Below are 57671 nucleotides of genomic sequence, written 5' to 3' on the forward strand. Positions count from 1 at the left end.
GAACTAGAATACGCACTTGAAATGCAAGCAGGAATATAATCAGCCTCTGCAAAATAAACTTCAGCAGGCATATGTAAATATTTAACATCAACATTGAACAATGAACTAATTTTATCGATTTTAACTATATCTTCGTCTCGATGAGGGACGTAAAAAACCCTTAATTTTTCACTATTATAAAACTCAAAAACTTTTTCCAAAAAACAAAGTTCATCTTTAAGAGAAACAATTTTAGCCTCACTGTATTTAGAACCAAAATGATAAGCAATGCTTGTATCTATTTTTTTATCTATTGACTTTTTTCTAAGAAAAGAGTAGTTGTTTTTTATAATTTCTGTTTCACTTTCCAGAAAATCAAAAGCGGTAAAAAGTTTTACTTTTTCGGCTGCAATTGTACCATTATAAAAAGAACTATAAATTAGATTATTTATAGTTTTTTTCAAAAAGCTACGACCCTCAATTATTGGCCAATAAATATTTTTAGATATATAATCCTTGTGAATACTTATTACTGCCGCGCCATCATCAACTAGAACTGCATTCAAAGGCCTCAAAATACATCTTATATAGTGCATCCACTCTGACCTAAAATCACCGATATAAACTGAGTCTATTGGATCTTTAAATCTACCTTCAATTTTCATGAGAAATTTAATGATAGAAACATGAAAAAAAAATTTACTACTTGACCATGCCGTAAATTCTATAATTTCCGCCCACTCGAATATTGAAATCGCATGCTTCATATGCTCATCATTAGACCGACGATAACCTGAGTATCGAACGATAATTATATTTCTTGCCTTTATATCTATTGCTGCAGCTTCACTAGCAGACAAAATCTGAAGCGGTGATTCCACAACAAAAATATTTATTTTCATAAATAAGCGATCCAATCGATTAACAATCGCCTAAAACATGTCGTCTTTTAAAGTAGAACTCTGCCAATTCAAAGTCTACTAACGTATCAACGTCAACCGAACTCTTATTATCCATCACATATGCATAGGACCCCTTATTATAAAGAGCACTCAGGTTCCCAACCAAACATCGGTCGATTATGTATATTGCCCCATTCAATCGATATGAAGACTCAAAATCCTGAGATCGTCTAATATTTTCATTTACAACAAACCCATCGAGACTATTATAAAGCCCTAGCTTATTACACAATTCAATAGGATATTCTAGCTTACAAACAGAGACAATAGCTTTCGCCTTTCTCTCTTTAAACATCCACCAGGCATCCCTGATGTGTCGAAAATTCCGTAATGGCGAGGTTGGTTGTAAGATGGTTATCGTTTCTATAGCCTTACTTTCATGCTTTTCTACATAATCAACCACATGACAAACCACGTCATTTGTAGTGGTTTCATCTCTTGCTAAAAATGACGGCCTAATAAAAGGCACATTAGCCCCAATATCAATAGCAATCTTAGCTATCTTATCACTGTCCGTACTGACTATAACTTTATCAAAAATTCCACTATCCAGCGCAGCCTCAACGCTCCAGACAATCATTGGCTTTCCAGCCAGTAATTTTATGTTTTTTCCCGGAAGGCGCTTACTGCCTCCTCTGGCAGGGATAATGGCAATATTCATCTAAATATAACCTCGAAATCCCGCTGGGCTTTTTGATAGTCATCAATACGCCCGATATCCAACCAATAGTCATGGCTTGTATATATCCCTACCTTTTTCAGCTGATCTATCCGCTGTTCCAACAGAGTCGGCATATCAATTTCTGTATTTTTTCTGACTGATGACACACACTCGGGGCTGAGTACATAGATACCGGTATTGATGCGGTGCCGGAAGGTGGGCTTTTCGACCATATTGGTGATTAACCCATTTTCACTTTCAATCACCCCAAATGGCACTTGGTGCTCAAGTTCGCGTACACACAGAGTAGCATCAAACTCGTTTAGTTCATGGTGCGCCAGCAAACGAATAAAATCCACCTTGGTGAGTACATCCCCATTCATCATGATCAATGGCAATTTGGGAAGTTTTTTAGGCAACGAACCTAAGGCGCCACCTGTGCCCAATGGAATTTCTTCATGAACATAGGTAATACTAACACCGAACTGACTACCATCACCAAAGTAATCGTGGATCTGCTCCGGTATGTAGTGGGTGGATATATAAAATTGATAAAAACCCTGCCCCGAAAAGCGCTCGATCAAGTGCGCCAACATGGGTTTTTCGCCAATCCGGAGCATGGGTTTGGGGCAGTGATCTGTCAACGGACGCAACCGGGTGCCAAAGCCGCCTGCCATAATGAATACTGGATTATCCCGCTTCATCGGCTGCAAGGCCTGTTGCAGGGTTTTCAAACCTATCAAATAGCCACTTTTATCGACAACGGGCAACGACAACAGATCATATTCCTCCAATATCTTCAAACACTGCTCGCGTGAATCGGTCACCTTAGTGGTTTTCGGCTGGGTGTTCATTACCCGGGCAACAGGGTCGTTCATATTGCAATCAATCAATAGGCCACGACGAATGTCACCGTCAGTTACGGTGCCCAACAAGTGTCCCTCATCATCACAGACCAGAGCGATACGCAATGCGCCTCGATCAATAACGCGCATAGCTTCACGTATCGAGTCAACCGGGCCCAAAACGATGCTTTTCCATTCTGTCATTGGAGCTCCTTAACTGATGATTCGGTTGCGTGCCGGTATCAAGGTTTGATGAGGAGGTACATCCCGCGCAATGGTGGTACCCGCCCCAATGACGGCATGATCACCAATATTCAGATTTTGGATGACATTGGCCCCAGTACCTATATGTACACAAATACCAGTAGTCACGCCACCGCTAAGGGAAGCACCAGGGGCCAGATGGTTATGAGGGCCAATGCAGCAGTCGTGCTCGACGATACAGCCGGTGTTTAACAAAGTATTGTCGCCAATACGCGCGCCTGCTTGAACGATAACACCTGCCATGATCTGCACCCCCTGGCCTAGTTCCACATAGCCGGAGAGGATGGCATGAGGTGAAATCACCGAGGTAAAAAGGTACCCCAGACTGGTAAAGCGCTCATATAATTTCCACTGCAGGTCCTTACTTGGTAACGAGCCAAGGCCATTAACCAAGTCCACTTCGTCAGGGTGGTATTTTTGCAACAGGACATCGTCGCTCCCAAGGCGCTTCAAGTTGTTCAACGGGCCTCTAGTTTTCATTGTATCCGGAGAAATAACGGCGATGAGAGTTCGACCTTGAGCACTCAGAATTTCAGCCAGCCCTGCAGCATGACCACCAGCACCGAGCATGACTAGGCGCTTAGCCACGGATAAATTCCCCCTCTTCGTAATCCCGGCCGGCGACGCAACCCAACAAGGCCCAGTATCGGTAGGGTGAAAGACCATCACCGGGGCGTTTTACCGTCAGGTTTGCTTTGGTAAAGAGCTCCCCGACCCGAATAGGAGACGCTGCTATCAGACTTTTACGGGCGACAGCCTTGTTCTTCAACTCAGAAGGCTGCGGCCCCTTGACGCCGTTGCCTAAAGCCAACTCCACACCACGAATTGCACGTACCATGGCAGCCAGCTCATCGGGTTCTAGCGAGGCCTTATGGTCCGGCCCATCCATGGTGTTATCAAGGGTAAAATGCTTCTCAATCACTTGTGCCCCAAGGGCTGCTGCAGCCACCGGAATTGTAATCCCGGCGCTATGATCTGAGTAACCGGGAATTAGCCCAAAAGATGTGGCCATGGTTTGCATCGCTCGAAGGTTAATTTCCTCCATTGGGGCCGGATACTCAGTTGTACAGTGCAAAAGTGTGACCTTGCGCTGCAGGGCTTCCCGACCAGCCTTGCTGGCGTAGGCTTCGTAAAACGCCATTTCACTTGGAACTGCCTCGGCCCCGCAGGTGAAACCAAACGCAATTACACCCAGCGCAGACTCCACCTCCGCCAGGGTAGCCATACCGGTCGAAACGATCAAATCACAGCCGGTTCTCGCGTGTTCTAGCACAAAGGGCGCGCTAGTCAGCTCGCCAGATGCAATTTTCAGGGTTGTTAGCCCAAGATCGTTCACCAAAAACTCTAGGCTTTCGGAATCAAACGCTGTCGAAAGAAACTCTATGCCTAACTTATTGCAGTACGCCGCCAAGGCTTTGTAGGTGCCATAATCCAGCTCCAAGCGACTGAGCATGGCGAACTGGGACTCTGACACTTCGGTGTTGCGGGCCTGATATTCCGCCTGGCGAGCTGCCCGGGTGGCCAATTTTTCGGCTTTGAACGTTTGAAATTTCACGATATCGGCGCCGGCGGTATAGGCTGCATCCACCAATTTAAAGGCCAAGTCAGCGCTACCATTATGATTCACACCAGCTTCGGCAATAATCTTCACCATATTTACACCACTTACTAAAGATCATAAAAACACTTGATTTTTGTCAACTCTACAGACTTGAGAATCTTTAGCATGGCTTCGCAAGTATTTCCTTGGCCATATGGATTCACCACTTGACGGAAACAAGCTCCAAGCGCAATTTTGAGTGTTTCGGTAATGGCAATCACATCGGCATCACAATGCAGTACGCTGCTTGCAGCTAGGCGGCCGCGTTGACGCGCACCAATATTCACAGTCGGCACACAAAAAGAGGGAACTTCAATAATGCCACTGGATGAATTACCCACCACCGCTGATGCGTGCTTCACCGCGCTCAGGTAACGCTGCTGTCCTAATGACGGTATTGCCAATACGCGTTTGGGACGCTCCCTGGCATAGGCTTCCAGCAACGGGATGATCACACGCCCACCATCGTCTGCGTTTGGGTAGGTCAGTATCACTTGATATGACGAGAAACAATCTAGTGCACGAAGTAATTGCTCAAAGGATGACTTGGCCGGCTCGGAAGCGAGCGTGACCGGATGATAGGTAACCAGAAAATAGGGGCGGTCAATCTTAAAATTTAGTGATGCTGACAACTCTTCTACCGACATCATTTCAGTGCGATGCAAGTAATCAAGCCCGATGGCCCCCACATTGCTTACCCGGCTGGGGTCCTCACCCAGTTGAATGACCCTGTTAGAATGCTCGACTGTTGACGTAAAATGCAGGAGGCTAAACTTCGTAATTGCATGCCGAATAGCGTCATCGTAAGCCCCTTCAGTGATCTCACCGCCATGAATATGAGCAATGGGTATACGTAAGATCATGGAGGCCTGTGCCGCTGCCAGCGCTTCGAACCTGTCCCCCAATATCACGACTACATCAGGATCCATTCGGGATAATGCATCCGCGAAACCTATAACTCCAAGGCCTATGCTTTTCGCCGTGCCTACCGCTGAATCGGATGACAACAGCATCTCGACTTTCTCGTTGATCCGAAAGCCATCCGCTTCTATCTGCCTGTAGGTCATACCAAATTCTGGTGACAGATGCATACCGGAAACCAGTAGCTGTAGCTCTAGTTCCGGATCATTTCGAATATCTTTCATCAACCAGTACAGCAACCCATATTCAGCCCGGGTACCAGTAAATACCGCAATTTTTCGCATTTTAAACCTCAGTCGGCGAACTGGGTAAATTAACCAATCGGGACTCAGCCCACTCAGAGTGGGTCAGCTCACCACGCAGCGCATCGGAAAACATCGGCAACCGGTGCATCAGCTGCCAGACCGGGCGTGTCATCACTCTCTGAGCGTTGGTACTCTCCAATAGGACATTACGACTCTCTAAATCGGGGCAGATTACGGTATTCAACCAGTAGTTCGAGCGGGCGTAGTCGGGCTCCCTTACAAAGCGGTACTCGCTGCCCTGGAAGAAACCAGCATAGCGTTCAGCCAACTTACGTTTATTCGCCAGTATTACTTCGAGCCGCTCCATCTGCGCACAGCCCAAAGCCGCGTTGAGGTTAGGCATACGGTAGTTAAAGCCAGGCTCGTCATGATAAAACTCATAAGGGTGCGCTACCTTGGCCGTAGTGGTTACATGTTTGCCCTTGGCTCCGTCTGCCTGCTCTTGGCACAGTAGCATGCCACCGCCGCCAGTCGTGATCACCTTGTTACCATTGAAGCTCAGGACACCGAAGCGGCCCAAAGTGCCAGTGTGCAGCCCCTTGTAAAAAGAGCCCAGGCTCTCCGCAGCGTCCTCAATCAGGCACAGACTCCATTGCCTACAAATGGCCAGCAATTCATCCAGCTGTGCCGGATGGCCGAAGGTGTGCATGGGCATCACCGCCTTGATGGCAGCGCCACTGGCCTTATGGCGGCAGGAACCGGCATCATCCAGTACGGCGTACTCTTTTAACCAGGCAGCCGTCTTATCAGGGCACAAACCGAAAGCAATAGGCTCGATATCAAGAAATACTGGATTCGCACCTATATGGTGCAAAGCATTACATGTGGCGACAAAAGTCAGCGCCTGGGTAATAACCAAATCCCCAGCCCGCACTCCAGCCAGGTGCAGGGCCGTGTGAAGAGCAGCTGTACCGTTAACAGTGGCCACCGCCCAACCAGCACCAGTATAAAACTTAACTTTCTGCTCAAACTCATCGACAAACTTGCCAACACTAGAGACAAACGTACTGTCAATGGTCTGGGCTAGATAGCCCTTCTCATTCCCCACGAAGCTTGGGGCATGCAGCGGAATAAAGTCGCTGCTAGCGTATGTATCACGAATAAAATCGATCAGTTTCTGATTTACCATAGATTCACATCTTGCTGTCGAGGTACTTTCCGGTTTCAATGTGTCCAAAGCCTGGGATCATTTTAAAGAATAGGTCGACAATAGCCTTTTTATCCCAAGCTTGATTACGTTTCATCGAGGTAATGCTGGCCTCGAAATGATCCAGTAAATCTACATTGAAGACAGGCTCATTCTTGATGATACCTATGTTCACGAAACGCTCCATTTTCAGAATTTCCTGCTCGGTAAAAAACTCCTCGAAGCTTTTCTCACCCGTGGTATCGCTACCAGTAAATATACATGGCCACTTTCCTTCTTCAGGTAAAGTTTTCACTAGCTCCCGAGCCTCATCTTCGCTACTGCACTCTAATGCATCTAGACCTTTTTGCTTTAAGTACTTAACTGCGATATCTGAAAAGGATAGAAGATTTAAATTCTTTTTAAACTTAGGAAAAAAAATATCACGATTTTCCCCAAAGATACAAGACATCAGACAAAGTTCCCCAGACTCAGAAGGAGTTAAGAAAAAACGTTTTACATCATTTGGTGCTGCGATAGGCTGCCGCTTTGTCAAACGCAGATTAAAACCATGAAGCAATGAACCATCGGAGAACGCAACATTTGCAAAACGGGCTGTTGATATTTCTATATCTAAACTACGCCGCATAAGAAACATTTCCATTATTTTTTTGGAAGCACCCATCATATTAACCGGGTTAGCAGCTTTGTCAGTAGAGACGCAAAAATACTTTCCTACACCTTTGTCAATCGCCTGAAGTAGAGTTCTGTCGGTATTCAATATATTGACATCTATCATTCGCATCAGAGTATATGGATCTTTTTCGCTGCGTACATGCTTCAACGCTGAAAGATTTAGTATGTAGTCATACTGACCATCAGCTTTAAAAAAAGCATCATACTCAGTTGATCCAATATCCAATGCGAAAGTCTTAAAATCTCCACGAATATAACCGAAAGAGCTTCGAATATCACGAACGAGTTCAACCAGATTGTTCTCACTAATGTCAATAACGTGAAGTTTTCTCGGATTACGTTTGAATATTTCTTTAGTTACTTCTTGACCAATAGATCCTGCACCACCAAGTACGAGGAACCGAGAAGAGCTCACGATTTCTTTGAGTTCAGAGTTAGATTCTGAAATATCACTTAAGAATAATTCAGTATCACGACCAATGAGAGATAAAACATTATTCATCAAATTTTTCCAAGTTAATAATCAATGGAATTTATTCTCTGATTTTAGCTTTATATAATTTTCAATATCTCTTTGAGAAAAGACTTTTGCAGGATGCCCGCCCGCTATTGCATATGCTGGAATATCACTAACCACACAACTTCCCGCCTGAATAATGGCTCCTTCCCCAATCTTAACGCCGCCAAGAACAATAACTCGGCTACCCAACCAAACGTTACTTTCAATAATTATATCTTTAAGAATATAATTTGACCCGTAGGGGATAGAATCGCCAGTATCGTAATCATGACTTTGGCAAATAAAAAGGCAGCCTTCTCCTGAATGAAAATTATCGCCAATGCTAACCTTACCTCCCCCATTAATAACCAGGCCATTAAAATTGACATTATCTCCAAGATGAGTTTCTTTTGTAACACAAGTTTTATGATTGGCTTTTACTTTTCCTTTGAAGCTTCCGCATTGGTATTTCACAAGATTTATCCAAAGCTCGCTTTTTAAACTCCGCTTACAATGCATTAAAATTCGAAAAAAATTAATCATTTAATTATCGAACCTCTTACTCCTAACCCCCAAGGCATAGAAAATAATTTATTTGCATAGAACCATGTCACCATCCACTGAAACGCCATGCAAATACATAAAGCCCATGCTGCACCAATCAGCCCGAACAACTTCATAAAAAACAACACAAGAAAAACGTTTAAAGAACCAAAAGAAAAGGTAATTAATGATATTACAGCGGTTCGCCTTACAAAAAAGATATAATTAGTAACCATCAAATACATACCGCGAAAAACTTGAGCCAAAACAATCCATGGTACTATACTCGAAGAAACAGCGTATTTTTCACCAGCGAAAAAAACAACAATACCATCCCCCCAAATAAAGAAAACAGCAGAAATAAACATCAAAAACAAATAATACCAATATGTTATTTTTACGATTAAAAACTTATCACTCCCTTTGTTCCTATTTAAACGCTCATACAGCCAAGGCACATAGGCCTTATTAACAGCATCCATTAAAACACTAAGAATCATAGATAATTGAACTGCCACCATATAATATCCAGCTTGTTCTAACCCAAGAACAGTACTTATTAAAGCACGATCTATCGTAAGGAGAAGAAAAGCACCAATAATATGAGGAATTAATGGGATTCCAAATCTTACAGCTTCCATTATTAAGACGGGTCGCCATACAATTTCAACAAGCCCATCTTTTTTAAGAAAAAAATATGCTAGCACACCAAATACTAAGATACTCACAGTGAGCCCACTTAGACGGCCATCCACGCCCCAAAATAAGACCACTACCAACTGCAGTGACAAAAGCATGTTAGATAAACCATACAAAACTTGGAATAACCCAAATTTTTTTGCTTCTTTTCGAACCTGCCATTGACCAAGACGAAGCTGAATCAAAAAGCTGCTGAAAGCAAAAGGAATACCGATCAGCAACCAGAATTCCGAAAGACCAATGAGCTCAGACAAACCTTGAGAAAAAAATGCAACTAGTAAGAATAAAACGCTAGAACTAACAATAAGCAGAATTAAACAAGAGCCTATGAACTCTCCAATTTCTGAATCCGGTTTTTTATAGTCAAAATACTTTCGCCCCGCAGCACCATGAACACTCAATCCGCACAAAGCACCAAGAAGTGACACCCATACATGAAATACAGCAACCTCACCATATTCCTCGGGCTCTAAATACCTAGTCAGGATAGGCAAAAGAACAAAAGGTATCGCAGCAGTCATAATGCCTGAAATAAAATAGACACCTATTCCTGAAACGAGACTACTTTTTTTAATTCTTCCAATAAAAGACATATAGTTACAACGAATAAATGCCGAATAAATCCAGCTAGAATATTTTTCTAGACTAGACTACTTTATAAAAAGTAGTCTAGTATACGGAAAAATAATGAATGTTTATTTTATTTAAAAATCTTATTATTAAACGTTTATATCAACTACCTAGGGCAGATGCATGAACATAATTTGTACAGCGAATGCGGCTTTTTGATGGGCAGAGAACTCACCATTTGGATAACTATTGATCATCCCTATAGTGAGATTCACCTGAGTTGCTGCCGGTATCATATAGGCATGACTGTTTTTCGCTTATTTTCTGAGCAACTCACGCCATGAAACTGGTCAAAACTCGTTCACACGCCTGTGCTGATCGACCACCCAATTCAAACCCACACACCACTGAAAACAGTTCTGATACTCAGACATCTAATATATCCGTGCACTTACCTATATCTCTATTTCCTGCAATCTCATATAGAAACCTTGGACAATTCCGGTGATCCTTAGAGTATCTGCTTTTCGGCTTCACTGCGAAACACTCCAAACCACCGCGTAAAATTAGCCTAGTCGCGGTGGATACTCTTTGCACATCACACCTCAATCAACACCTCCACTCCGCGCTCTTCATACAGTGCCCTGAGCTTTTCAGCCAGCGCCTGTTTCGCGTGCGCCTCACCATGGATCAGCCGTATCCGGCTGGGCCACTGCTGCATTCGGGTAACGAAGTTCAGCAGGTCCTGCTGGTCGGCATGGGCGGAGTAGCCGCCGATGCTTTCAATGCCGGCGCGGATGTCGATGCGTTCGCCATCCAGCTCGACATAACCGCCGCTGGGGCCATGGGTCTGAATGGCATTCCCTGCGGTGCCACGGGCCTGGTAGCCAACGAAGAGTACATTATGGCGCGCATCGCTCAGCATGGCCTTGAGGTAGTTGACGATGCGCCCGCTGCTGCACATGCCGCTGCCGGCGATAACAATGGCCGGGCGTGCGGTATCGGCCAGGTGGTGCACTGTTTTCAGATGGTCATGGTGGCTGTCGATGGTCAGCAGTTGCTCGAACCCCAGCGGCTTGCGACCGGACTGCAGACGCTTGTGGGCTTCTTCATCCCAGTAGGGCTGCAGGGATCTATAAACACGCGTAAAGCGACTCGCCAGCGGCGAATCCAGAATAACAGGAAGCGCCGGCCAGTCCGGCTGCAGTTCGATGCCTTTCAGCGCGGCCTGCACGGTCTTGCTGCGATGGATAATATCTTCCAGTTCATACAGCAGTTCCTGGGTGCGGCCAATGCTGAAGGCCGGAATCAGTACTGTGCCCTTGTCCTGCAACGCTCGTGTAATGGCGCTTTCGAGCCTTGCGCGGCGGCTGCGTCTATCCTCATGTACGCGGTTGCCATAGGTGCTTTCCATCACCAGGGTATCTGCCCGCCGCGGTGACTGGGGCGGCGGTAACAGCGGCGCATGGGGCGCCCCCAGATCCCCGGAAAAGACCACCCGGTGTTTCTCTGCGCTGCGCCGGTTATGCAGGTCGCATTCCACATAGGCCGAGCCGAGAATATGGCCGGCGCGCTGCAAGCGAATCCGGCACAGCATCCAAGGCTCATCTATTAGCGTAAACCAGGTTTTATAGGGCAACGGCAGCAGCCGCTTGCTCAGCTGGCTGATAAAACGCTCAACCTGCTGCTGATCACGACTGATGCCAAGTTTGAAGGCATCCTCCAGCACAATCGGCAGCAGTTTGGCCGAGGGTTCACTGCACAGAATGGGCCCCTTGAACCCCGCCGCCATCAGATACGGAATACGCCCGACATGATCGATATGCACATGGGTGGCCACCAGCGCCCGAATCCCCTTGAGCGAAAACTCCACCGCCAGCCGGTCTGCACCGCTGCGACCGTCGCCCGAGGTTTCGGCCCCCTGAAACAGGCCACAGTCGATCAGCAGACTCTGGTGCTCATCGATGCGCAACTGATGACAGGATCCGGTGACACCGTCTCTGGCACCGTGGTGAATAATTTCAGGGTACTCCATGACGTTATTCCTTTAACGGGCGGGTTACGCTTGACTCAACTCGACTTGTCCACAGACCTTCAGACACGCTACCGCCCCAGGATTGACCGTCAATTTCCCGAGAACGCGGCTGAATCTGCCTGTTGGCAGACTCAGGCCTGGCGAATGTTAGCCAACGGCATTACCAGCCGCTGGCTTCGTTGCATCAAGTTGAGCAGTATAACCACCCGTTCGGTGCCATCGTAGCACTCAAACAGGGCATCTAGCTCGGCAAAGGGGCCTTCGGCAACCCGCACCGGATCACCGGGCTTTAACACGGCTGCAGCGGGCTGTTTTTTCTCTCCGGCCACACGCTTGCGCAACTGGTCAACAATGTCATGACCAATAGGCAGCGGGGTATCATTGAATGTGACCAGGCGACTGACGCCGCGGGTCGAGCGGATCGGGCGCCAGTTGTCGGCAATCTGATCCAGATAGATAAAAATGTAGCCGGGAAAAAGAGGCTCAGACAGCTCACAGCGCTTGCCAGCACGGACTCGCTCAACGGCCATGAAAGGGGCGAAGCAATCGAAGCCCTGAAACTCCAGATTCTCCAGAGCACGGGCGTCCTGCCGAGGCTTGGTTTGCAACAGGTACCAGGCGCGCTTTACAGCCATTGCGCTCTCCGTGTTCAGATTCCGTTTTGAGCAAGCCGAACAGCTAAAAAAAGCTGTCGACGTTTATTTCCGACTTTATTCTGAGTAGATAACCAAAAGCTAACCACCCAGCAGAATTACAGGCGCTTATCCACCTGATCCAGCGCCAGCACTCCTTTCACATCAAACAATACACTGTGTTCCCTGTCCCTGCACAGCCCACGGATACGCTCGGCCCCCATGGCCTGAAATTGATGATGAGCCACGGCCAGCACAACAGCATCAAACTGTCCCGATTGCAGGTTTTCGAGCAATTCAAGGCCGTATTCCTCCCGGGCCTGGTGCGCAGAAACCCAGGGGTCGTGCACATCCACATGGGCGCCATAGGACTCAAGTTCGCGCACCATATCAATGACCTTGGTATTGCGTATATCGGGGCAGTTTTCCTTGAACGACAACCCCAGTATCAGCACCCTGGCGTCGGCCACATGCAGGCGGCGCTTGATCATCAGCTTGACCACTTCTTCAGCCACGTATTGGCCCATACCGTCGTTGATGCGCCGCCCCGCCAGAATGACATCAGGGAAATAGCCGGCCGCCTGGGCCTTGTGGGCGAGGTAATAGGGATCAACACCGATACAGTGCCCACCCACCAATCCTGGGCGAAACGGCAGAAAGTTCCACTTGGTGCCCGCAGCTTCCAGCACCTGGGTCGTATCTATCCCCAGCTTGCCAAAAATAATCGCCAGTTCATTCACCAGGGCTATATTCAAATCACGCTGGGTGTTTTCGATCACCTTGGAGGCCTCGGCCACTTTGATGCTGCTGGCCTTGTGGGTACCAGCGGTAATAACACGACGATAGAGATCATCAACAAAATCGGCGACCGCTGGTGTGGAGCCCGAAGTAACCTTGACGATACTGGGAAGGCGGTGCTTCTTGTCACCGGGATTAATGCGTTCAGGGCTGTAGCCAACGAAAAAATCCTGGTTGAAGATCATGCCAGACGCCGCTGCCAGCTCGGGTACGCAAACATCTTCAGTGGCACCGGGATAGACTGTGGACTCGTAAATAACGACGGAGCCTGGTTTCAGAACTGAGCCGATCGCCTGGCTGGCACGGCGCAGAGGCGACAGGTCCGGCTGCTTGTTCTCATCCACAGGCGTCGGCACAGTGACGATAAAGACATTGCAGTGGGCCACATCCGCCAGTTCCGCACTGAAGCCCAGCTTGCTGGCGCTACACAGCTCATCCGGCTCAACTTCAAGCGTGCTGTCCTGCCCGCTTCTGAGTTCATCCACACGACCACGGTTGATATCAAAACCGATGGTCTCGAATTGCTTGCCAAGCTCGACCGCCAGCGGCAGCCCTACGTAACCCAGACCCAGCACACAGATCCTGATGTTATTCAGGTCCAACATTCTTTACGCCTTAGTGCTCGGAATTTTGCAAAGCGGGTATCATAACAGCCACAAGCAGATAGCGGGTAGCCGTGAGTTAGTACTTATAGCTGCGCAGCTTTAGCCAAGCGCCCCGATCTGGATTCAGCAAAACCGTGACCCAACTATTGTGACTCTAATACCGTGACTCACCTTCAGCACGCCCTTATCGACTGGCAACAGCATGGAGCGCGATCTGCCCGCTTCGATGAAGACTATTTCAACAGCGACACGGGCCCGGCTGAGGCCCGCCATGTCTTCGTGGATGGCAACCAGCTTGGGGCTCGCTTCACAGCCCTCACGCAAGCCCACTTCAGCATCGCCGAAACCGGTTTTGGCAGCGGGCTCAATTTTCTCGTCACACGGGAGCTCTGGCTGCAACGAGCCCCCCAAGGCGCCCGGCTGAATTACATCTCGCTGGAGAAATACCCGCTAACATTGCAGGATCTGGCCCGCTGCCTTGGGCACTGGCCAGAATTCGCCAGCGCTGCCTCCCAGCTGCAGGCGCAGTACCCACCGCTGCTGGAGGGGTTTCACCGCCTGGAGTTCGACAATGGCCGCATCAGCCTGACGCTTATTTTCGCCGATGCCACCCAGGGCCTGGCCGAGTTCGAGGGGCCCGTGGATGCATGGTTTCTCGACGGTTTCTCTCCCGCCAGCAACCCGAATATCTGGTCTGAAGCGCTATTCCAGCAGGTAGCGCATCTGAGCCACAAAAGCACGACGCTGGCCGCAGCCCATGCTGAGAGCTGCCTGCGAGACGGCCTTGCCGCAGTGGACTTCGAGATCAGCGCTGTACTAGGGTTTGGTGCAAACAGCAGGATGCTTAGCGGTACCTACAGCGGCCCTGTCGCCCCTCTTGCCCCTATGGCCCCCGCATCAATCAGCCCCTGGTTTGACCGACCCAAAGCCCGCCCGCGGCCCGAATCAGTGCTGATCCTGGGCGCAGGTCTCGCCGGCTGCTGTGCCGCCTACGCACTGGCCCGCCGGGGTATCCCGGTCAGGTTATTGGAGCGCAGCGAAGCGGCGGCCAGCGGCGGATCCGGCAATCGACAGGGGGCACTCTACGCCAAACTGCCGGTACGCCCCACCAAACAGGGGTTACTTCACAGCACCGGGCTCGATTACAGCCGCCATCTGCTGCAACAGCTGAGCACTGAGGGATTACTGCCAGCCCATAGCTGGCAGGCCTGCGGCTTGCTGCAACTGGCCCAGAGCGACAGGGAAGCCAATCGCCAGGGCCAGTTGCTCGATGCCGGCGCCTATCCCAAGACCCTGGTACAGGGGGTCAGCGCCAGCGAGGCCAGCGTCCTGGCTGGTACCAGCACCCCCCACAGCGGCCTGTTTTTCCCCACCGCAGGCTGGGTATCACCGGTAGATCTGTGCCAGGCACTGCTGCAACACCCGCTGATCAGCCTAAGCACCAGCGCGACTGTGGAAGCACTGGACTATCAACAAGACAGCAAGCGTTGGCAGGCGCAATGCGACAGCGGCGAGCGCTTTCAAGCCTGTGCAGTGATCGTCGCCACCGCAGGGGCCGCCAAGGCACTGTGCTCCCTCGCCCACCTGCCGCTCAAGTCCATCCGTGGGCAGGTCAGCGAAGCGCCTGTACCCGCCACAGAACCGGCACTGCGGACCGTGGTCTGCGGCGATGGCTATATTCCGCCCGCCATGAACGGCACCTACTGTTTCGGCGCCACCTTCGATCTGCACGACTGCGATACGGAAATCCGCCCCCATGACCACCAGAGCAACCTTGCCACCCTGAGCAAATCCCTGCCCTCCCTGGGTAAAGCACTGGCGCAGCAGCCGCTGCAGGGCCGGGTAGCCTTTCGCTGCTCCACGCCGGACTACCTGCCCATTGTCGGGCCCGCACCCGATGCCGAGCGTTTTATGAAAGACTACGCGCGCCTGCGCCAGGACCGCAAATGGCGCTTCGACACTGAACCCTGCCATTATCCCGGACTCTATGTGAGTGTCGGCCACGGCTCCAAGGGGCTGCTGACCTGCCCCATTGGCGGCGAACTGCTGGCGAGTCTGATCTGTAATGAGCCATTGCCGCTGGGGCGCACAGTCACCGAGGCGCTGAATCCGGCACGCTTTATCATCAAGAATCTGATCCGCGGGTCGATATAGTATCTGCAGGCGTCAAAGAGTCTTGAGTACGATGTCCGACCAAGCCACACCGGCGTCCAGCGGCAGGAGGTTGCATGGCACTTGTCATCTACGATCAGGGTTATCGGATACAGACCCCGGTGCGGGCGTTATTCAAACCCGGCGGCGTCGACAGCATAGAACCGATCAAGGCCTCCCATGCTACGGCCGAGGGAGAACAGCAACTGGATACCGACGCCGAGCGTTTCAGGCTGCAGTACTCGGCCCAGCGTAACAATTCCCGAACACCCACCCGGCCAGCACAACAACCCGCCCAGCGAGCCTACGCTGCCAGTGAAGAAGCCGGCGAAAACACCGCAGCAAAGCGCACAGCACCACAGCTGTTAGCCACCCAGATCATGACGAGCCCGGTACATCACATCAGCCCCGAGACTAGCGTCGCTGAAGCCTACGAACAGATGCGGCGCCTGCAAATAGAGCACCTGGTTATAGTTTCGGCAGAACAGCGCCCGCTGGCCATGCTCAGCCGCCATGACCTGCATCAGGCCGCACTGCGGCCCACCAGTCCGGTTGCCGCCATTCATGGCCGTCATCTGCTGGCGGCATCAGCCCAAACCGATGTATCACACCTGGCGGCAAGTTTTGTTGAGTTTGATCTGGGTGCGATGCCCATCGTCGATGCAGAAGACAGGTTGGTCGGCATTGTGACCCGCACCGACCTGCTGCGCCTGCTGATTACAGACGCCCATATCGAAGGTTGGGCCTGATTTTGAAGGCGAGGTGCGAGGTGCGAGGTGCGAGGTGCGAGGTGCGAGGTGCGAGATTAAAGGGGCTAGGGGCTAGGGGCAAGATGAAAGATGCCGCCACTTACACAGAAAAATTTATAGTCTCGCTTTTGCCTTGCCCTTCCTAGCCCCTTGAATCTAGCCCCTTGCCCCTGCTTTTCATCTGGTTCAATTACGTGGACGGTCGCCCGGCAGGGCTCGGCCAGAGCTTGAGCCTGAACTTGATTGTAACGGCGCAACATCATCATCGGCAGCGCCGCCAAACAGTCGCGCCAGGAAACGAAATACCCGTTTCACACCACGCCAGACCTTGGGCAGCAGCCACACCAGCAGCAGCACGAATACAATCAGGCCTGTGAGGAACATCCAGGGGTTATAGAGCGCGGCCCAAACGCCACCGACGACCATCACATCTTCAGCCACGGACGCCGTCCAGTTGCTGAAGGGTTCCGGCGAGGTATTGATCAGCACGCGACTGCCGGCCTTGGCGGCATGGGTTGCCGTCGCCAGTGAGCCGCCCACAATGGCGGCGGCCAGCTCCACCGGCAGGCCAATTTCACCCACGGCACCCGCCGCTAGCGCAGCCCCCGCGGGAATACGGATAAAGGTATGCAGGGTATCCCAGCCGGTATCGACGCCCGGTATCTTGTCGGCGAAAAACTCGACGCAATACATCAAGCCCGCCGCCATCAGCACCATGGGATCGCCAACAACGTCGAGCCCAGGCGGCAATACTATATTGCCGGTGTTGGACAACACCCCCAGCATCAGCAGGGTGGCGTAGAGATTGATGCCACTGGCCCAGGCCAGGCCCATGGACAGGGCAATCATTTGGGTGATTTGCTCTAGCTGATCCATAGCGCCTCCGGTTTAGGCAATAGGAGAAAAAGGGGAACGCAGCCCGCTCACGGCAAATACGCTCGCGATGCTGCTCTATGCAGTATGACTACGGAACAGGCTTATTTTTCCAGCTGATCCTTTGCCACTATATTGCAAAGCCCTGTACTTTCGCTGAACAGTATCACCACCTGACCGCGCTGCAACAGCTGACGCACCTGCCCTATCCGGCTCGCCAGAGGCGTTTCCTGTTCACCGTAGTCGGTACCATCACGGGTGACAAACTCGCTGATCAGGTTATCCAGGGTGTCAGGCGATAACTCGCCATGGGGAATAATCACCACCAGCCCCAGAGTCGCTGCCATTCCCAGCGACTGGAATCCACCAGTTCGGGGCAGCGCTGCAGTTCAGCGTTATACAGTTTGGCCCGCACCGCCACACGCTCGGCTTCCTTCTCGATCCAGATTCCCTTGTGTATGCCCTGGCTGTAGGCGCCAGGACCGAGTCGGTAGGCCAGATAGAGTGCGTCTACCTGCTGAATATCCAGCTGCAGCATCTGGCGGTTACGCGCCACACCCCAGCCGAGAAAGTCCACCGCATCCTCTATATCATCGGTCGTGGCCGACCAGTTACTCTGCGCAATGCGGTACTCATCCCAGTTATTGCCAAAGGGCAGCACATGGCGCTTGTGATTGCCGCCCAGCGGTGGTTCCAGCAGCGCCAGAGCGACTGCAGGTTCAAGCCCCCACTTCCCTCTGGCGTCCTGCAATGCCACACGTAACGGAGCCTGACCCTCGAGCAGCGTACAGGTAGCAGGGGCTGTTTCCTCGACAGCGGCAGTTGTTTCGCTCCCGCCTGCCCAGCCTGGCAGCACGGGTGGCGTAATGGATGCGCAGCCGGCCAGCCAGGCAACGGGGGCCAGCAAGGCCAGGCGCTTAATGGGTAATACCATAGTGCTGGAGCTGTTCAATGAATTCTCCTTCATCAATCACTTTGACCGCCAGCGACTGCGCCTTTGCCAGCTTGGAGCCGGCACCCGGGCCTGCAACCACACAGTCGGTTTTTGCGGATACACTGCCCGACACCTTGGCGCCGAGCGACAGCAGATAGGCCTTGGCCTGATCCCGCGTCATAAATTCCAGGGTTCCGGTCAGCACCCATGTCTGACCGGCCAGGGGCTCGGCCGCAGCCTCAACGCCATCGGCACCCTGAGCTTCACAGCTCCAGTGCATGCCAAACGCCAGCAGCTGCGCTTCAATCGCCTGCGCCTGTGCGCACCAGTCAGCGTCCTGCAGCTTGTTGCGCACATTGGAGCAGCCGGCCTTTGACAGTTTGGGCACGGCAGCCAGCTGAGCATCATCCGCCTGCAGCAATGCCTGTAGCGAGCCAAAGTGTTCGGCCAGATGCCTGGCCATAACGGGGCCGACCTTGTCGATTTTCAGCTTAACCAGCAGATCAGCCAGGCTTACGCTGCCACGAAGTACTGCCCCCAGCTCACCGTTGCCCTGGGGCACTACGCCAAGTTCCGCCAGATCCGTAATCACCTGACGGTTATGCGCGTCGCTAAAGAATCCGGCGATCTCGCGCGCAACACCCAGCCCCACCTCTGGCAGGCAGGTCAGCAGCAGCGGCAAGGCCGTAGCTATGCGCTCCAGACTGCCCAGGTTCTGAGCCAGCGCCCGTGCCGTGCCTTCGCCCACTTCACTGATGCCCAGGGCATAAATGAAGCGCGCCAATGGCACCTGTTTGCTGGCCTGAATCGAATGGTACAGTTTCGCCGATGAGATCTCCGCAAAGCCCTCCAGTGTCATGAAGTCACTGATACCCAGGCGATACAGGTCGGCCGGTGAGTGCACCAGTTCACGCTCGACCAGCAGCTCAACGCTCTTGTCGCCCAGACCGTCGATATCCATGGCCCGGCGCGAGACAAAGTGAATAATCGCCTGGGACAGCTGTGCTCCACAGGCGAGGCGACCGACACAATGAAAGCCGGTGCCATCAACCAGCTCTTCCTTGCCCTTAAGCATGCGTACCAGCTGGTTGCGTACAACCTGGGAGCCACATTCGGGGCAGGTTTCGGGCACAGTCACCGGCGTCTCTTCACCACTGCGCCTTTCGATCACTACCTGCACCACTTGGGGAATAACATCACCTGCGCGGCGAACCACCACCGTATCGCCAACACAGAGCCCCAGGCGGGCGATTTCATCCATATTGTGCAAGGTCGCGTTGCTCACTGTCACACCGCCCACAAACACAGGTTCAAGCCGTGCCACCGGCGTTACCGCACCGGTACGGCCTACCTGAAACTCCACCGCCAGTACTTTGGTCATTTCTTCCTGGGCGGGAAATTTGTGGGCGATGGCCCAGCGTGGCGCCCGCGAAATAAAGCCCAGCTGCTCCTGCTGCGCCCGATCGTTCACCTTGAAGACGATGCCGTCTATGTCGTAACTCAGGCTGTCACGCCGCGCGGCGAGATCCTCGTAGTACTCCAGGCAACCGTCGGCACCCTGCACCAAACGCATTTGCGCATTAATGCGAAAACCCCAGCGGTGCAGCAGCTGCAAGGTTTCGAAATGGCCATTAGGTAGCGCTGCGTCGTCCGAGACGATGCCGGTACTGTAACAGCACATCTCCAGCGGCCTGTCCGCCGTAATGCGGGCATCCAGCTGGCGCAGGCTGCCGGCAGCGGCATTGCGGGGATTCACAAAAGTTTTCTCGTCCCGTTCGCGCTGGCGTTCATTCAGCGCCTCGAAGCCGGCTTTGGGCAGGTAGATTTCACCCCGCACCTCAAGCCTTGCTGGCCAGTCGGTACCATTGAGCTGCAGCGGCACGCTACGCAAAGTGCGCACGTTCTGGGTGATATCCTCACCGGTGGAGCCATCGCCTCGCGTCGCCGCCCGAACCAGCAAGCCGTTCTCATAAAGCACGCTGACGGCAATACCATCCAGCTTGGGCTCACAGGCAAAGGCGATATCGTCACCGCTGGAAAGCTTGAGGCGCTCCTGCACCCGGCGTACAAAGTCGCGCAGCTCCTGGGCGTTAAAAGCATTATCCAGCGACAGCATCGGCATTTCGTGCTGCACCTGACTAAAGGCAGACAGCGGTCTTGCACCCACACGCTGGGTCGGGGAACTGGCGCTAATTAGCTCGGGATGTTCGGCTTCCAACGCCTTGAGACGCTGAAACAGGCGATCATATTCGGCATCCGGCAACTCAGGATCATCAAGCACGTAGTAGCGATAATTATGGTGATTCAGGGCATCACGCAGTTGCCGCAGCTCCTGCTCAATCGTTACAGCCGAACACATGGAATCAGAGTCATCCTGAAAAAGAAGTTAAAAGTGCTTTAAATCGCCAGTGTTGGCAGATGTGACGGGGCCGGCGACCCCGCCCTGTAGACACAAGAGCTAGCGCGTACCGCCCCGGCGGGAGCGGTTGTGCATTTCAAAATCACGAATGCGCTGGCGATAGTGCTCCTTGGTCTGCGGACGCAGCACCGAGCGGTTTTCATCCAGCAGGTCACCGTCAAGATGCTCCGCCAGCGTCTCGGCCGTGGCCAGCATGCACTCAAAGGCGTTCATCACATCCCGCGGCTCTTCCATCGACATGAAAAAGGTGACAGCCGGAGTGCGCATCTGATCGATGGTGGTCAGGTCAAAGGTGCCGGGATTAACGGCATTGGCCATGCTGAACTGAACCGGGCCCGTATCGCTGCCATCTTCATGGCGATGGAATATAGCCATGTCGCCAAAATGCAGGTCACAGGCCGCCAGTAGTCGATACAGCAGACCTCCGGAGAAGCCTGCATCCATGGTGGACACCGCTGTAATCACCAGCACGTTCTCAGGTTTGGGAGCGGCGCCGCTTTGGCGTGCCTTGGCCGGCGCAGCATCGCTGGCAGCCGCATCATCCAGGGCTTCAGGGGCGCCACCGAACAACAGATCCTGCTGCGGTGGCGTAACGGGCTTCGCCCGCAGGCTGGCCGGTGCACTCTCGGCCTGAGATTTTTCAGGTGCAGCCGCCGCACGTCTAGGCTGACGGTTGCGTTCCATCAGCAATGGAATGGGTTTTTCCAGATCCAGCGCAGGCTGTGCGGGAAGCTCATCGAACAACGGATCAGTATCACCAAAGGCCGCGGCAGCGGGTCTATCTTCAGCCTCGCGATGCGGTACAGCATCTGCGGCAGAATCAGGGTTCGCCAAAGCCTCGGTACCCTGCGGTTGATTAGCCCGCGGCGCCTGTGGCGGTACCGGATAGTCTTCGTCAGAGGGCTCGTCAAATAATGGGTCTGCCTCAGAATCTGGCGCAAACCCCTGCAGGGGCTCAGGCGGCCTAGCAACTGGCGCCGGAGATGCAGCTGCCGCCGGTGTCGCACCGGACTGAGTAGCTGCAACAGGGTTAGTCGTGCGGGCCGGAGCCACCGGAGCGGGATCCGAGACCGGGGACTGATGCGGGTGTGACGGGCTCGACTCAACCTTGGCATCGTCGTCAAAGCCAAAGGTCGGCTCGATGCGCTCAACCGGTTCCGCCGCAGACTCGTCCGCAGCCTGAGCCATGGCGGCCATCTTGGCGGCATAGGCACTGGACTGCTTGCGCTTGGGCACAAATTCCGGCACCTCGCCACTTATGGGCCTGGCTCCACCGTAGGGCAATTCGGGATTGCTTGAAGGTGCCGCCGGCTCTTCCGGCAGATCACGCAGTTTGCGATCAATATCCATACGCAAACTATTGCGGCTGCCACGCACACGACGCCAGCCATCAAAGATGATCAGCACAATGATTATCACACCGCCGACGACAAGCCACTCTCTGAGGCTGATCTCCATAAATCCGCTGCTATCTCAAAGTTTTTTGACTGGCGCCAGTCGAACTCTGGCCACCGACTACTTTTCTCGCCAGAGTGACTAGGTCGCCCCGACGATAACAGATGCAACTATAGACCGAGCGACGACTACTCCACAACCTGATCAATAACCAGATCAAGCGCTTGCGTCTGCCCACGCACAGAAACAGGACTCAGAATCGCGAATAAATCACCCGTTTTCGGCTCAGGCGTACCGGTCAGGGAGATTCGTGCCCCGACCTCGACTTCATCCACACCTGACAAGCGCGCCTGGGGCGTCATCGCCTGAGTATCGTCGAGCACCACTTCCAGCGGCAGATCCGACACCTTGAGCTTGATCGCCGCCAGTGGCATGCGCCCGCCCACCGGACGGGCGAAGATAAAGACCGCCTGGTCCGGTTCCAGTGTCGTGCCAAGACCTTCAGCCAAACGCACTGCAAGTCGAATCTCCGCAGCTTCGATGCCCGCGACTTCAGGTACCGGTTCGCCCAGTGCCCGCAATTCCTGCTGGGCACGGCTAATACCGGCGCGCAGCGACTCAGCCGCAGAAGGGTCGGCCTGGGCCAGCGCCCTGGACCAGAAATCGATGGATTCGGCATAGCGCTGCTGCTCAAACGCATCTATGCCCAACAGTCCCAGGGCGGTAATTTCACTGGGGTTGCGCTGCAACGTGGCTGCCACCTGCTCGCGCACCTGCTCATTCATCTTGCCGCCATTGGCGAAATACAGTGCCTGGGCGTACTGCCCCATCACCCCTGTATACTGCGGCGCATCCTGCGGTAAACGTTGCAGCACCTGCTTGAAGGCGGCGATGCCGTCGTCAAAGCGCCCGGCCCCCATGTAGGTGGTGGCCAGCAAATACCAGCCTTCGACATTTTCCGGCGTGACGTCCAGTTCGTGCTCCAGCCGCGACAGGGCTTCCTCCAGCGTCGGCGTACGACCCTCAAACGGATCCGGCTGCGCCTGGCGCTCCAGTGCCAGCTCAAGCCGCGGTGCACTGCCAAGCTTGGCGTACAACCCCAGTGAACTGATCACCAGCAATACCGCCATCACGGACACCGTAATCACCTGCATGCTGCTGATTTTCGACACCCGCAACGAGGCTTCAGTATCGCCCACGTCCTGTAACAGACTGCGCTCGAGCTCCAGCTTCAGATCCTCGAATTCGGGCTGGGCCAGGTTGCCCTGAGCCTTTTCCGCCTCCAGTTCCGACAGACGTTCGCGGTAGATATCGATATTCTGCCGGTCACGATCCTCGGCCACTTCCTGCTGCTGCAGCCTGCGCGCACGCAACAGGGGCAACAGCACTATGCCCAGCGCACAAAGTGTCAACAGAGCTATTCCGGTCCACAGACCCGCCATTATTTCTCATCCTGTTTAAGCAATTTATCCAGCCGGTGCCGCTCGGCATCCGACAAGGGCTCCACCGGCTCAAGCGGGCCCGTCTCCTGCACCTCAGGTACACCCGGGCGAGGCGCTTTTTTACGCCGGCGCGTCATGACCACTATGACCACCACACCAATGGCCAGTAGGCCAAAGGGGCCATACCAGAGCACCAGCGTCTGGGCGGTAACACGCGGGCGATAGAGTACAAACTCGCCATAGCGCGCCACCATGAAGTCGACGATCTCCTGATCCGAATCGCCCTGCTGCAGCATGCGGTGAATCTCGTTCCGCAGGTCCTGGGCTATGGGCGAGTTGGAGTCGGCGATATTCTGGTTCTGACACTTGGGGCAGCGCAGCTCGGCGGTGAGGCTGTAAAAACGCTCCCGGGTCGCCTCATCGCGAAACTCGAAACTGTCGATGGCAGCCTGGGCAGTCAGCGGCAGCCAGAGTAGCAGCATGATCAGCAGGTGCCTCATGAGCCACTCCCCTCCAGATCCTGCATCAGGCCTCGCAGTTTGCCCCAGACCTTCTCGTTGACCTCACCCACATGGCGATAACGGATAATGCCGTCCTTGTCGAGAATGTAGGTTTCAGGTGCGCCATAAACGCCAAGATCAAGGCCCAGCGAGCCCTTGTCATCGTAGATGTTGAGGACATAGGGATCCTCGTAGCGGGTCAGCCAGTCCTGCGCCTTGGCGCGATCATCCTTGTAGTTGATACCGTAGATGGTCACACCTTCGTTCCTGGCGATACGGTTGAGCTGCTCGTGCTCCTGCTTGCAGGTCGGGCACCAGGTGGCCCAGACATTCAGCAACGCAGGCTTGCCCTTGAGCTGCTCCTGGGTCAGCAGAGTGTTTTCGTCGAACACCGAACTGAGGCTGAAGGCCGGCACCGGCTTGTCGATCAGCGCCGAAGGCAACTCCGCCGGATCCAGCTGCAAACCACGCCAGAGGAAAAAGCCCACCGTCAAGAAAATGAATAACGGAATAAAAACCAGCAGTCGTCTTAGCATCATCAGAATCCTTGTTATCAGGCCGCAACCGGCGCCTTGCGGCGCGCCTGTTTGCGATAGCGCGGGTCTGTCGCGGCCAGCAGGCCGCCGAAGGTCATCAGCAGACCGCCCAGCCAGAGCCAGCGTACGAAGGGCTTGTGCTGCACGCGCACAGCCCAGGCACCATCACCCAGGGACTCCCCCATGGCCACATAAAGGTCGCGGAAAAGACTGCCATCGATGGCAGCCTCCGTCATGACACTGCCCCGTGCCTTGTAAAAGCGCTTCTCCGGGAACATCTCGCTATAGGCTTCGCCGTTTTTCAGTACCCGGATGCGGGCCATGTCCGATACATAGTTCGGACCCTGCTGCTCGCGCACACCATCAAAGATGAAGGAATACTGGCCGAACTCGACCTTGTCACCCGGCGCCATGCGCAGATCCTGGGCTTCGCTGTAGAGCGACACCATGGTAACGCCCACCACTACGGCGGCGATGCCAGTATGGGCCACGACCATGCCGCAATAGCTGCGTGACAGACTGCGCAGGCCATCGCGCAAGCGGCGCTTGCTGCGCACCTTGGCGTACAGATCACGCAGCTGGCTGAAGAAGACCCAGTAGGCCAGCGCCATAGCCGCGGCCGCCACCAAATTGAAGCTGCCATCCATCAGCAAGGGGGTGGCAATGCCGCACAGAATCGCCAGCACGGCCGGCAGCCAGAGCACCAGGGAGATCTGCTTAGCCTGGCTTTGCTTCCAGCGCGATACGGTACCCACGCTCATAAACAGCACCAGCAGCGACATCAGCGGCACAAACAGGCTGTTGAAGTACGGTGGTCCGACCGAAATCTTGCCCATGCCCAGGGCATCGATCAGCAACGGATAAAGCGTGCCCAGCAGCACCATCAGACAGACCACGACCAGCACAATGTTATTGACCAGCAGCATGGTTTCCCGGGACAGCAGCGCAAAGCTTGAATCGCTCTTCACATGAGCCGCCCGCAGCGCATACAGCAGCAGCGAACCACCGATGGAAATGCCCAGCAGCGCCAGCACGAAGAAGCCACGCTCGGGGTCCGTGGCGAAGGCGTGGACCGAGGTCAGCACGCCGGAGCGCACCAGGAAAGTACCCAGCAGGCTCAACGAGAACGCAAAGATGGCCAGCAACACCGTCCAGCTTTTGAAGACACCGCGCTTTTCCGTCACCGCCAGGCTGTGTACCAGAGCCGTACCCACCAGCCAGGGCATGAAGGAGGCGTTTTCGACCGGATCCCAGAACCACCAGCCGCCCCAGCCAAGCTCGTAATAAGCCCACCAGCTGCCCAGGCCAATACCCAGGGTCAGAAAGGCCCAGGCCATGACGGTCCAGGGTCGCGACCAGCGCGCCCAGGCGGCATCCAGCCGACCGCTCAGCAGTGCCGCTATGGCAAAGGCAAAGGCCACCGAGAAGCCAACATAGCCCATATAGAGCATCGGTGGGTGGATGATCAGACCTATATCCTGCAGCAGCGGGTTAAGGTCACTGCCCTCAAGCGGGAAGCCTGGCAACAGGCGCTCGAACGGGCTCGAGGTCAGCAGAGTGAACAGCAGAAAGCCCACCGAGATCATGCCCATTACACCCAGTACGCGGGCAAGAATTTCCAGCGGCAAATCGCGACTCTTGGCAGCCACCGCCCAGGTCCAGCCCCCCAGGATCAGCACCCACAGCAGCAGTGAACCTTCGTGCCCGCCCCAGACCGCACTGAACTTGAAGTAGCTCGGCAGCAGGGTGTTGGAGTTGCCCGCCACATAGGCCACCGAAAAATCATCGGTCAGGAAGGCATAAATCAGGCAGGCCATGCTGATGGTCAGAAACAGGAACTGCCCCCGCGCCAATGGCCTGGCGTACCCCATCCACAACAGGTTATTGGTAGTGGCGCCCACCATAGGCACTACCGCCAGCAGGACCGACATGCACAGCGCCAGTATGAGCGCGTATTCACCGAGTTCAGGAATCATTTGTTAAACACCTCGGGCTCTGGCGTGGGCATGGTACCGGCAGCCTTGAGCGCTTCAGCCACTTCGGGCGGCATGTAGTTTTCATCGTGTTTGGCCAGTACTTCGACCGCGGTAAAGACACCGCGCGCATCCACCGTGCCCTGGGCAACTATGCCCTGACCTTCGCGGAACAGGTCGGGCAGGATACCGGTGTATTCAACCGGCACGATTTGGGCGAAGTCCGTCAGTTCAAAACGCACCATAAGTGATTGCGTATTACGGATCACGGAACCCTCAACCACCATGCCACCGGCACGAATGCGGGTGCCTTCAGGTACTTCACCAGCCGCGATCTGAGTCGGCGAATAGAACAGGTTGATGTTCTGGTTGAGCGCGAACAGGGCCAATCCAACAGCCACAGAGACACTCACCAGAATGGCCAGCACTATGACCAGGCGACGCTTGCGTTTGGGATTCATGACAGCCCTTTCTCCCGGCGCACGCGGCGCGCCTGCTGATTAAGGAGCTGACGCGTCTGGCGCAGCGGCTGCACCACATTGAGCAACAGGATCGCCAGCGCTATGCCGTAGGCCAGCCAGACGTATAGCCCATGCCCGCCCATCCCGATGAAATCTGCCATACTTTCGAACTTCACGTTCACCTCAACAACTTGCATTCAAATTCGGTCTGGCTGCCCGCAGGAACCATCGGGCAGGCTTTGTTCAACGTGATTCGACCAGCGCCTGCACCCAGGAGCTGCGTCTTTCACGGCGCAAAATTTCGTGGCGCAGGCGCAACATCAGTGACACTGCAAAGAAACAGTAAAACCCCACCAGCATCACCAGTAGCGGCAGCCACATTTCAGCCGGCATGGCCGGCTTTTCGGTCAGTTTGAAGGTGGCAGGCTGATGCAGCGTATTCCACCACTCCACCGAGTACTTGATGATCGGGATATTCACCAGCCCCACCAGCGCCAGCACCGCGGTGGATTGCGCCGCCGTGCTATCGTTTTCGATCGCCGAATGCAGCGCCATCACGCCAAGATATAAAAACAACAGGATCAGCATTGAGGTCAGGCGTGCATCCCAGACCCACCAGGAGCCCCAGGTCGGTTTGCCCCAGATGGCGCCGGTGGCCAGCGCCAGCAGCGCCAGGGATGCTCCCAGCGGCGCGCAGGCCTTGGCAACCATATCGGCCACCTTCATTTTCCAGATCAGGCCAATGGCGCCGGCCAGCGCCATCATCATGTAGCAGGACTGCGCCAGTATGGCCGAGGGCACATGGATATAGATGATCCGAAAGCTGTTGCCCTGCTGGTAGTCCGCCGGCGCAAACAGCAGCGCCCAGACAGTGCCGCCGAGCAGCAGCAGCAGCGCCAGCACACTGAAGGCAGGCAGCAGCTTGCCGGTAATGTCATAACACCAGCGCGGTGACGCCAGCTGATAGAACCAGCGTGGCATCCAGTTTTTCTCGGTTTTATTCTTGGCCATAAACAATCAACTATCCGCTCACAGAAATTCGTAAAGCTGCCCCAATCGCCAGCGGCGCCAACACCACACCCAGTGCCAGCATGGCCCCCAGCAGCGCCAGATAACCCGCCAGTGGCAGGCCCGTCACCGCCGCCTGCACCGCGCCCGAACCAAAGATCAGCACCGGGATATAAAGCGGCAGTACCAGCAACGAAATCAGTACGCCGCCCTTGCGCAAACCCACCGTCAGCGCCGCCCCAATGGCGCCAATCAAGCTTAATGTAGGCGTGCCAAGCAGCAGGCTCAGCATCAGCCCGCCCATGCCATCCGCCGGCAGAAACAACATCAGCCCCAGCAGCGGCGCCATCAGCGTCAGCGGCAGGCCGGTCATTATCCAGTGCGCCAGTACCCGCGCCAGCACAATCAGTATCAGTGGCTGCGGGCTTAACAACGCCTGCTCCAAAGTACCGTCCTCAAAGTCAGCCCGAAACAGGCTGTCCATCGACAGCAGAGTGGCCAGCAATGCCGCGACCCAGACCAACCCGGGTGCCAGCAACGCCAGAAATCCGGGCTCCGGACTGACCCCAAGGGGAAACAGGGTCGCCACCATCAGGAAAAAAATCAGCGGATTGACCAGATCACTTTTGCTGCGAAACGCCAGCAGCAAATCACGCTTCAGGGCCGCCCGAAACACCCCGACAGCGGAAGGCCCTCGCCGTCTGGCCGGCTCATTAGTCGCCATCTTGCTCATGAAGTTCCAGCCAGTTGGTCCAGATTCAGTCGACGCAGCCCATCAAGCTGCAATTCATGATGTGTAGTAAGGATAACCGTGCCGCCGGCAGCCGCATGACGCAGTATCAGCTGCTCCTTTTGAGCCACCCCTTTTTTATCGATCGCGGTAAAAGGCTCGTCCAGTATCCACAAGTTTGCCTGACTCAGATAGAGCCGGGCCAGGCTCACCCGACGGTGCTGCCCGGCGGATAACATATGGCAGGGAACATCCTCGTAACCGGCCAGCCCCACCTGCTGCAACGCCGTATCAATGGAGGCACTATCAATGCCTGGCTGCAAGGCTGCGTACCAGCCGAGGTTCTCCTGCGGCGTCAGCGTTGCCTTGACGCCCGCCAGGTGGCCAAAATACAGCAGCGCCTGACGATATTCATCAACCACATCCGCCATGGGCTCACCACGCCAGAAGAGCTCACCCTCATAGTTGCGCGACAGCCCACTGAGAATGCGCAGCAAGGTGGTTTTGCCACTGCCGTTCTGCCCCTCAATCTGCAGAACCTCACCGGCACCGAGCTCGAAGGACAGGCCATCGAACAGAACCCGCTCGTCGCGCTCACAGTAAAGATTCTCAACTTTCAACACAGACTCAGGCAAACCAGTAACCTCGAACAGGCTCAGAGTACAGATTCTCAACTTTCAACACAGGCTCAGAACCGCAAACCGCCGCAAAAGGACAAGAGCGCTATACTCCCTAATATCTGCCCTTATGCGTAAAACCCGCCATTATATACAAATTCTGTAATGCAGGCGCCGTGCATTCAACCCCCTCTTTGGAGTCGTTTTGATACCTACTTTGGGCCCCAACCAGCTGCTAACCCCAGCCTCCGGCGAACCTACTCTGGCACGCTTGCTCCCCGCCGGCGGTCAGCTGGCGGCAACAGTGCTGCAATCCAGCACCGATACCAGCGGCACCCGCCTGCAACTGCAGCTGCATCGTGCAGGACAAATCCTGGAACTGAACAGCCCCCGGCCGCTGCCAGCCGGCAGCACAGTGGTACTGTCACGCAACAGCGCAGGCCAGCTACAACTCAACCTGGCCGCCGAGACAACCCCGCGCCCCCCCGCAACCTCAAACCCTGCGACTGCGACTGCGACGCTGGACAGCGTGCTGCGTACCAGCCTGCCGCGTCAGCAAAGTTTCGGTGATGTACTCAATCAACTGCTGCAACAGGCGCAGGCAGGTACGGCCGCCTCCTCCCAGGCGGCGCGCCAGCTCAGCCCAGTCGTACAATCCCTGTTGCAGATATTCGGCATTACGCCCGGTCTGCGCGACTCAGGGCAGGCTGTGCGCCGCAATATAGAGAAAGGGGGATTCTTTACCGAAGCAAGCCTTGGCCGTGCAGCCGCGCAGCCCGCGAACGCAAAGAGTAATGCGGGCGTTCCTGGTAACGCCACTACGGATCTCAAAGCCCAAATGGGGCAATTGCAACAGCTGGCAGACGCACTGCCGCCCCAGGCCCGGGAACAAATGCACAAGCTTTTGGGGGATCTGCTGGCCCGCATCACCAGCTCACAGCTGAACAGCGCCAGCCAGAACAAGGATCTGCCGGATGGAACCAGCGAACGCCATCTGGCACTGGATTTGCCGGTGCGCCTTGGTGAGCGCATGGAAAACGTGGAGCTGCGGCTCAAGCGCTACCGGGCTCGTCGGGGCGAAGATCCGGCCAGCAGTCACTGGCTGGTGCGGCTGCATTTTGATCTGCAGGCCCTGGGCCCCCTGGAGGCTGAATTGCGATTGCGGGATGATAACCGCATGAGTGCCCGCTTCTGGACACAGGAGCCGGAAACCGCCCGACTGATTGAGCAGCGTCTGCCTGAATTTGCCAGCAACCTGGACCGACAGGGTATAGAGGTCGACGACCTGGGCTGCCACCAGGGCACAGCACCGCGCGGCGAAACCGGCATTCGCCGCCAGCTTATCAATCTGAAGACCTGACCCATTTCGACCCAAGAAGATGACCTGCGAAAAAGGCAATCTGCGACTATGAAACCCATCAATCCTGAAGACAGTGCCATCGCCCTGGGATACGCCCCTGGGCAGCGGGCACCTGAAGTACTCGCCAAGGGCCGCGGGCTGATTGCCGAGCAAATTATAGCCCTGGCCGAGGAGCACCAGATACATATCCACAAAAGTCCGGAATTACTCGAGGTGCTGATACGGTTGGAGCTGGGCGACGAAATCCCCCAGGCGCTTTACCAGGCTATTGCGGAGGTGATCGCCTTTGCCTACCAGCTCAAGGCCGAGCCACCGGTGCAACCCTGATGTTTGCCGGCCTGGGGGCAGGGGCTAGGGGCTAGAGGCTAGAGGCTAGAGGCTAGAGGCTAGAGGCTAGATAGTGAGGGTACAGCCTCGTAGGAGCTGAGTCCCGCAGCGAAGCTTTTATGGGGGCTGATGGCAAGGCTTCACAGGGCTTCGACTATTTGTCGCGGGGCATTCGTTGCGGGGCGCGACTCCTGCCGGTTAAATTCGCAGCAGGTTGGGTGTTATCGGACCGCCTTCTAGCGCTGTTGTTGCGGCAAGGACTCAGTGGATTGCAGTTCGCGGTGCAGCAGCGCCATCAGCTCGGCTTCAGGCCGGCCTATGCCACAGCTTTTCACCAGATCATCGACATTGCCGCCCATTTCCATGAGTCGCGCCGCCTGATTGTAGGCCAGCACGCCGGGGTCGCGGTTCTCCAGCTCCTGCTGCTTCTCAACGGTAATATTCAGCCTGTGCTCGGCGTCCATCAGACGCCGCCCCATGCCAATGGAGCCACTGGTCATGGATCTAATCTCATTGCGCAGTACATTGATCAGCGCCTGCTGCTGCCGCTCGTAATAGCGCATGCGCCGGTACAGCATGACCCCTGCCCCCGTCCCCGCCAGGGACAAGAGCACAAAGCCAAGCCAGAGTATTGTTATTTGAGTCACCCGAACCATCCAGTCTTTCTGCCAGCGCTCAAGGATACTCGATCCCGCCGCCCGCCGACAACGGCGCTTCTATCAGGGCTGCACCTCGGCGCGACGAAACAGCACACCGCCGTTTTCGGTTTCAAGCTGTTCGATGGCCGGCAAGGTGGGCTCCTGTTCGGCATCCAGCAGCTCACTGACGGCATCAGTGCTGATCTGCTGACTGCCAAAAGAGGACACTGCCCGGCGCACCCGTTTGTCGCGGGACACGACTATCAGTACGCGCCTGTTCATGCCGCGCCCCTCTTCAGTGCGATTGCTGTAGGCCGGCTGGTATTCGCCATAGCCCACCGCCGCCATGCGCTCGGGGCTGACACCATTAAGCGCCAGAATGCGCACCACAGCCGCGGCGCGGGCAGCAGACAACTCCCAGTTAGAGGGGTAGAGGTCGGTCGCAATAGGCTGATTATCGGTAAAGCCTTCAACATGAATCGGATTGTCGAGCTCGCGCAACAACTCGGCAATCTTGCCCAGCAACGCATCGGCTTCTATTTCCGGCAGCGCATTGGCGCTGCCAAACAGGTGTGACGCACGCAGTTCGATCGACAGCCAGAGGTCATTTCCATCGATTTTCATGCTGCCCGCCTCTATCTGAGGGGAAAACCGGCGCTGCAGTTCGGCCTGCAGACTGCGTAGCTGTTCGGTCACCGCAGCATCGGCGGGATCGATTTCTATAGCCGGGGCATCAGGTCGCACGGCATTGCCGATAGCCAGATCACTGGCAGCATCCTGGGTGGTCGCTCCCGGTGGACGGCCGGAGCCTTCGAACACACCGGACAGCGCATCGGAAATGGAACGGTACTTTTCCTCGTTCACCGACGAAATAGCATACATAACGATAAAGAACGCCAACAGCAACGTAATGAAGTCGGCGTAGGACAACACCCAGCGATCCTGGCGCGTATCATCTTGCGGTGGTAGCCGACGCGCCATAGTTTTCCCTACCCCAGATAGCCTTGCATGCGCTGGCGAATGAGTTGCGGACTCTGGCCTTCGGAAATCGACAGCAGGCCTTCGAGCATCATTTCCTGATAGCGATAGCGCGCCAGCACCAGACTCTTGATCTTGTTGGCCAGGGGAATCAGCAGCAGGTTGGCCAGGGCCACGCCGTAGATAGTAGCCACAAAGGCGGTGGCGATACCAGCGCCCAGCCCGGCCGGATCTTCCAGACTGCTCATCACCTGAATAAGGCCAATCACCGCGCCCAGAATACCGAGCGTTGGTGCATAGCCTCCCATGCTTTCAATCACACGGGCGCCCTGCAGGTCACGCTGCTCCTGGGACACCAGCTGTATCTCCAGCATGGCGCGAATGACATTAGCATCCTTGCCGTCCACCAGCAGCTGCAGACCGCCGCGCACCACCGGATCCTGTTCAGCCTCAATCTCCGCCTCCAGCCCCAGTAACCCGAGCTTGCGAGTGCGCTGACACCACTCCACGACTCGCTCAATACCGCGTTCAAAGTCATAGCTGGGGCTGTTTACCAGCCAGCGCATCAACCAGATGGCACGGCGAAATTCCTTGCTGGGGGTCTGGATAGCCGCCGCCGCCACAGTACCGCCCACGACGATCAGCACCGCAGGCCCGTTTAGCAACTGCTGAATCTGACCCCCATCCAGATAATGTCCGCCAGCTATGGCGACTACCGCAAGTAACAGTCCTGCAACACTGAGGCGATCCATGCACAAGGCTCCATCAGATAAAAGTGGGCCACAACAGACTACTGCCTGGCGCTGGGTAAAGGTATTAGGTGTAAATGTGCGCCAAGTGTCAGAGCCGCAAGTCTGTGTAGTGATTTTGAGTTGTCGGCCAAGGCTTGCAAATATCCAGTTTTGGCCTGACCGAGGTTGCGGCTAGCGCCAGTCCCGCAGCCGCCCCTTGAGCCGAAGTGCCGCCTGGCTGTGGATCTGACTGATACGTGACTCACTCACGCCCAGCACCTCGCCGATCTCTTTCAGATTAAGCTGCTCGTCATAGTAAAGCGCCAACACAAGCCGTTCGCGCTCCGGCAGCCCTTCGATAGCCTTGGCCAGCGCCTGATTAAAAACAGTCTTTTCAACCTGATGCTCGGGCTCGGGATCATCTGCCACAAACTGCTCGCCAACGCTCTCGTCATCCGGCTTTTGCAGTTCTTCAAAGCTGAACAGGCGACTTTCCATCGAGTCCTGCAGCAGGCTGTGGTATTCGCTGATACTGACACCCATCTCGGCCGCTACTTCGGTATCGCTGACATCACGTCCAAGGCGTGCTTCAAGCTGATGGATGCTATCGGAAATGCGCCTGCTGTTGCGATGAACCGAACGCGGCGTCCAGTCACCACGGCGCACTTCATCGATAATGGCACCACGAATACGAATCCCGGCGTAGGTTTCGAAGCTGGCGCCCTTGGCGGGATTGTATTTGCGAGAAGCATCCAGCAGCCCGATCATGCCGGACTGAATCAGATCGTCCAGTACAACACTGGCCGGAAGGCGGGCGAGCAGATGGTAGGCAATACGCTTAACCAGCGGCGCATACTGCGTGATCAGATCCTGACTAGAGGTAAATTCCAGCTGGTTATACATGGAGCCTCTTTATTTACCCTGCACCAGACGTTCGACAAAGAACTCCAGGTGTCCGCGCGGCGTTGTCATCACCGGCCAGCCATCGACACGGTTAGCTAGCTGACGGTAGGCAAGCGCCGCATTACTGCTGGAAAACGCTTGTAAAACAGCCGTTTGCCGCTTAACCGCTTTGCGTACCGCCTCATCATAAGGGATTGATCCGACGTATTGAAGTGTTACATCAAGGAATCGATCCGTCACCGTCAGCAGCTTGTTATACATGTTGCGACCTTCAGACTCACTGCGCACCATGTTGGCCAGCACTCGAAAACGCGTGACCTTGTGATCCCGATTCAGCAGCTTGATTAGCGCGTAGGCATCAGTAATGGAGGTCGGCTCATCGCACACCACCATCAGCACTTCCTGGGCGGCGCGCAGGAAGCTGATCACCGACTCGGATATGCCCGCCGCGGTATCAATCACCAGCACATCGATTTCGTCGGCGATATCGGTAAAGGCATGGATCAGTTCGGCATGTTCATGCACGCCCAGCGCCGCCATGGATTGGGTACCGGAAGATGCCGGTACTATGCGAACATTCTCCCCGGCCTTCAACATCACATCGGACAGCGCACAATCCCCGGCCAGCACATCGGATATGTTGTACTTGGGCCTTAGCCCCAGCAGCACATCGACGTTGGCCAACCCCAGATCTGCATCCAGCAGCACCACGCGGCGGCCCATCTGCCCCAGTGCCAGCGACAGATTGACCGAAACGTTGGTTTTGCCAACACCGCCCTTGCCGCCGGTGACAGCAACTACTTTTACTGGATGCATAAACTAATTCTTCCCTGGGTCATCCTGCCCGACCTATAAAACTCAGATCCGGACCTTCGTCCGCCTGCTGTTCACGTTCCTGCGCCTTCTGCGCCGTTACCACCGCACGGCTCACCAGATCATGGCGCCGCGCCACCCCTATATCATCGGGAATTTTCTGACCATCGGTTACATAGGCGATGGGCAGCTGCTTCTCGATCGACAGCGTCAGCGCCTCACCCAGGCTGCCGGACTCATCGAGCTTGCTCAGGACACAGCCACTCAAGCCCAACTTCTGATAAGTATTGTAGGCGCTCTCGATGACCCGCTTCTGGCTCGAACATGACAGTACCAGCAGCTTTTTGAGCCGCAGCGACACACCCTGCAGCAGCTCAATCTGCGCCGCCGTATGGGGCTCATCGGCGCTCATGCCGGCGGTATCGATCAGCACCAGACGCTTGCCCTTGAGCGAGTGCAGCACTTCATCCAGCGAATGAGTTTCATCGACTACCCGCACCGGCACATCAAGAATGCGGCCAAAGGTACGCAGCTGCTCATGGGCCGCAATGCGATAGGTATCCGTAGTTACCAGCGCAAGACTGGCACTGCCGTACTTGAGCACGTAGCGCGCCGCCAGCTTGCCGATGGTAGTGGTCTTGCCCACGCCTGTGGGGCCGACGAAAGCTACCATGCCGCCGCGTTCGATAAATTCTTCACCCACCACCGGAATGGCATCGGACAACCGGGCCAGGCTGCTGCGCCAGGCCTTGTCGATTTCAACATCCTGCTCGATGCTCGCCACCAGATGGCGCACTACCCGTGGCCCTATACCCAGACTGTCGAGCCTGCGACTGAGACGCAGCTGCGCCGGCGCGGGCTGCGGTGACGCTTGTACGGGTGCTGGCTGAACGACGGGTTGCGGAGCCGGTGGCGTTGGCACCTGCGGCTGCGCCCGCAACTGTTGCTGCAGCATGACCTTCAGCTGCTGAATTTCATCCTGCATGTTGAGGATGCGCTCATGATCCTGCGAATTCTGCGTATTTAGCGCGCGCTGAGAATCTTGCGAGCTTTGCGGCTCAGCAAAAGATTCAACGCCAGCACGGGGCGGCGCTACTGCAACCGGAGCCTGGGGCTGAGGCGCCGACTGCGGACGCTGCGGGGCTTCTGACCGCAGGGGCGGCGCTGCCGCAGACTTATACCCTGGCGCAGACTGCGACGAAGCTTCAGCCCTGAAGGTCGGTTCAGGCCGGGATCCTGCAGCAAAGGGGTCGGCATCAAAACCGCTGCTTTCAAACGACGGTGCCACAACCTCGGCGCGGGATTTTTGCCGCTGCTTGAAGGACTCCAGAATACTGCGCAGATCCTCGTCATCATCCTGACCGATCTGGCGATTGCGCATCACGCCCATATCCGGCTCCATCGCAACACCGCTCTGCTGCTGCGCCGAGGCGATACGCGCCTTGACCTTGCGCATCTCGTCTTCCAGCACAGCACTCTGGCGCCCGGCGTTCGAGCGCCCGGCTCCGGTCAGCGTCTGCACCTGCTCGTCACGCCGGCGGCGTTCCGTACTCTGGCGCTTGAACTCGGCCTGGGCCGCCTCGTATTCCTGTTCGTGGGCAGCAACCACTTCAACCCCGCCCGCCACACGGTGATTGGAGACAATGACCGCATCGGGGCCGATCTCTTCCCGTACCCGCCGCATCGCCTGTCGCATGTCAGGGGCAAAAATGCGTTTTACTTTCATAGTCGTCCTCTGAGTAAGGCGTTGCAGGGCCAGCTTCGCGTTCTGCTAGCCTGTCGGGCCTGGCCGGGCTCAAAGCCTGACCACCAACAGGCGGGGTTAGCCACCCTGTCCGCCCACGGTCGCCACTATGGTGACTTTCTTGTTTTCCGGTATCTCCTGATAGGAGAGTACATGAATTCGGTGGTTTCCATAGCGCACGAACTTCGCCATCAGCGGTCGCACCGGCGCCGCCACCAGCAAAACCGACGGCTTACCCGCCATTTCCTGATTCTGCGCTGTGGTGGCCAAAGACTGCTGCAGCCGTTCGGCCATGCCGGGCTCCAATACCAGCCCCTCGCCACTGCTCTGATTCTGCACCGAGTTGAGCAGCATCTGCTCAAGCTTGGGGTCCAGGGTAATCACCGGCACCTCATCGGAATAACCGTTGATTTCCTGCACGATCAGCCGTGACAGCGATATACGTACTGCTGCGGTCAGCGCCATCGGGTCCGCGCTGCGACCCACGGCTTCCGCCAGAGCCTCTGCGATACTGCGAAAATCTTTCAGCGGTACCTGTTCCATCAGCAAGTTCTGCAGCACCTTCAACAGGCCGCTGATCGACAGCTTGGCCGGCACCAGTTCATCCACCAGCTTGGGCGAGTGTTTGCCCAGCATATCCAGCAGGTGCTGCACCTCTTCATGCCCGAGCAGCTCGTGGGCATGGTTCTGCAACAGCTGATTCAGATGCGTGGCCACCACCGTACTGGCATCCACGACCGTATAGCCCAGCGACTGCGCCTGCTCCTTCTGTCCGGTTTCAATCCAGACAGCTTCCAGGCCAAAGGCCGGATCCGTCACCGCCACACCCTTGAGAGTACCAAACACCTGACCCGGATTTATCGCCAGCTCGCGATCGGGATAAACCTCCGCCTCGCCGACAATAACCCCCATCAGCAGAATGCGGTAACCGCCAGGCACCAGATCCAGGTTGTCACGGATGTGCACCGAGGGCACCAGAAAGCCCAGATCCTGCGACAGCTTGCGCCTTATGCCCTTTATACGCCCCAGCAGCTGGCCGCCCTGCAGCTTGTCTACCATGGGAATCAGCCGATACCCCACTTCCAGACCTATCATGTCCACCGGCATGACATCATCCCAGTCGAGCTCTTTCTGTTCATCCACAGGAGTCGCCGTCTGGGTACGTGCCAGTTCCTGCTTGTCGGTCTGTTTTTCCAGCGCCTCCCGCGCCTGGCGACGCAGTATCAGCCAGGCGATACCACCGGCAGCGCCTGCAAGCGTCAAAAAAGCGACATGTGGCATGCCGGGCACAATGCCGATCACACCCAGCAGACAGGCAGCGACAATCAGCGCCCTAGGTGCCGAGAACATCTGCTGCAGGATTTGGTTGCCCATATCCTGGGACGAATTCTGCCGCGTTACCGTAATCGCCGCGGCTGTGGAGAGAAGCAGAGACGGAATCTGCGCCACCAGACCATCACCAATGGTCAGCATGGAGTAATACTGGATCGCCAGATCAAAGCTCAGATCATGCTGCAGCATGCCGATGGACAGCCCGCCCACCAGGTTGATCACCAGGATCAGGATGCCGGCAACCGCATCTCCGCGTACGAACTTGGAAGCACCGTCCATGGAGCCGTAGAAGTCAGCTTCCTCGGTCACTTCGCGCCGGCGCAGCTTGGCTTCTTCCTGGGTAATCAGGCCCGAGTTGAGATCCGCATCCACCGCCATCTGCTTGCCTGGCATGGCGTCCAGCGTAAAGCGAGCGCTCACTTCCGAAATACGCCCTGCACCCTTGGTCACTACAACAAAGTTGATAATCACCAGGATCAGAAACACCACTATGCCGACCACATAGTTGCCGCCGATCACTACCTGACCAAAGGCCTCTATCACCTTGCCGGCGGCATCTCCGCCCTCATGACCATAGAGCAGCACTACCCGGGTGGAGGCCACATTCAGTGCCAGTCGCAGCAGCGTTGCCACCAGCAGGATGGTTGGAAACACGGTAAATTCCAGCGGCCGCAGAGCGTAGACACAGACCAGCAGCACCACCAGTGACAGTGCTATGTTGAACGTAAAAAAAACGTCCAGCAGAAATGGCGGTACCGGCAGTGTAACCATGCCGATGACCACCAGCAGTAACAGCGGAACCCCCAGGTTGCCCTGACCGAGGCTGCGCATGCCGTTACTTAAGAACGTTCGATCCAATCGGCTACCCGTCAATATTCAGTCACACACTGCCGCAACCCGGCTTTATGTCGCTGTATTCAGACCCAATGGAAACAAAACTCAAAATATTGACGCCTGTATTTCCAACCGCATTAAGTAATGCAATAAACTAGCCAATTAACTGACAACTCGGGCGATTCCTCTGAACCCACTCGATTAATTGTCAAAGCGCAGGTCATCCGGAATCTCCAGGTCATCATCCCGCACCTGAGTGGGCGCCACCGACTCACGCTTGCGGTAACTGCGCAGCTGATACACATAAGCCAATATCTGGGCCACAGCCTTGAACAGACCGGCGGGAATTTCCTGATCCAGCTCCGCGTGCTGATACAGGGCTCGGGCCAGTGGTGGCGCCGACAGCATGGGCACCTCGTGCTCCACCGCCAGCTCACGAATCCTCAGTGCGACAAAATCAGCGCCCTTGGCCAATACCACTGGTGCCCGGCCGGACTCGGGATCATATTTCAGCGCCACCGCATAATGGGTCGGGTTGGTAATGACGACATCGGCTTCGGGTATCTTGCCCATCATCTGACGCTGGGAAATTTCGCGCTGCAACTGGCGAATGCGCCCTTTCACCTCGGGCTTGCCTTCGGTGCTCTTCATCTCGTCCTTGACTTCCTGCAGCGTCATTTTCATTTTCGTGCTGTAGTCGTGCAGCTGAAAGGGCACATCCAGCAGTGAGATCAGGATCAGACTGGCGCTGATCAGCAGAAAGGTCCAGATAACGATGTCTACCGCTTCACTGATGGCCGGCACCACATCCTGCGCCCCCAGCCCCATCAGCCTCGGCTGCATGACCTTGAGCACCAAAATCGCGATGGACGCCACCAGCAGGAACTTGGCCAGCGCCTTGACCAGCTCCACCAGTGCCTTGAGAGAAAACATGCGCTTGAGACCGGAAAGCGGATTGATCCGACTCGCCTTGGGCTGCACCGATTCGCCACTGAAATTCCAGCCACCCAGCGCGATAGGGCCGACAATTGCCGCCAGCAACACCAGCGCGAAGAAGCCGGACAGCGACAGCAGCGCTTCAAACATCGAGCGCGCCAGATAGGCCACCATCATTGAGGAGTCGAACAGGGCTTCACGCTCCAGCGACAGATTGCTCGCCATCATGCCCCGCATGCGACCAGCCACCAGATCACCAAATATCAGCGCACTGGCTGCCGCCGACAGCAAGAGCACAGTGGCACCCAGCTCCTTTGATCGGGGTACGTCTCCCTTCTCCCGCGCCTCTCTTATTCGCTTGGGTGTGGGGTCTTCGGTTTTCTCCTGACCGGTTTCTTCAGCCATCGATCAAAGCCTTCGCTGGTCGATTCAACATGCCCGACATTTTCTGCGTAGAGCGCACTTGAGCCATGTTCAGCCACCACCCAGGAAGGTTGTACTGATAAGCTCCAGTGCATACTCGGCGATACGCTGATACTGCCCCAAAAAACCGCCCAGACTGACCCAGGCAATAAGCAGACCCATCAGCATGGTAAAAGGGAAGCCGATGGCAAAAATATTCAGCTGCGGCGCGGCCTTGGTAATAATGCCAAAGGAAAAGTTGATGATCAGCAAGGCGGTGACCGGTGGCAGCGCCATCATCAGGGCGGCGGCGAACATCCAGCCGCCGGTGCGTACGATTTCGGAAAAAATCTCAGGACTCAGGCCCGACAGACCCACAGGGATACGCTCGAAGCTGCGCGCCAGCACATCAATCATCACCAGATGGCCGTTCATGGCCAAAAACAGCAACATCACCAACTGCAGGTAAAACTGGCTCAGTACCACAACCGACACGCCGTTGACCGGGTCAGACACAGACGCAAAGCCCAGGCCCATCTGGGTCGAAATCAGCTGCCCACCCACGACAAACACCTGCAGCATCAGCTGCACCATAAACCCCATGGCAGCGCCGATAAGAATCTGCTGTGCGATCACCAGGTAGCTTTCAACAGAAAAGGCTGCAAAGGACGGCATGGGCGGCAGCACCGGCAGCAGCAGTACTGTCACCCCGAGCGCCAGCCCCAGGCGAATGCGCGGCGGCACCAGGCCACTGCCGATCATGGGAATGGCCATAAAGAATGCGGCAATGCGAAACAGAGGCCAGAGGAAATCCGCCACCATTTGTTCGATTTGCAGTAAGCCGATATCGAACATCAGCGCGCTCCCGGGCCCGGCATTGCGTTATCCGACCTGGATCATCTGGGGAATGGCATCGAAAATAAAGCGAAAGTGATCCAGCAGACGGGTCACGATCCAGGGACCGGCCCACATCACCATGCCGAGGGTAATAATCAGGCGCGGCAGGAAGCTCAGCGTCTGTTCGTTGATCTGGGTCGCGGCCTGAAACATGGACACAATCAGGCCCACCATCAGGCTCGGCAGAATAATGACGCACACCAGCAACACCACCAGCCAGAGCGCCTCGCCGAAGAGATCGAGCATCAGTTGCGGTGCCATGACATCCTCCTGTTTGTGTCTTTAACGGCGGCTAAAAGGTAATCGCGCAGAGCGTCATCAGAGCCCAAAGCTGACCGCGAGCGTTCCCACCACCATAACCCAGCCATCCACCAGCACAAACAGCATGATCTTGAACGGCAGCGAAATAATAACGGGCGACAACATCATCATACCCATGGCCATAAGCACACTGGCCACCACCAGATCGATCACCAGAAAGGGAATAAACAGCATAAAGCCGATCTGGAAGGCGGTTTTGAGTTCACTGGTCACGAAGGCCGGCACCAGCACGGTAAAGGGTATCTCCTCAACCGAGCTCACCCTTGGTGTTTTCGATAACCGCATAAAGAGTTCAAGGTCACTTTCGCGTGTCTGCATGGTCATGAAGTCGCGAAACGGCGCCGCCGCTGCCTGTACAGCTTCCAGTGGTGCAAGCTCCCCTTTCATATAAGGCTGCACGGCGGCGGTGTTAACCCGCTCGATCACCGGCGTCATGATAAACAGAGTCAGGAAGAGCGCCAGCCCCATCAGCACCTGGTTCGATGGCGTCTGCTGCAACCCCAGCGCCTGACGCAAAATGGCGAATACGACTATGATGCGGGTAAAAGCGGTCATCATCATGATCAGTGCTGGCAGGAAGGTCAGCATGGTCATGAGCGCGAGAATCTGAATCGTCACGCTGTAGCTGGTACTGCCGTCATCCGCGGTAATGATGTTAACCGCGGGTATGCCTATATCTTCAGCGCCTGCGGGCAATGCCAGCAACGCTAACAACGGCAACAGCAGCAGTGGCCAAAACCGTGCCATCCGGGTGCCAAGCGGCATCGAAATCCAGGCCATTCGCAAGGTCATAGTCGCTCCTTGCGTTCCAGCACTTCTCGCAGCTTGGCGCCGAATCCGGCACCGGGGTCGCTGTCCACCACGGGCTCATCGAAGCGCTCCAGCAAACTAACCCGCCCCGGCGCGACGCCCAGCAGCAGCTGTCGACCACCCACCTCGACCAGTACGGCCTTTTCCCGGGTTCCCAGCGACAGGGCGGCGACAATTTTCAAATGATGTCCCTGGGCCCCAAGGCCGGTAAAGCGCTTAACCAGCCAGAGCACCAGCAGTATCGCCATAATGACAATCACCAGCCCCATTAGCAGCTGGCCGAGCATGGCGAAGGACACCGGATCCTGCATCGCCGGACGCACAGTGGAGCCAGGCGCCAGACTCAGGGCCGTGCCAACCACGGGCTCTGCCTGCAACTGAGTCTGGGCTTGCGATACCACCTCAGAAACCGCACCTGAGACTGCTCCTGAAACAGCGCCCGCGACAGTGCCTGAAGCCGTCGCCGTAGAAGCAACGACCTGGGCCTGTGCAGCGGGTGCCACCAGTGAGAAAAACTGGATTACAAAGAGACGCCGCATTCTTCAGCGCAGCTTCTTGATGCGTTCTTGCGGGCTGATCACGTCCGTCAGGCGAATGCCGTAACGCTCGTTCACGACCACCACTTCGCCATGGGCGATAAGGGTGCCATTCACCTTGACGTCCAGCGGCTCGCCGGCCATGCGACCGAGTTCGATCACCGAGCCCTGACTCAGTTGCAGCAGATTGCGAATAGCAATCTCGGTGTTACCCACTTCCATCGACAGGGTCACCGGGATATCCAGAATCACATCCAGCTTGGGGTCGCCAACAGGAGTGGACTCGTCTTTCAGCTCATCAAGCTCGACCGCCCGCGCGCCAGCACCCCCGGCCTGCTCATCCATGGCGGCGGACCACTCGTCGCCTTTGCCCTGCGGGTCGGAACCCGCGTCTTTTGCATCACTCATCTGTGCAGATACTCCAAAGCTCGCCGGCGGCGGCCTGTCAGCCTGTGGATAAGCCCCGCCCTGTGTTGGGGAGGTTTAGTCCGTTGCCTTGACTTGATCAATGATTTTTACCGCAAGGTTCGATCGAGACACCCCCAGGCGGCAACTAAAGGTAGGGACCCCTGCAGCCCGCAGGATCAGCTCCTGCGGAATATCCACCGGGATGACATCGCCAACTTCCAGCGCCATAACATCGCGCAGGGTCATGTCCCGCTCGGCCAGCTGCAAGCTCAAATCCACATCGGCCGACATGATGTCACGGCGCAGAGCCTGCATCCAGCGCTCGTCACCCTCACGCTCGGCGGGCTGAAAGCTCGATACCAGCAGATCCCGGATCGGTTCCAGCATCGAATAGGGCATGGTGACCTGCAGCTCACCGCTGCCGCCCTCCAGATCCACCTGAAAGGTGCTGACGACCACGACTTCAGTGGGACTGACCACATTCGCCATCGCCGGGTTCATTTCGTGGCCTATATGCTCGAAGCGCAAAGCCATCAGAGGACGCCAGGATTCTTCCAGGTCGGCAAACAACTGGCCTAGCACCTTGCGCACCAGCCGGGTTTCGGTCGGAGTAAAGTCTCGCCCCTCGATCTTGGCCTGACGGCCATCACCACCGAAGAAGTTATCAACCAGCTTGAACACCAGCTTGGCATCCAGGATAAACAGCGCCGTGCCCTTGAGCGGCAGGGCTTTCACCAGATTCATGCTGGTGGGCAGGTAGAGCGTATGTACATAGTCGCCGTACTTCATCACCTGTACAGCACCCACAGTTACATCAACGGTACGGCGCAGCAGGTTGAACAGTGTCAGGCGGGTATGGCGGGCAAAACGTTCGTTAATCAGCTCCAGCGCTGGCATGCGCCCGCGCACGATCCGCTCCTGGCTCGCCAGGTCGTATGACTTTACACCACCGGATTCGAGCTCCTCAGCGTCATCGCCGGTACCGATGTCACCATCGTCCACGCCGTGAAGCAGAGCATCAATCTCATCCTGTGACAGCAGATCTTTAACCGACATGCGTGTCGCCTATTCCATTACTGCATGACAAAATTGGTAAACAGCAGCGCTTCCACACCGGGACGCCCTGCCTTCTCCTGCACAATCCCCTGCAACAGTTCCAGCGCCTCGGAGCGCAACTGGATCTTGCCCTCGATAGTCTGCAACTGTTCGAATTTCTGGGACGTGAAGAGCGCGTTCAGCCGAGCCACGATCAGCGGCATGTGCAGGTTCAGTACATCCACGACCTCCTGCTCACGACTCTTGGCTTCGATATAGGTCTGCAGAAAGTGCCGCTTGCCATCATCCGAGGCCAGGGTAACCACAAACATTGGCCGACCTTCGAGCGTGCGTATTTTGGTATAAAGCGCCTTGGCCTTGACTACAGGCGCCGCCGCATCGCTCACAGCCGGGCCCGCGCTATCGCTGCCGGACAACATGAAGAAAGCCGCGACACCGCCGCCGCCGACCAGCAACGCCAGCAAGACGACCGCCACCATCATCAGGCGACCGGACTTTGCCGACTTGCCCGCTGCCATATCTTCCACTGCCTTATCCTGTGCCATTTGTCTCTCCAACTGCCCGGACGCATAATATAACACACTGATTTTAAGGCTCTATCAAAGACTCAGCGCCGCTTTACAGCTTAGGCATAATCATCCACCAGCGAGCGACTCAAGCTCACCACGGGCGCCACAGTCGCAGCCGGATCCTCATCCTGCTCCGCCACCAACCCGGCACCGCTGCCGGCATCAGGTCTCGAGCGCTCGCGACGCTCTGAATCATCAGCCACCGAGCTGTTTTCAAGATTGAGCCCCTGCTCCGCCAGCATTTCGCGCAGACGCGGCATCTGCTGTTCAAGCGCATCTCTCACCTGGGCGTGGGGCGAGGTAAAGCTAAGACTCGCCTGATCCTGATTCAGTTGCAGGCGTACATGCAGAGTCCCCAGTTCCGGCGGATCCAGCCGAATTTCGGCTACCTGCAGACTGCCCGCCGTCATCAGCAACACTCGCTCCGAAATGGCCTGACCCCAGGCGGCATTCCCCTGTGACAGCCCCGGCGAAAGCCCGGGTGGCATGCTTTGTAACTGTGCCGGGAGCGGATTCAGCGACTGCGCCGCCCGAGGCCCCTCAGCACCGGTTCGCAGCAACCCTGCCTGCTGGATACTGTCATCCGCCTGCGCATCGGCGCCGGCGTCAGTAACGCCCGCAAGTCGAGCTATCGCATCCGCCGCGCTTAAGCGCACAGACGCCTGCGCTGCGCCCAGATCTGCGCTCTGCAGCGGCGAAAGGCTCACTGGAGAGGCCGGGGTAGCCGGTACAGGTGCAAGCTCAGCGCCAGGCAGGCGCGCCGCAACACTCGCCGGTTCAGCAGCCATAGCGGTACCCGCCGTTAGAGTGCCAAGTCCTTGTTCAGAGGGCTGAGATTGCTGCGCCTGCAGGGCCCGCAGTACCGCTGGCGGTAGCACCTGGCCGACATCGCGCTGAATCGCGCTCATCAGGGTCTGAATATCCGCAGGCGGTGTTAAATCCATAGCCGCGACATTCGAGGCAGCAGCGCCGGCAATGTTCACAGCATGAGTGCCTGTAGCCGATACGGGTGTCGCCGCAGCAATATCAGCATCGAGCGTATCGGTGGCTATATCTGCGCTCTCAGCCGGTGCAGCAAATTGCGACAGCATCCCAGCCTGAGTCGAGCTTCCATCCTGTACCACAAAGGGCGCCACGACCCCAGACGGCGGCAGCAACGACGCAGGTGCTTGATCCACCTCCGGATCCGTAATCTGACCTGCCGACTCTAAAGCCGACGGCAACGCCGTATCGGAAGGTACCTGCGGGATAGAGCGCTCAGACTCAGGCGGCATCGCTTTCAGATCCTCGTCCGCTTCGCTCAGTGCGTCTGCACGCACAACCCTCGCGGGCACGCCACTGACAACCGCAGTCCCCTCGGCGGCATGGGCCTGGGCCTGCAGCGATCCGGGTGTAAAGCCCTGTTCCCGGCGGATCTGTGCAGAGGTTCTGGCATCGACCTCGGCATTCACCTCAAGGCCCGCCTCAACATTCCTCGCAGCCGCCGCGCCTGCAACAGTGGCGGCATCCGCAATGGTATCGGTACTGGCTCGGTTATCGTCGGCGCCTGGCAGGCTCTTGCCGCCAGCTTTCTCAGCTGACCCTGCTGTCTGGGCCTGCGGCAATTTTTCGCCGCCAGCACGCTCTGCGGTCAGCACACTGGAAAAAACCGCAGACCCGGCAGCTAAGGGCGCAGAGCCATTGCTCACGGCGGGCGCAGCGGGCCTGGACAACACAGCAACAGAGGAGACAGGCAATAAAGGGGCAAGCATGGCAGCTCCAAAATGATAGCAACTGCGGGAGTATATGCAGATTGCAGGCCAACCAGCCGTAAAATTTTGTCGCCCCTGACCGCCAGCCATAGCAGGGCGATCAAACGGGCGCCCCCGCGCACCACCCAAACAGCCTATTCAGATAAAGGGCGTGCGCACTCGCTGCGAGCGATCATCGAGCTCTTTTTGCAGCTGCTTCTCAGCCTCGACGCGCTCCTGGGTCAGGGCACGCTCGGTCAGGTTTTTCATGGCACACTGGTGGCCATAGGCCTGGCGCCAGTACTGTTCGACCTGCTCCAGCTGCTCGGCGTTGGTTTTCATGGTCTCGCGGTGTTGACGAATGCTGGCTTCGATTTTCTCAACGAAAGCCCGCGCCATCAGCATCTGAGCCACGGCAATACCCGCCTGCCCCTGCTGCTGGAGTTGCTGCTGGTATTCAGTCAGATATTGCTCAAGCTGGCGCAGCGTCACCTCACCCTGATTCACCCGCGCCCGACTGTCGGCCATAAACTGATCGGCCTGGCGTTTCTTGCGTTCAGCCAGATCCTGCAGCAGGGCCATGCGCTGGGAACGTTTTTTCATCGCCGTACTCCGGCTACAGGCGTAACGCCGGCGGGGTTACCCATGGTCGGCTTGGGCGGTGGCGACAGCACCATGGACAGTTCCTGGATGCACTGCGCCATGGGTTTCGCCTCAGTCAGACTTTGCTGCAGAAAACTGCGCAGCACCGGCATGCGCTCTATGGCAAAGTCAGTATCCGCATCACTGCCCTTGCTGTAGGCGCCCACGGTAATCAGGTCTTCGTTCTGCTGGTAGCGCGACATCAGCTGCTTGAAACGCATGGCCAACGCCAGGTGACCCTCGCCCACAATCGAGGGCATTGCCCGGCTGATGGAGGCTTCGACATCAATAGCGGGATAGTGGCCCTGCTCGGCCAGGCGTCGCGACAGCACTACATGACCATCCAGAATGGCCCGGGCAGCGTCCGCCACCGGATCCTGCTGATCGTCACCTTCGGTCAGCACCGTATAAAAAGCCGTTATGGAACCGCCTCCGGTGGCGCCATTGCCCGCCCGTTCAACCAGACGCGGCAGCTTGGCAAACACCGACGGCGGATAGCCCTTGGTGGCCGGCGGCTCGCCCACCGCCAGGGCGATTTCGCGCTGGGCCTGGGCATAACGCGTGAGGGAGTCCATCAGCAGCAGTACATTGCGCCCCTGGGCGCGAAAGTATTCAGCAATGCGGGTCGCCAGCTGCGCCGCCCGCAGCCGCATCAGGGGCGAGTCATCAGCGGGGGATGCCACCACCACAGAGCGCGCCAGGCCGGCGGCACCCAGGTTGTGCTCGATAAATTCTTTCACTTCGCGGCCACGCTCACCGATCAGACCCACGACAATAATGTCGGCTTCGGTGTAACGGGTCATCATGCCCAACAACACCGACTTGCCCACACCGCTGCCGGCAAACAGGCCCAGGCGCTGACCTCGCCCCACGGTCAGCAGCGAATTGATGGCGCGAATACCAACATCCAGTGTCTGTTCGATGGGATGACGGTTCAGTGGGTTGATGATCTCACCGCCCAGGGATACCCGCTCGACCGCCTCAATCGGGCCCTTGCCATCCAGCGGCTTGCCGACGCCATTGAGTACCCGACCCAGCAGCCCGGGCCCCACATCCACCTGGCCTGCGCCGCTCAGTGGCGTGATGCGCGCACCCGGCTGCAGGCCGTCGATGCTGTCCAGCGGCATCAGATAAATACGGTCTCCGGAGAACCCCACCACCTCGGCCTCAACCCGCAGGCCGGGACGTACCTGGATTTCGCAGTTGTCACCTATGGCGACCTGCAGCCCCACGGCCTCAAGCGTCAGACCAATCAGACGGGTAATACGACCTTCCACCAGCGGGCGCACAGTGCTGTACTCTATATCCAGATGGCGTTGCATGCGCTGCAGCAGACGGGACATGGCGTCAATTTTCCGTCATTTAGCGCCGCCACCCGGGCCAGACTCAGCCAGACGCGACAGCAATTGATCGGCAGCCTGGCGAAAACGGCTCTCTACGCGGCTATCCACCTGGCAGTTGGCGGTCTTGATGACACAGCCACCAGGACTGATGGCGGCATCCGGCACCAGTTCACAATGATCCCGTGCCTGGGCCAGCGGCTGCAACAGCACTTCATCTTCCGGGCTCACATGGATACGCACGGCACCGCCTTCGCTGGGCAGCTGCGCCAGCGCGTCCTGTACCGCCTGCAGAATCAGCGCCGGCTGGCTACTGAGTTCATGCCCGGTCACTGCCTGGGCCAGAGAGGTCACCAGGCTCAGCAGGCATTGTTCCAGCTGCTCGCCTTGCTGGGCCAGCGGCGCTTCGAGTTCGCCCAGCAATTGCGACAAGCGGGCAAGGGAGCGATCAATCTCGACCTTGCCCTGCGCCAAGCCTTCGGCGTGGCCCTTTAAGCGCCCTTCGGCAAGCCCCTTGGCGAGCCCTTCGCGGTAGCCTTCGTCCAGCCCTTCCTGGCGCGCTTCATCGGTAATGCGCTCCAGCTCCGCCAGCGTCATCTTGGCGCCACCAAATAGCTGTTCCTCGGGCTCCAGCTGCTCCTCTACCGCCGACTCCTGTCGCTGTACCAGCGCGACCAGATGCTCACCCTGCACCCTGGGCAACTGCCAGGGCAGCACCAGGCCCACATCGGCGGCGGGAATACGTGTCGGTTTTTTGTCAGCTGGACTCATAATGACCTCAGATCAGTTCCTCGCCGCCGCCGGCGAGCATGATCTCGCCCTCATCGGCCAGGCGACGTGCCACTGTGAGGATTTCCTTCTGCGCCGTTTCCACTTCGCTAACCCGTACCGGCCCCTTGGCCTCCAGATCGTCACGCAACAGCTCGGCGGCACGCTTGGACATGTTCTTGAAGATTTTTTCCTGCAACGCCGTATCGGCGCCCTTGAGGGCAATAACCAGCAGATCGGTGGAGACTTCGCGCAACAGTACCTGCACACCCTTGTCGTCCAGATCCAGCAGATTATCAAACACAAACATCAGATCGGCGATCTGCGATGCCAGACCTTCATCCGCCTCGCGAATGCCATCCATCACCTCGGCCTCCACGCTGCTGTCGATGAAGTTCATGATGCTGGCCGTGGCCTTGATACCGCCGAGCGTGGAGGTCTGACTGCTGGAGCCGCGGCCGGTAAACTGCGCCTCGAACATATCGTTCAGTTCCTGCAGCGCCTGGGGCTGTATTTGATCCAGCGCCGAGACGCGCATCAGAATATCGAGCCGCACCCGGTCGTCAAAATAGGTCAGCACGTGGGCCGCCTGATCGGGATCGAGGTAAGCGATCACTACCGCCTGAATCTGCGGATGCTCGAAACGAATAACTTCGGCAATCTGACGTGCTTCCATCCAGCGCAACGTATCGAGTCCCGATGTATTGGTGCTCATCAGGATCCGATCAATCAGGGTCTTGGCCTTTTCCTCACCCAGCGCCTGATTCAGCATGGCGCGAATATAGCGGTCATTGTTGATACCAATGCCGGTCTGATCGCTGACCACATGCATGAAATCCGACACCACCGCCTCAACCCGTGACTGTGGCACGTTATTCAGGCGTGTCATGGCATAGCCAATGCGCTGTACTTCCTTGGGGCCCAGATGCTTGAGCACCTCAGCCGCATCCGCCTCACCCAGACTGATCAGCAGTATTGCTGCCTTTTCAATATCATCCAGGTCGCCGTTCCCGGCCTCATCACTCATGTTCCGCTACCCATTGCCGTACCGCCTGCGCCACCCGGGCAGGATCCTCGGCCACCATACTACGAATGGTATTGATCTGATATTCGAAGCTCTCATTGGGTGTCGGCAAAAAGTTCTCGTCCGAGCTGCCAAATGTCACCCGATCATCCGCCACACCGGAACTTTCGAGCCCTTCAAGTTCGGCGGTCACACCGCCACTGCTACCCAGACGCGGCTTGCCGTCGTCCGATGCGGGCACCGCCAGATTCTTCAGTATCGGGCGCAACACGCCGAACACCAGCAAGAGTACAAAGAGCGCGGCCATCACCTGTTTGACGATATCCCACAGCCAGTCCTGCTGCCACAAAGGGGTATCCGCCGCTTCCACAAAGGGCTCGGTGGCGGCAAAGGCCGAGTTGATAACATTTACGCTGTCACCACGCTGGGGCGAAAAGCCCACGGCATCCTGCACCAGAATGCGCAGCCGTTCGAGTTCATTCTGGGTCCAGGGCTGGCGTTGCCCAGCACCCTCTTCCGAGCGTGCTGAGGGTATATCATCCACTACCACGGCCACGGTCAGGCGGCGCACACGGCCCATCTGCTGGCGCGTGTAACTGATGGAGCGATCCAGTTCATAGTTGCGTACCGCTTGCTGTCGGCTGCTGCCAGACATCCCACCGCCAGCAATTGCGCCCGCCTCACCGTTGGCCACTTCAGGCACAGTACTGGGCCCAGGCGGCTGATTCGACAGCGCACCCGGCACGCCACCGGCAGCCTGGCCAGCGGCACGATTTTCCTCGACGGTCTGTTCGCTGCGCAGCGATGGCAGATCCGGATTAAACAGCTCGCTAGTCTGCTCCACCGCATTAAAATCGATATCCGCCGACACTTCGGCACGGTAGTTTCCCAACCCAACCACCGGCTGCAGGATACTGTTAACGCGATTAAGCAGGGTTTCCTCGATCTTGTGGGTGTAGTCCAGCTGCTTGCCGGCCAGCACTACATCTTCGTCCACATCGCGGTTATTGAGCAGCCGTCCTTTCTGATCCACCACCGTCACGTCGCGCACATCCAGCTCCGGCACCGATGAGGCCACCAGACTGGCAATGGCGGCCACCTGATTGGGCTCGATCCGCCGACCGGCGAAGAGCTCAACGAACACCGACGCGCTGGGCTTGCGCTCATCGCGAATAAACACGGTACTTTTGGGAATGGCCAGATGTACCCTGGCGCTGCGAATGGCCACCAGGCTGGCAATGGTTCGCGACAGCTCGCCTTCCAGGCCCCGGCGGTAGCGGGCGTTTTCCATAAACTGGCTGGTGCCCAGGGTCTGTTCCTGATCCAGCAGCTCAAAACCCACACTCTTGTCTGCGGTAAAGCCCTCTGCGGCCAGTTTCAGGCGTGCCTGATGCACATGTTCCTGCGGCACCAGTATGGCGCGACCGTCGGCATCGAACTTGTAAGGAGTGTTGTACAGGCGCAGCTGCTCGATCACCTGATTGGCGTCGGCAAAGGAAAGGTTGGAAAAGAGCACCCGGTAATCGGGCTGTTGCGACCAGAGCACCACGGCAAAACCAATCGCAACGCTGGCAGCCAGGCCCACCATCAGGCCGATCTGCCGCAGTATGCTGAGACTGCTGAAGCCGGCCATCAGACCACGCTTGCTGCCTTCGAGTTGCGCCGGGGTATTATCCATTCAAGTGAAGCCGCCCTGATTCCTGTTGGATCCCGTATTACATCGGCATCTTCATAATATCTTCATAGGCTGTAACCAGCCGGTTACGCACCTGAGTCATGGCCTCGAACGAAACCGACGCCTTTTCCATACTGATCATGACCTGGGGAAGATCCACCGCAGGGTCGCCCTGCTCATAGGAAACCGCCAATTTTTTGGCATCTCCCTGCAGATTATTCACCTTGTCGACTGCATTCTTCAGCAGCTCACCGAAACCAGTACGATCCACGCCTTCCGGACCCTGCTGTACACCCGGTGCCTGAATCGGCGAGACACCTTGCTGTGCCTGGGCCTGCATTGCTCGCATCTGCATCAGTACGCTATTGATATCGGCGCGTTCAACCATTGCTCTGTCCCCCGACCAACCTGGCAGCATTTTGACATTATATGTCGCTTTTACACGTCAGCAAGCTAGCCAACGCCATCATACGACAAAATGCTGTCACCAGAACGTCAATAAGTTAGTTATCTGCAGGGAATAAAGCAAATACCACGCCAAAAGCCTGATTTAAAATTGACGGCACGCTACAAACCCGCCGAGGCAACGCAGTACCGGCGGGTTTCAGTGACTGGCGCTGGGAGCTTCGCCGTGTTTGAGGCGCACATACATCAGCGCCACTGTGATGGCATCACCGAGGGCGGTATGGCGTTCAATGATAGGAACATCCAGCTTTGCCGCCAGAGTATCGAAACGCAGATCCACGGTGCCACCGATGGATTTCCACTTGATAATGTCATGGTAAACATGGGACAGCTCAATGGTCTTGTTGGGCAGGCCAAAGCCATAACGCGGACGCAGGTACTTGTCGAGCATGCTCACATCGAAACTGACGTAGTAGCCAAGAATGGGTCTGTTACCAACAAACTCCAGCACCAGCCGCAGCGCTTCGTCTAATTCAATGCCATCCGCCAGATCCGCCGCGCGCAACTTGTGTATCTTGATTGAATCAGCACCCAGGCTCGCCGGGGGCTTGAGGCGGATATCAAGCCGCTCGCTGGTCAGCACCCGGGTGCCACGTATCCGCACCGCGGCGATCGAGAGAATCTCCGCTTCGGCCACATTGAGACTGGTAGTTTCGCAGTCCAGCGACACCACCTCATCCCCCTGATAGGGCTCGAACAGAGCACCGTGAATGCCACTGCGATGTTCGAGCCGGTCCTTGAGTCGGCGCAGGGTTCTTGGAATGTACATCAGCCCTCCAGGCGATAACGCAATGCCAGATGTTTCTTGAAGCCTTTGACGATATGCAGCGCATCGCGCAGCAGATCCCGTTCCATCTTGTTCAGCAGCGGGATTTCAATCAGGTTGGGCGTTGGATCCTGACCATCATCACTGGCCTCGAGCCTGCGCATCTGCTGACGCAGGCGCAACTGCACAAAGAGCGCCAGCGCTTCGGCCAGATCCGCACCCTGCTCGGCCTGCAACTGACCCAGCTCCACCAGTGCATCTATGCGGGAAAAGGTATTAGTCGCCAGCACCCGATACTCCAGCGCCATGGCGCGTATACCGTGCACTACAGGGAAAATACCGCCCTTCTTGATATCCAGCTGAGCCTTGTCCCGCAAGCTGCCAAAAAACGTCAGCGGTGTGTCGAATTCCAGCGCCGCACGGGTGAAGTGAGAAAAGAATAGATCGTTATTGCGCAGATGACGCAAAAACCAGTTACGCCCGGCCTTGAATAACGCAGGGTTACCCGCCACGGGCTTGGCATCCACGGCGATAGCCAGATTCATTACGGCATCACCTTCGCAGGACTGCGCCCAGTCGCTCAGGTTTTGGGTCCAGTCCCCCAGCGAATTGACCCATGCAGGGTTGGATACCATGATATTGCCGGGGCACGGCGGAAAGCCGAACTCTATCAGCCGTGCGCTGAAGCGCTGCAGCGTCTGCTGCATGCCGGGCCAGCTCAGGCCATCTCGGTAAATAAGGGCGTTGTCCTGGTCGGTCTTGAGAATCTGTTCGCCCCGCCCCTCGGACCCCATCACCACCAGACACACATGGGGCTGCATGTCCGCCGGAATCATCAGGTCAAACAGCTTGGCCATGATACGACCGTTCATGGCCGCCAGCAGATCCATGGTGAAGCGTACCTTGACGCCGTGGGATACCAGCGACTTGATCAGGTTGTTCAGGCGCTGCGCCGCATCCTGCAACTCCTCTTCACTCTGGGCGCGTTCGATGCGAAGACCTATCACATGGGAGTGGCTGGAAAAGTAGCTCAGAATATCGGTCAGCGCGACTATGCCCACCAGCGTCTGCTGGCGCATGACCACCAGGCGCTCGATATGCTGCTGGGTCATTAGCACCAGCGCATTGAACAGGTAGTCATCGGGGCTTACCGTCACCAGCCGGAAGCTGGCGATCTGCACCAGGTCAGCCGATTGCTCCAGCTTGCCTATGACCAGCGCTTCCAGCAGGTCCGTCTTGGTGATCATGCCGTAGCGATTCCCCTTTCGCACCAGCACGCAATCCGCCTTGTGGTTACGCATCAGCACTGTAGCCTCGCTGATGCTGGTACCTTCGTCGACGATCAGCGGTTCCTGCACCAGGCCGCTGCTGACCTTGGCCAGCATAAACTCGGCCATGTCCTGATCCTGATCCTGCTGCGCCACTATCTCGGACTTGACCGCCAGATTCTGGGCGAAATAGTCCGCAAACAGCGAGTTGCTTGACACCAGTTCCAGCAGCACCCGCGTAGGCAGTATATGGCAGATGGTTTCCTCTACCGCGACGAAGTTGTGAATCGCACGGCCACGGATGGCCGACCAGCCGCCAAAGTAGTCATCCGCCTGATAGTGCACGAACACCTGCCCGGGCACGTCGCTACCGTCGGCACGGCACTCTTCGCTTTCGCCGACACAACCCTTGAGGATGACATAGACCCCTTCGGACTCACCGCCAGCCACGACTATGGTTTCGCCCTGCTGGTAGTAGGCGATATCCAGACTCTGTTGCAGCAGCGCCTGCTCGCCCTCAGTGAGCAAACTGAAGGGCAGATTGCTGATATTGAATGTCGAGGACATACAAACTCCTTGTCTGACATTGCCAGGCAACCTGTCGGCTGCTCATGACAACCCCCTGAAAGCAAAAAGGCACACCTGCATAAGCCGGTGTGCCTTTGTCCCTACTGACTAACAGTAAAGCTCAGATGGTTAGTGCGCGTGCGCTTCACCCGCTCCGCGTGGGATACGGATGTTCTCGACAATCGCCTGGATTTCAGCCGAAGGCGCGGGCGTCATCGACGACACCAGGAACGCAGAGGCAAAATTCAGGATCATGCCGACAGTACCAAAGCCTTCGGGCGAAATTCCGAAGAAGTAGTCATCCGGGCTGCCACCCATGAACTTGAAGTAGATGATGTAGCCCATGGTCGATACCAGACCCACCAGCATCCCGGTCACAGCACCCTCGGTATTCATGCGCTTGCTGAAGATACCCATCAGCAACACCGGGAACACCGACGCACAGGCCAGACCGAAGGCCAGTGCCACCACCTGAGCCACAAATCCCGGCGGATTTATCCCGAAGTAGCCTGCGATACAGATGGCCACCACAGCGGCAAGTCGGGCGTACATCAGCTCCTGCTTGTCGGTTATGTTGGGATTAATGGTTTTCTTCATCATGTCATGCGCTATGGCCGTCGATATGACCAACAGCAGACCTGCCGCCGTCGAAAGCGCCGCAGCCACTGCACCGGCTGCTACCAGCGCTATGACCCAGGCCGGCAGATTGGCAATCTCGGGGTTCGCCAGCACCATGATGTCGCGATCGACATAGACTTCGTTGGCAAAAGGCGCACCATTGACTGCCGCAGGCTCCATTTTCGGGTTGCTGACCAGGCGCTGACCAAACTCACCGGCACCTTCTGTGAAGTCGGGCTTGCTGCCTTCAAAGGCATCACCGGCCGCATACTGCACCTTGCCATCACCATTATGGTCGTACCAGCCGATCAGACCCGATGTTTCCCAGTTCTTGAACCAGCTCGGCATTTCGGCATAAGCGGTACCCGCCTTGTCGTCACCATTAATGGTATTGATCAGGTTCACGCGGCCAAAGCCCGCCACGCCCGGAATAGAGGTGTACAGAATGGCGATAAAGATCAGTGCCCAACCGGCAGAGGTACGGGCATCCTTGACGCGTGGCACAGTAAAGAAGCGCACAATAACGTGGGGCAGACCGGCGGTACCCGCCATCAGCGCCACGGTAAAGAACACCATATCAATGGTCGACTTGCTGCCATCGGTATAAGCCTTGAAGCCGAGCTCCACCGACAGCGAATCCAGGGTTGCCAGCACCGACTGACCCGAACCCAGAGTTGCTCCCAGACCAATCTGGGGCAGGAAATGACCGGTAATCTGTGCCGACAGGAAGAACGCAGGCACCGTAAACGCCAGGATCAGCACGCAGTACTGCGCCACCTGGGTGTAGGTAATACCTTTCATGCCACCCAGCACGGCATAGAAGAACACGATGGCCATGCCCAGGAGTACGCCGGTATTAACATCAACATGCAGGTAACGGGAGAACACTATGCCCACACCACGCATCTGCCCCGCCACATAGGTGAAGGAAATAACGATGGTGCAAAGCACGGCAATCATGCGCGCAGTATTGCTGTAATAGCGATCACCGACGAAATCCGGCACGGTAAATTTGCCAAACTTGCGCAGGTAGGGCGCCAGCAGCATTGCCAGCATCACGTAACCGCCGGTCCAGCCCATCAGATAGGCAGAACCATCACGACCGACGAAGGAAATGATCCCGGCCAGAGAAATAAAGGATGCTGCAGACATCCAGTCCGCCGCCGTAGCCATACCGTTGGCAATCGGGTGAACACCACCGCCTGCCACGTAAAACTCTTTGGTTGATCCGGCCCTGGCCCATATCGCAATACCGATATAGAGCGCAAAGGAGCCCCCGATAAAAAGGTATGTGAGTAAATCGAGACTCATAATAATGCCGCCCTTCTAGTGTCTTTTATCGTTGTTATTCGTGAACGTCATATTTTTCGTCAAGCTTGTTGGTACTGAACACATAGGCCCAGATCAAGATGACGAAAATGAAGATAGAGCCTTGCTGCGCAAACCAGAACCCCAGCGGAAAGCCGAAGAATTGAATTGCATCAAGTTGCTCAACAAACAGAATGCCGCAGCCGTAGGACACCACGAACCAGATCGCGAGATAGGTCCAGATGATGCGCAGGTTAGCGCGCCAGTAGGCAAGGGCTTTTTCAGGACTTAGGGACATAGCACCATTCCTTTATTGTTGTTAGCAGGATTAATTAAAATCAGGACAGCTTCAATCTAGCAGAGCACTGCTGATTAAA

The 57671-nt window shown here is 56.3% G+C and carries 57 protein-coding genes; 4 read left to right on the forward strand and 53 right to left on the reverse strand.

From position 1 onward, the window contains the following. From MPRO_RS04230 to tviB, 13 genes are all read right to left on the reverse strand, one after another. The coding region (locus tag MPRO_RS04230; RefSeq protein ID WP_158651749.1) for a polysialyltransferase family glycosyltransferase at nt 1-881 on the reverse strand (881 nt) is incomplete at its 3' end. 19 nt (nt 882-900) lie between these two features. Beyond that, nucleotides 901-1602: an acylneuraminate cytidylyltransferase family protein gene (locus tag MPRO_RS04235; protein ID WP_067287450.1), complete on the reverse strand. Its 702-nt coding sequence runs from the start codon at nt 1600-1602 to the stop codon at nt 901-903. Continuing rightward, the gene (locus tag MPRO_RS04240; RefSeq protein ID WP_067287452.1) at nt 1599-2651 is read right to left on the reverse strand and encodes a nucleotidyltransferase family protein; all 1053 of its coding nucleotides are present in this window, start codon (nt 2649-2651) and stop codon (nt 1599-1601) included. Before MPRO_RS04240 ends, MPRO_RS04235 begins: the two co-directional genes overlap by 4 nt. A gap of 9 nt (nt 2652-2660) precedes the next feature. Beyond that, nucleotides 2661-3299: an acetyltransferase gene (locus tag MPRO_RS04245; protein WP_067287455.1), complete on the reverse strand. Its 639-nt coding sequence runs from the start codon at nt 3297-3299 to the stop codon at nt 2661-2663. Then, the gene (gene neuB, locus MPRO_RS04250; RefSeq protein ID WP_067287458.1) at nt 3292-4365 is read right to left on the reverse strand and encodes an N-acetylneuraminate synthase; all 1074 of its coding nucleotides are present in this window, start codon (nt 4363-4365) and stop codon (nt 3292-3294) included. Before neuB ends, MPRO_RS04245 begins: the two co-directional genes overlap by 8 nt. 14 nt (nt 4366-4379) lie before the next feature. Continuing rightward, nucleotides 4380-5516 (reverse strand): UDP-N-acetylglucosamine 2-epimerase, encoded by a 1137-nt coding sequence (neuC, locus tag MPRO_RS04255; RefSeq protein ID WP_067287461.1) that lies wholly within the window; start codon nt 5514-5516, stop codon nt 4380-4382. A gap of 1 nt (nt 5517) precedes the next feature. After that, nucleotides 5518-6666 (reverse strand): LegC family aminotransferase, encoded by a 1149-nt coding sequence (locus MPRO_RS04260; RefSeq protein WP_067287464.1) that lies wholly within the window; start codon nt 6664-6666, stop codon nt 5518-5520. Nucleotides 6667-6670: 4 nt separating this feature from the next. Then, nucleotides 6671-7861, reverse strand: a complete 1191-nt coding sequence (locus MPRO_RS04265; protein ID WP_067287466.1) for a UDP-N-acetylglucosamine 4,6-dehydratase — start codon at nt 7859-7861, stop codon at nt 6671-6673. Between the two features lie 21 nt (nt 7862-7882). Then, nucleotides 7883-8401 carry an acyltransferase gene (locus MPRO_RS24990; protein WP_082708436.1) on the reverse strand — a complete coding sequence of 173 codons (519 nt, stop codon included), beginning with the start codon at nt 8399-8401 and terminating at the stop codon, nt 7883-7885. Beyond that, nucleotides 8398-9693 carry a lipopolysaccharide biosynthesis protein gene (locus MPRO_RS04275; protein ID WP_082708438.1) on the reverse strand — a complete coding sequence of 432 codons (1296 nt, stop codon included), beginning with the start codon at nt 9691-9693 and terminating at the stop codon, nt 8398-8400. Before MPRO_RS04275 ends, MPRO_RS24990 begins: the two co-directional genes overlap by 4 nt. Nucleotides 9694-10268: 575 nt before the next feature. Beyond that, nucleotides 10269-11705, reverse strand: a complete 1437-nt coding sequence (locus tag MPRO_RS04280; protein WP_067287475.1) for an MBL fold metallo-hydrolase RNA specificity domain-containing protein — start codon at nt 11703-11705, stop codon at nt 10269-10271. A gap of 131 nt (nt 11706-11836) precedes the next feature. Next, complete coding sequence (rfaH, locus tag MPRO_RS04285; RefSeq protein WP_067287478.1) at nt 11837-12340, reverse strand: transcription/translation regulatory transformer protein RfaH; 504 nt, start codon at nt 12338-12340, stop codon at nt 11837-11839. 116 nt (nt 12341-12456) lie between these two features. Next, a complete protein-coding gene (tviB, locus tag MPRO_RS04290) occupies nt 12457-13740 on the reverse strand; it encodes a Vi polysaccharide biosynthesis UDP-N-acetylglucosamine C-6 dehydrogenase TviB (protein WP_067287482.1) in 1284 nt (427 codons plus the stop codon). Nucleotides 13741-13902: 162 nt separating this feature from the next. On the opposite strand from tviB, the gene mnmC reads away from it, so the two are divergent. Both mnmC and MPRO_RS04300 read left to right on the forward strand, forming a co-directional pair. Continuing rightward, nucleotides 13903-15894, forward strand: coding sequence for a bifunctional tRNA (5-methylaminomethyl-2-thiouridine)(34)-methyltransferase MnmC2/FAD-dependent 5-carboxymethylaminomethyl-2-thiouridine(34) oxidoreductase MnmC1 (gene mnmC, locus MPRO_RS04295; protein ID WP_067287485.1), 1992 nt, complete (start codon nt 13903-13905; stop codon nt 15892-15894). 74 nt (nt 15895-15968) lie between these two features. Continuing rightward, nucleotides 15969-16640 (forward strand): CBS domain-containing protein, encoded by a 672-nt coding sequence (locus tag MPRO_RS04300; RefSeq protein WP_067287488.1) that lies wholly within the window; start codon nt 15969-15971, stop codon nt 16638-16640. A gap of 186 nt (nt 16641-16826) precedes the next feature. Here the strand turns inward: MPRO_RS04300 and MPRO_RS04305 are convergent, their stop codons facing one another. From MPRO_RS04305 to ccmA, 14 genes are all read right to left on the reverse strand, one after another. Next, nucleotides 16827-17516: a DUF4126 domain-containing protein gene (locus MPRO_RS04305; protein ID WP_067287492.1), complete on the reverse strand. Its 690-nt coding sequence runs from the start codon at nt 17514-17516 to the stop codon at nt 16827-16829. A 101-nt stretch (nt 17517-17617) separates the two neighbouring features. Further along, complete coding sequence (locus MPRO_RS04310; RefSeq protein ID WP_067287496.1) at nt 17618-17860, reverse strand: YheU family protein; 243 nt, start codon at nt 17858-17860, stop codon at nt 17618-17620. Beyond that, nucleotides 17833-18465, reverse strand: coding sequence for a transglycosylase SLT domain-containing protein (locus tag MPRO_RS04315; RefSeq protein WP_158651750.1), 633 nt, complete (start codon nt 18463-18465; stop codon nt 17833-17835). The genes MPRO_RS04310 and MPRO_RS04315 overlap by 28 nt, the downstream gene beginning before the upstream one ends. Further along, complete coding sequence (gene ligA, locus MPRO_RS04320; protein ID WP_067287502.1) at nt 18431-20806, reverse strand: NAD-dependent DNA ligase LigA; 2376 nt, start codon at nt 20804-20806, stop codon at nt 18431-18433. Before ligA ends, MPRO_RS04315 begins: the two co-directional genes overlap by 35 nt. A 99-nt stretch (nt 20807-20905) precedes the next feature. Beyond that, nucleotides 20906-22324, reverse strand: a complete 1419-nt coding sequence (zipA, locus tag MPRO_RS04325; RefSeq protein WP_067287506.1) for a cell division protein ZipA — start codon at nt 22322-22324, stop codon at nt 20906-20908. A gap of 125 nt (nt 22325-22449) precedes the next feature. Continuing rightward, nucleotides 22450-23703, reverse strand: coding sequence for a c-type cytochrome biogenesis protein CcmI (gene ccmI / locus MPRO_RS04330; RefSeq protein ID WP_067287509.1), 1254 nt, complete (start codon nt 23701-23703; stop codon nt 22450-22452). After that, entirely contained in the window at nt 23703-24203 is a 501-nt protein-coding gene (locus MPRO_RS04335; protein WP_067287512.1) for a cytochrome c-type biogenesis protein, read from the reverse strand. The genes ccmI and MPRO_RS04335 overlap by 1 nt, the downstream gene beginning before the upstream one ends. Beyond that, nucleotides 24200-24742, reverse strand: coding sequence for a DsbE family thiol:disulfide interchange protein (locus MPRO_RS04340; protein ID WP_067287515.1), 543 nt, complete (start codon nt 24740-24742; stop codon nt 24200-24202). The genes MPRO_RS04335 and MPRO_RS04340 overlap by 4 nt, the downstream gene beginning before the upstream one ends. 14 nt (nt 24743-24756) lie before the next feature. Further along, a complete protein-coding gene (locus MPRO_RS04345; protein ID WP_067287518.1) occupies nt 24757-26715 on the reverse strand; it encodes a heme lyase CcmF/NrfE family subunit in 1959 nt (652 codons plus the stop codon). Beyond that, nucleotides 26712-27173, reverse strand: coding sequence for a cytochrome c maturation protein CcmE (ccmE, locus tag MPRO_RS04350; protein WP_067287522.1), 462 nt, complete (start codon nt 27171-27173; stop codon nt 26712-26714). The genes MPRO_RS04345 and ccmE overlap by 4 nt, the downstream gene beginning before the upstream one ends. After that, nucleotides 27170-27334: a heme exporter protein CcmD gene (ccmD, locus tag MPRO_RS04355; protein WP_173645495.1), complete on the reverse strand. Its 165-nt coding sequence runs from the start codon at nt 27332-27334 to the stop codon at nt 27170-27172. The genes ccmE and ccmD overlap by 4 nt, the downstream gene beginning before the upstream one ends. Before the next feature lie 82 nt (nt 27335-27416). Further along, complete coding sequence (locus tag MPRO_RS04360) at nt 27417-28184, reverse strand: heme ABC transporter permease (protein WP_067287525.1); 768 nt, start codon at nt 28182-28184, stop codon at nt 27417-27419. A 10-nt stretch (nt 28185-28194) separates the two neighbouring features. Continuing rightward, nucleotides 28195-28914 carry a heme exporter protein CcmB gene (ccmB, locus tag MPRO_RS04365; RefSeq protein WP_067287528.1) on the reverse strand — a complete coding sequence of 240 codons (720 nt, stop codon included), beginning with the start codon at nt 28912-28914 and terminating at the stop codon, nt 28195-28197. After that, the gene (ccmA, locus tag MPRO_RS04370; RefSeq protein ID WP_439646778.1) at nt 28911-29534 is read right to left on the reverse strand and encodes a cytochrome c biogenesis heme-transporting ATPase CcmA; all 624 of its coding nucleotides are present in this window, start codon (nt 29532-29534) and stop codon (nt 28911-28913) included. The genes ccmB and ccmA overlap by 4 nt, the downstream gene beginning before the upstream one ends. Nucleotides 29535-29733: 199 nt before the next feature. On the opposite strand from ccmA, the gene fliK reads away from it, so the two are divergent. Continuing rightward, nucleotides 29734-30888 carry a flagellar hook-length control protein FliK gene (gene fliK / locus MPRO_RS04375; RefSeq protein ID WP_158651751.1) on the forward strand — a complete coding sequence of 385 codons (1155 nt, stop codon included), beginning with the start codon at nt 29734-29736 and terminating at the stop codon, nt 30886-30888. A gap of 48 nt (nt 30889-30936) precedes the next feature. Next, nucleotides 30937-31215: an EscU/YscU/HrcU family type III secretion system export apparatus switch protein gene (locus tag MPRO_RS04380; RefSeq protein WP_067287539.1), complete on the forward strand. Its 279-nt coding sequence runs from the start codon at nt 30937-30939 to the stop codon at nt 31213-31215. Between the two features lie 236 nt (nt 31216-31451). Here the strand turns inward: MPRO_RS04380 and MPRO_RS04385 are convergent, their stop codons facing one another. The 26 genes from MPRO_RS04385 to MPRO_RS04510 all read right to left on the reverse strand — a co-directional run bounded on the left by MPRO_RS04385 (nt 31452) and on the right by MPRO_RS04510 (nt 57592). Then, nucleotides 31452-31871 (reverse strand): DUF2802 domain-containing protein, encoded by a 420-nt coding sequence (locus MPRO_RS04385; RefSeq protein ID WP_067287543.1) that lies wholly within the window; start codon nt 31869-31871, stop codon nt 31452-31454. 63 nt (nt 31872-31934) lie between these two features. Further along, nucleotides 31935-32834 carry a flagellar motor protein MotB gene (locus tag MPRO_RS04390; protein WP_067287547.1) on the reverse strand — a complete coding sequence of 300 codons (900 nt, stop codon included), beginning with the start codon at nt 32832-32834 and terminating at the stop codon, nt 31935-31937. An 8-nt stretch (nt 32835-32842) separates the two neighbouring features. After that, a complete protein-coding gene (locus MPRO_RS04395; RefSeq protein WP_067287552.1) occupies nt 32843-33583 on the reverse strand; it encodes a flagellar motor protein in 741 nt (246 codons plus the stop codon). 171 nt (nt 33584-33754) lie between these two features. Further along, nucleotides 33755-34465, reverse strand: coding sequence for an RNA polymerase sigma factor FliA (locus MPRO_RS04400; RefSeq protein ID WP_067287555.1), 711 nt, complete (start codon nt 34463-34465; stop codon nt 33755-33757). A gap of 9 nt (nt 34466-34474) precedes the next feature. Beyond that, on the reverse strand, nt 34475-35281 hold the full coding sequence (locus MPRO_RS04405) for a MinD/ParA family protein (RefSeq protein WP_067287559.1): 807 nt from the start codon (nt 35279-35281) through the stop codon (nt 34475-34477). Nucleotides 35282-35300: 19 nt separating this feature from the next. Beyond that, on the reverse strand, nt 35301-37004 hold the full coding sequence (flhF, locus tag MPRO_RS04410; protein WP_067287562.1) for a flagellar biosynthesis GTPase FlhF: 1704 nt from the start codon (nt 37002-37004) through the stop codon (nt 35301-35303). Nucleotides 37005-37100: 96 nt separating this feature from the next. Further along, the gene (gene flhA / locus MPRO_RS04415) at nt 37101-39185 is read right to left on the reverse strand and encodes a flagellar biosynthesis protein FlhA (RefSeq protein ID WP_102136262.1); all 2085 of its coding nucleotides are present in this window, start codon (nt 39183-39185) and stop codon (nt 37101-37103) included. A 204-nt stretch (nt 39186-39389) separates the two neighbouring features. Continuing rightward, on the reverse strand, nt 39390-40529 hold the full coding sequence (gene flhB / locus MPRO_RS04420) for a flagellar biosynthesis protein FlhB (protein ID WP_067287567.1): 1140 nt from the start codon (nt 40527-40529) through the stop codon (nt 39390-39392). 69 nt (nt 40530-40598) lie between these two features. Further along, nucleotides 40599-41381 (reverse strand): flagellar biosynthetic protein FliR, encoded by a 783-nt coding sequence (gene fliR, locus MPRO_RS04425; RefSeq protein WP_067287570.1) that lies wholly within the window; start codon nt 41379-41381, stop codon nt 40599-40601. 27 nt (nt 41382-41408) lie between these two features. Beyond that, nucleotides 41409-41684 carry a flagellar biosynthesis protein FliQ gene (fliQ, locus tag MPRO_RS04430; RefSeq protein ID WP_067287573.1) on the reverse strand — a complete coding sequence of 92 codons (276 nt, stop codon included), beginning with the start codon at nt 41682-41684 and terminating at the stop codon, nt 41409-41411. Between the two features lie 57 nt (nt 41685-41741). Further along, nucleotides 41742-42491, reverse strand: coding sequence for a flagellar type III secretion system pore protein FliP (fliP, locus tag MPRO_RS04435; RefSeq protein WP_067288123.1), 750 nt, complete (start codon nt 42489-42491; stop codon nt 41742-41744). A gap of 41 nt (nt 42492-42532) precedes the next feature. Beyond that, nucleotides 42533-42955, reverse strand: coding sequence for a flagellar biosynthetic protein FliO (gene fliO / locus MPRO_RS04440; RefSeq protein WP_245635026.1), 423 nt, complete (start codon nt 42953-42955; stop codon nt 42533-42535). Nucleotides 42956-43096: 141 nt separating this feature from the next. Further along, nucleotides 43097-43498, reverse strand: a complete 402-nt coding sequence (gene fliN, locus MPRO_RS04445; protein WP_067287577.1) for a flagellar motor switch protein FliN — start codon at nt 43496-43498, stop codon at nt 43097-43099. Between the two features lie 75 nt (nt 43499-43573). Next, complete coding sequence (gene fliM, locus MPRO_RS04450; RefSeq protein ID WP_067287580.1) at nt 43574-44554, reverse strand: flagellar motor switch protein FliM; 981 nt, start codon at nt 44552-44554, stop codon at nt 43574-43576. Between the two features lie 17 nt (nt 44555-44571). Continuing rightward, on the reverse strand, nt 44572-45099 hold the full coding sequence (locus MPRO_RS04455; RefSeq protein WP_067287583.1) for a flagellar basal body-associated FliL family protein: 528 nt from the start codon (nt 45097-45099) through the stop codon (nt 44572-44574). An 80-nt stretch (nt 45100-45179) separates the two neighbouring features. Then, nucleotides 45180-46874 (reverse strand): flagellar hook-length control protein FliK, encoded by a 1695-nt coding sequence (locus MPRO_RS04460; protein ID WP_158651752.1) that lies wholly within the window; start codon nt 46872-46874, stop codon nt 45180-45182. A 138-nt stretch (nt 46875-47012) separates the two neighbouring features. Further along, on the reverse strand, nt 47013-47456 hold the full coding sequence (fliJ, locus tag MPRO_RS04465) for a flagellar export protein FliJ (protein WP_067287591.1): 444 nt from the start codon (nt 47454-47456) through the stop codon (nt 47013-47015). Continuing rightward, the gene (gene fliI, locus MPRO_RS04470; protein ID WP_067287594.1) at nt 47453-48838 is read right to left on the reverse strand and encodes a flagellar protein export ATPase FliI; all 1386 of its coding nucleotides are present in this window, start codon (nt 48836-48838) and stop codon (nt 47453-47455) included. Before fliI ends, fliJ begins: the two co-directional genes overlap by 4 nt. 15 nt (nt 48839-48853) lie before the next feature. Further along, nucleotides 48854-49606: a flagellar assembly protein FliH gene (locus MPRO_RS04475; RefSeq protein ID WP_067287598.1), complete on the reverse strand. Its 753-nt coding sequence runs from the start codon at nt 49604-49606 to the stop codon at nt 48854-48856. A gap of 7 nt (nt 49607-49613) precedes the next feature. Further along, nucleotides 49614-50630 carry a flagellar motor switch protein FliG gene (gene fliG, locus MPRO_RS04480; RefSeq protein ID WP_067287602.1) on the reverse strand — a complete coding sequence of 339 codons (1017 nt, stop codon included), beginning with the start codon at nt 50628-50630 and terminating at the stop codon, nt 49614-49616. Further along, on the reverse strand, nt 50623-52305 hold the full coding sequence (fliF, locus tag MPRO_RS04485; RefSeq protein WP_067287900.1) for a flagellar basal-body MS-ring/collar protein FliF: 1683 nt from the start codon (nt 52303-52305) through the stop codon (nt 50623-50625). Before fliF ends, fliG begins: the two co-directional genes overlap by 8 nt. Nucleotides 52306-52342: 37 nt before the next feature. After that, entirely contained in the window at nt 52343-52690 is a 348-nt protein-coding gene (gene fliE, locus MPRO_RS04490; RefSeq protein ID WP_067287905.1) for a flagellar hook-basal body complex protein FliE, read from the reverse strand. A 216-nt stretch (nt 52691-52906) separates the two neighbouring features. Further along, entirely contained in the window at nt 52907-53536 is a 630-nt protein-coding gene (locus MPRO_RS04495; protein ID WP_067287908.1) for a 3'-5' exonuclease, read from the reverse strand. Next, nucleotides 53536-55368: a DUF294 nucleotidyltransferase-like domain-containing protein gene (locus tag MPRO_RS04500; RefSeq protein ID WP_067287910.1), complete on the reverse strand. Its 1833-nt coding sequence runs from the start codon at nt 55366-55368 to the stop codon at nt 53536-53538. Before MPRO_RS04500 ends, MPRO_RS04495 begins: the two co-directional genes overlap by 1 nt. A gap of 129 nt (nt 55369-55497) precedes the next feature. Then, nucleotides 55498-57297: a sodium:solute symporter family protein gene (locus tag MPRO_RS04505; protein ID WP_067287912.1), complete on the reverse strand. Its 1800-nt coding sequence runs from the start codon at nt 57295-57297 to the stop codon at nt 55498-55500. A gap of 34 nt (nt 57298-57331) precedes the next feature. Continuing rightward, nucleotides 57332-57592 (reverse strand): DUF4212 domain-containing protein, encoded by a 261-nt coding sequence (locus tag MPRO_RS04510; protein WP_067287916.1) that lies wholly within the window; start codon nt 57590-57592, stop codon nt 57332-57334. Nucleotides 57593-57671: the final 79 nt, after the last annotated feature.

This window comes from Marinobacterium profundum, from assembly GCF_001528745.1.
Classification (GTDB): Bacteria; Pseudomonadota; Gammaproteobacteria; order Pseudomonadales; family Balneatricaceae; genus Marinobacterium_A; species Marinobacterium_A profundum.

What these genes read in the sequence shown, in the direction of transcription:
- MPRO_RS04235 (WP_067287450.1), bottom strand. Translation starts at nt 1,602, where the DNA reads ATGAATATTGCCATTATCCCTGCCAGAGGAGGCAGTAAGCGCCTTCCG.
- MPRO_RS04240 (WP_067287452.1), bottom strand. Translation starts at nt 2,651, where the DNA reads ATGACAGAATGGAAAAGCATCGTTTTGGGCCCGGTTGACTCGATACGT.
- neuB (WP_067287458.1), bottom strand. Translation starts at nt 4,365, where the DNA reads ATGGTGAAGATTATTGCCGAAGCTGGTGTGAATCATAATGGTAGCGCT.
- neuC (WP_067287461.1), bottom strand. Translation starts at nt 5,516, where the DNA reads ATGCGAAAAATTGCGGTATTTACTGGTACCCGGGCTGAATATGGGTTG.
- MPRO_RS04260 (WP_067287464.1), bottom strand. Translation starts at nt 6,666, where the DNA reads ATGGTAAATCAGAAACTGATCGATTTTATTCGTGATACATACGCTAGC.
- MPRO_RS04265 (WP_067287466.1), bottom strand. Translation starts at nt 7,861, where the DNA reads ATGAATAATGTTTTATCTCTCATTGGTCGTGATACTGAATTATTCTTA.
- MPRO_RS24990 (WP_082708436.1), bottom strand. Translation starts at nt 8,401, where the DNA reads ATGATTAATTTTTTTCGAATTTTAATGCATTGTAAGCGGAGTTTAAAA.
- MPRO_RS04275 (WP_082708438.1), bottom strand. Translation starts at nt 9,693, where the DNA reads ATGTCTTTTATTGGAAGAATTAAAAAAAGTAGTCTCGTTTCAGGAATA.
- MPRO_RS04280 (WP_067287475.1), bottom strand. Translation starts at nt 11,705, where the DNA reads ATGGAGTACCCTGAAATTATTCACCACGGTGCCAGAGACGGTGTCACC.
- rfaH (WP_067287478.1), bottom strand. Translation starts at nt 12,340, where the DNA reads ATGGCTGTAAAGCGCGCCTGGTACCTGTTGCAAACCAAGCCTCGGCAG.
- tviB (WP_067287482.1), bottom strand. Translation starts at nt 13,740, where the DNA reads ATGTTGGACCTGAATAACATCAGGATCTGTGTGCTGGGTCTGGGTTAC.
- MPRO_RS04300 (WP_067287488.1), top strand. Translation starts at nt 15,969, where the DNA reads ATGGCACTTGTCATCTACGATCAGGGTTATCGGATACAGACCCCGGTG.
- MPRO_RS04305 (WP_067287492.1), bottom strand. Translation starts at nt 17,516, where the DNA reads ATGGATCAGCTAGAGCAAATCACCCAAATGATTGCCCTGTCCATGGGC.
- MPRO_RS04310 (WP_067287496.1), bottom strand. Translation starts at nt 17,860, where the DNA reads ATGGCAGCGACTCTGGGGCTGGTGGTGATTATTCCCCATGGCGAGTTA.
- ligA (WP_067287502.1), bottom strand. Translation starts at nt 20,806, where the DNA reads ATGTGTTCGGCTGTAACGATTGAGCAGGAGCTGCGGCAACTGCGTGAT.
- zipA (WP_067287506.1), bottom strand. Translation starts at nt 22,324, where the DNA reads ATGGAGATCAGCCTCAGAGAGTGGCTTGTCGTCGGCGGTGTGATAATC.
- ccmI (WP_067287509.1), bottom strand. Translation starts at nt 23,703, where the DNA reads ATGGCGGGTCTGTGGACCGGAATAGCTCTGTTGACACTTTGTGCGCTG.
- MPRO_RS04335 (WP_067287512.1), bottom strand. Translation starts at nt 24,203, where the DNA reads ATGAGGCACCTGCTGATCATGCTGCTACTCTGGCTGCCGCTGACTGCC.
- MPRO_RS04340 (WP_067287515.1), bottom strand. Translation starts at nt 24,742, where the DNA reads ATGATGCTAAGACGACTGCTGGTTTTTATTCCGTTATTCATTTTCTTG.
- MPRO_RS04345 (WP_067287518.1), bottom strand. Translation starts at nt 26,715, where the DNA reads ATGATTCCTGAACTCGGTGAATACGCGCTCATACTGGCGCTGTGCATG.
- ccmE (WP_067287522.1), bottom strand. Translation starts at nt 27,173, where the DNA reads ATGAATCCCAAACGCAAGCGTCGCCTGGTCATAGTGCTGGCCATTCTG.
- ccmD (WP_173645495.1), bottom strand. Translation starts at nt 27,334, where the DNA reads ATGGCAGATTTCATCGGGATGGGCGGGCATGGGCTATACGTCTGGCTG.
- MPRO_RS04360 (WP_067287525.1), bottom strand. Translation starts at nt 28,184, where the DNA reads ATGGCCAAGAATAAAACCGAGAAAAACTGGATGCCACGCTGGTTCTAT.
- ccmB (WP_067287528.1), bottom strand. Translation starts at nt 28,914, where the DNA reads ATGAGCAAGATGGCGACTAATGAGCCGGCCAGACGGCGAGGGCCTTCC.
- MPRO_RS04380 (WP_067287539.1), top strand. Translation starts at nt 30,937, where the DNA reads ATGAAACCCATCAATCCTGAAGACAGTGCCATCGCCCTGGGATACGCC.
- MPRO_RS04385 (WP_067287543.1), bottom strand. Translation starts at nt 31,871, where the DNA reads ATGGTTCGGGTGACTCAAATAACAATACTCTGGCTTGGCTTTGTGCTC.
- MPRO_RS04390 (WP_067287547.1), bottom strand. Translation starts at nt 32,834, where the DNA reads ATGGCGCGTCGGCTACCACCGCAAGATGATACGCGCCAGGATCGCTGG.
- MPRO_RS04395 (WP_067287552.1), bottom strand. Translation starts at nt 33,583, where the DNA reads ATGGATCGCCTCAGTGTTGCAGGACTGTTACTTGCGGTAGTCGCCATA.
- MPRO_RS04400 (WP_067287555.1), bottom strand. Translation starts at nt 34,465, where the DNA reads ATGTATAACCAGCTGGAATTTACCTCTAGTCAGGATCTGATCACGCAG.
- MPRO_RS04405 (WP_067287559.1), bottom strand. Translation starts at nt 35,281, where the DNA reads ATGCATCCAGTAAAAGTAGTTGCTGTCACCGGCGGCAAGGGCGGTGTT.
- flhF (WP_067287562.1), bottom strand. Translation starts at nt 37,004, where the DNA reads ATGAAAGTAAAACGCATTTTTGCCCCTGACATGCGACAGGCGATGCGG.
- flhA (WP_102136262.1), bottom strand. Translation starts at nt 39,185, where the DNA reads ATGCGCAGCCTCGGTCAGGGCAACCTGGGGGTTCCGCTGTTACTGCTG.
- flhB (WP_067287567.1), bottom strand. Translation starts at nt 40,529, where the DNA reads ATGGCTGAAGAAACCGGTCAGGAGAAAACCGAAGACCCCACACCCAAG.
- fliR (WP_067287570.1), bottom strand. Translation starts at nt 41,381, where the DNA reads ATGTTCGATATCGGCTTACTGCAAATCGAACAAATGGTGGCGGATTTC.
- fliQ (WP_067287573.1), bottom strand. Translation starts at nt 41,684, where the DNA reads ATGGCACCGCAACTGATGCTCGATCTCTTCGGCGAGGCGCTCTGGCTG.
- fliP (WP_067288123.1), bottom strand. Translation starts at nt 42,491, where the DNA reads ATGGCACGGTTTTGGCCACTGCTGCTGTTGCCGTTGTTAGCGTTGCTG.
- fliN (WP_067287577.1), bottom strand. Translation starts at nt 43,498, where the DNA reads ATGAGTGATGCAAAAGACGCGGGTTCCGACCCGCAGGGCAAAGGCGAC.
- fliM (WP_067287580.1), bottom strand. Translation starts at nt 44,554, where the DNA reads ATGTCGGTTAAAGATCTGCTGTCACAGGATGAGATTGATGCTCTGCTT.
- MPRO_RS04455 (WP_067287583.1), bottom strand. Translation starts at nt 45,099, where the DNA reads ATGGCACAGGATAAGGCAGTGGAAGATATGGCAGCGGGCAAGTCGGCA.
- MPRO_RS04460 (WP_158651752.1), bottom strand. Translation starts at nt 46,874, where the DNA reads ATGCTTGCCCCTTTATTGCCTGTCTCCTCTGTTGCTGTGTTGTCCAGG.
- fliJ (WP_067287591.1), bottom strand. Translation starts at nt 47,456, where the DNA reads ATGAAAAAACGTTCCCAGCGCATGGCCCTGCTGCAGGATCTGGCTGAA.
- fliI (WP_067287594.1), bottom strand. Translation starts at nt 48,838, where the DNA reads ATGTCCCGTCTGCTGCAGCGCATGCAACGCCATCTGGATATAGAGTAC.
- MPRO_RS04475 (WP_067287598.1), bottom strand. Translation starts at nt 49,606, where the DNA reads ATGAGTCCAGCTGACAAAAAACCGACACGTATTCCCGCCGCCGATGTG.
- fliG (WP_067287602.1), bottom strand. Translation starts at nt 50,630, where the DNA reads ATGAGTGATGAGGCCGGGAACGGCGACCTGGATGATATTGAAAAGGCA.
- fliF (WP_067287900.1), bottom strand. Translation starts at nt 52,305, where the DNA reads ATGGATAATACCCCGGCGCAACTCGAAGGCAGCAAGCGTGGTCTGATG.
- fliE (WP_067287905.1), bottom strand. Translation starts at nt 52,690, where the DNA reads ATGGTTGAACGCGCCGATATCAATAGCGTACTGATGCAGATGCGAGCA.
- MPRO_RS04495 (WP_067287908.1), bottom strand. Translation starts at nt 53,536, where the DNA reads ATGTACATTCCAAGAACCCTGCGCCGACTCAAGGACCGGCTCGAACAT.
- MPRO_RS04500 (WP_067287910.1), bottom strand. Translation starts at nt 55,368, where the DNA reads ATGTCCTCGACATTCAATATCAGCAATCTGCCCTTCAGTTTGCTCACT.
- MPRO_RS04505 (WP_067287912.1), bottom strand. Translation starts at nt 57,297, where the DNA reads ATGAGTCTCGATTTACTCACATACCTTTTTATCGGGGGCTCCTTTGCG.
- MPRO_RS04510 (WP_067287916.1), bottom strand. Translation starts at nt 57,592, where the DNA reads ATGTCCCTAAGTCCTGAAAAAGCCCTTGCCTACTGGCGCGCTAACCTG.